At 62.4% G+C, this 57671-nt stretch carries 45 protein-coding genes and 1 pseudogene (1 of these 46 running past the window's edge); 24 read left to right on the top strand and 22 right to left on the bottom strand.

Features of this window, described 5'->3' with window-relative positions; translation table 11 throughout:
- Nucleotides 1-835: 835 nt before the first annotated feature.
- Entirely contained in the window at nucleotides 836-1900 is a 1065-nt protein-coding gene (gene rlmM, locus ACZ6YA_RS07470; RefSeq protein WP_465896495.1) for a 23S rRNA (cytidine(2498)-2'-O)-methyltransferase RlmM, read from the bottom strand.
- A gap of 222 nt (nucleotides 1901-2122) precedes the next feature.
- On the opposite strand from rlmM, the gene acnA reads away from it, so the two are divergent.
- On the top strand, nucleotides 2123-4864 hold the full coding sequence (gene acnA / locus ACZ6YA_RS07475; protein ID WP_465896496.1) for an aconitate hydratase AcnA: 2742 nt from the start codon (nucleotides 2123-2125) through the stop codon (nucleotides 4862-4864).
- 108 nt (nucleotides 4865-4972) lie between these two features.
- Complete coding sequence (locus ACZ6YA_RS07480; protein ID WP_465896497.1) at nucleotides 4973-6538, top strand: methyl-accepting chemotaxis protein; 1566 nt, start codon at nucleotides 4973-4975, stop codon at nucleotides 6536-6538.
- Between the two features lie 22 nt (nucleotides 6539-6560).
- Here the strand turns inward: ACZ6YA_RS07480 and ACZ6YA_RS07485 are convergent, their stop codons facing one another.
- From ACZ6YA_RS07485 to ACZ6YA_RS07500, 4 genes are all read right to left on the bottom strand, one after another.
- Entirely contained in the window at nucleotides 6561-7445 is an 885-nt protein-coding gene (locus tag ACZ6YA_RS07485) for a pseudouridine synthase (RefSeq protein ID WP_465896498.1), read from the bottom strand.
- A gap of 51 nt (nucleotides 7446-7496) precedes the next feature.
- Nucleotides 7497-7805: a transcriptional regulator gene (locus ACZ6YA_RS07490; protein WP_465896499.1), complete on the bottom strand. Its 309-nt coding sequence runs from the start codon at nucleotides 7803-7805 to the stop codon at nucleotides 7497-7499.
- A 55-nt stretch (nucleotides 7806-7860) separates the two neighbouring features.
- Entirely contained in the window at nucleotides 7861-8103 is a 243-nt protein-coding gene (locus ACZ6YA_RS07495; protein WP_465896500.1) for a glutaredoxin family protein, read from the bottom strand.
- A gap of 74 nt (nucleotides 8104-8177) precedes the next feature.
- Nucleotides 8178-9386, bottom strand: coding sequence for an ammonium transporter (locus ACZ6YA_RS07500; protein ID WP_465896501.1), 1209 nt, complete (start codon nucleotides 9384-9386; stop codon nucleotides 8178-8180).
- A gap of 314 nt (nucleotides 9387-9700) precedes the next feature.
- Between ACZ6YA_RS07500 and ACZ6YA_RS07505 the strand changes: the two genes are divergently transcribed.
- From ACZ6YA_RS07505 to ACZ6YA_RS07530, 6 genes are all read left to right on the top strand, one after another.
- Nucleotides 9701-10015 carry an ElaB/YgaM/YqjD family protein gene (locus tag ACZ6YA_RS07505; protein ID WP_465896502.1) on the top strand — a complete coding sequence of 105 codons (315 nt, stop codon included), beginning with the start codon at nucleotides 9701-9703 and terminating at the stop codon, nucleotides 10013-10015.
- A 9-nt stretch (nucleotides 10016-10024) separates the two neighbouring features.
- On the top strand, nucleotides 10025-10399 hold the full coding sequence (locus ACZ6YA_RS07510) for a phage holin family protein (RefSeq protein WP_403132846.1): 375 nt from the start codon (nucleotides 10025-10027) through the stop codon (nucleotides 10397-10399).
- Nucleotides 10396-10725: a hypothetical protein gene (locus ACZ6YA_RS07515; RefSeq protein WP_465896503.1), complete on the top strand. Its 330-nt coding sequence runs from the start codon at nucleotides 10396-10398 to the stop codon at nucleotides 10723-10725. Before ACZ6YA_RS07510 ends, ACZ6YA_RS07515 begins: the two co-directional genes overlap by 4 nt.
- Nucleotides 10726-10820: 95 nt before the next feature.
- Nucleotides 10821-12152 carry a deoxyguanosinetriphosphate triphosphohydrolase gene (locus ACZ6YA_RS07520; RefSeq protein WP_465896504.1) on the top strand — a complete coding sequence of 444 codons (1332 nt, stop codon included), beginning with the start codon at nucleotides 10821-10823 and terminating at the stop codon, nucleotides 12150-12152.
- A 279-nt stretch (nucleotides 12153-12431) separates the two neighbouring features.
- A complete protein-coding gene (locus ACZ6YA_RS07525; RefSeq protein WP_465896505.1) occupies nucleotides 12432-13052 on the top strand; it encodes a response regulator in 621 nt (206 codons plus the stop codon).
- A gap of 9 nt (nucleotides 13053-13061) precedes the next feature.
- The gene (locus ACZ6YA_RS07530; RefSeq protein WP_465896506.1) at nucleotides 13062-16667 is read left to right on the top strand and encodes a transporter substrate-binding domain-containing protein; all 3606 of its coding nucleotides are present in this window, start codon (nucleotides 13062-13064) and stop codon (nucleotides 16665-16667) included.
- Between the two features lie 36 nt (nucleotides 16668-16703).
- On the opposite strand, the gene ACZ6YA_RS07535 is transcribed toward ACZ6YA_RS07530, so the two are convergent.
- On the bottom strand, nucleotides 16704-17048 hold the full coding sequence (locus ACZ6YA_RS07535) for a YggL family protein (protein ID WP_465896507.1): 345 nt from the start codon (nucleotides 17046-17048) through the stop codon (nucleotides 16704-16706).
- 187 nt (nucleotides 17049-17235) lie between these two features.
- Here ACZ6YA_RS07535 and dacB point away from each other — a divergent pair, with 187 nt between their 5' ends.
- The gene (dacB, locus tag ACZ6YA_RS07540) at nucleotides 17236-18699 is read left to right on the top strand and encodes a D-alanyl-D-alanine carboxypeptidase/D-alanyl-D-alanine endopeptidase (protein WP_465896508.1); all 1464 of its coding nucleotides are present in this window, start codon (nucleotides 17236-17238) and stop codon (nucleotides 18697-18699) included.
- An 81-nt stretch (nucleotides 18700-18780) separates the two neighbouring features.
- On the opposite strand, the gene ACZ6YA_RS07545 is transcribed toward dacB, so the two are convergent.
- Both ACZ6YA_RS07545 and rlmKL read right to left on the bottom strand, forming a co-directional pair.
- Nucleotides 18781-21174, bottom strand: a complete 2394-nt coding sequence (locus ACZ6YA_RS07545) for a sensor domain-containing diguanylate cyclase (RefSeq protein ID WP_465896509.1) — start codon at nucleotides 21172-21174, stop codon at nucleotides 18781-18783.
- A 95-nt stretch (nucleotides 21175-21269) separates the two neighbouring features.
- Nucleotides 21270-23462, bottom strand: coding sequence for a bifunctional 23S rRNA (guanine(2069)-N(7))-methyltransferase RlmK/23S rRNA (guanine(2445)-N(2))-methyltransferase RlmL (rlmKL, locus tag ACZ6YA_RS07550; protein ID WP_465896510.1), 2193 nt, complete (start codon nucleotides 23460-23462; stop codon nucleotides 21270-21272).
- A gap of 562 nt (nucleotides 23463-24024) precedes the next feature.
- Here rlmKL and rmf point away from each other — a divergent pair.
- Complete coding sequence (gene rmf, locus ACZ6YA_RS07555) at nucleotides 24025-24240, top strand: ribosome modulation factor (RefSeq protein ID WP_003248687.1); 216 nt, start codon at nucleotides 24025-24027, stop codon at nucleotides 24238-24240.
- An 84-nt stretch (nucleotides 24241-24324) separates the two neighbouring features.
- Here rmf and ACZ6YA_RS07560 read toward each other — a convergent pair whose 3' ends face one another.
- A complete protein-coding gene (locus tag ACZ6YA_RS07560; protein ID WP_465896511.1) occupies nucleotides 24325-25350 on the bottom strand; it encodes a quinone-dependent dihydroorotate dehydrogenase in 1026 nt (341 codons plus the stop codon).
- 128 nt (nucleotides 25351-25478) lie between these two features.
- Here ACZ6YA_RS07560 and ACZ6YA_RS07565 point away from each other — a divergent pair, with 128 nt between their 5' ends.
- The 5 genes from ACZ6YA_RS07565 (at nucleotide 25479) to cobA (ending at nucleotide 31086) form a co-directional block, all read left to right on the top strand.
- Nucleotides 25479-26681 (top strand): CmpA/NrtA family ABC transporter substrate-binding protein, encoded by a 1203-nt coding sequence (locus ACZ6YA_RS07565; protein ID WP_465896512.1) that lies wholly within the window; start codon nucleotides 25479-25481, stop codon nucleotides 26679-26681.
- An 11-nt stretch (nucleotides 26682-26692) separates the two neighbouring features.
- Complete coding sequence (locus ACZ6YA_RS07570; RefSeq protein WP_465896513.1) at nucleotides 26693-27268, top strand: ANTAR domain-containing response regulator; 576 nt, start codon at nucleotides 26693-26695, stop codon at nucleotides 27266-27268.
- Between the two features lie 161 nt (nucleotides 27269-27429).
- The gene (locus tag ACZ6YA_RS07575; RefSeq protein WP_465896514.1) at nucleotides 27430-28641 is read left to right on the top strand and encodes a nitrate/nitrite transporter; all 1212 of its coding nucleotides are present in this window, start codon (nucleotides 27430-27432) and stop codon (nucleotides 28639-28641) included.
- Nucleotides 28642-28650: 9 nt separating this feature from the next.
- The gene (locus tag ACZ6YA_RS07580) at nucleotides 28651-30318 is read left to right on the top strand and encodes a protein kinase domain-containing protein (RefSeq protein WP_465896515.1); all 1668 of its coding nucleotides are present in this window, start codon (nucleotides 28651-28653) and stop codon (nucleotides 30316-30318) included.
- Between the two features lie 27 nt (nucleotides 30319-30345).
- Nucleotides 30346-31086 (top strand): uroporphyrinogen-III C-methyltransferase, encoded by a 741-nt coding sequence (gene cobA / locus ACZ6YA_RS07585; RefSeq protein WP_465896709.1) that lies wholly within the window; start codon nucleotides 30346-30348, stop codon nucleotides 31084-31086.
- 69 nt (nucleotides 31087-31155) lie between these two features.
- Here cobA and ACZ6YA_RS07590 read toward each other — a convergent pair whose 3' ends face one another.
- The 8 genes from ACZ6YA_RS07590 to ppsA all read right to left on the bottom strand — a co-directional run bounded on the left by ACZ6YA_RS07590 (nucleotide 31156) and on the right by ppsA (nucleotide 39374).
- Nucleotides 31156-32193, bottom strand: a complete 1038-nt coding sequence (locus tag ACZ6YA_RS07590; protein ID WP_400799186.1) for an OmpA family protein — start codon at nucleotides 32191-32193, stop codon at nucleotides 31156-31158.
- Nucleotides 32194-32303: 110 nt separating this feature from the next.
- Complete coding sequence (gene sigX / locus ACZ6YA_RS07595; protein ID WP_465896516.1) at nucleotides 32304-32870, bottom strand: RNA polymerase sigma factor SigX; 567 nt, start codon at nucleotides 32868-32870, stop codon at nucleotides 32304-32306.
- A gap of 113 nt (nucleotides 32871-32983) precedes the next feature.
- A complete protein-coding gene (locus ACZ6YA_RS07600; protein WP_465896517.1) occupies nucleotides 32984-33808 on the bottom strand; it encodes a mechanosensitive ion channel family protein in 825 nt (274 codons plus the stop codon).
- Between the two features lie 2 nt (nucleotides 33809-33810).
- A complete protein-coding gene (locus ACZ6YA_RS07605) occupies nucleotides 33811-34074 on the bottom strand; it encodes a CrfX protein (protein WP_465896518.1) in 264 nt (87 codons plus the stop codon).
- 93 nt (nucleotides 34075-34167) lie between these two features.
- Nucleotides 34168-35163, bottom strand: coding sequence for a zinc transporter ZntB (locus ACZ6YA_RS07610; protein WP_465896519.1), 996 nt, complete (start codon nucleotides 35161-35163; stop codon nucleotides 34168-34170).
- A 27-nt stretch (nucleotides 35164-35190) separates the two neighbouring features.
- Nucleotides 35191-35682, bottom strand: a complete 492-nt coding sequence (gene rraA / locus ACZ6YA_RS07615; RefSeq protein WP_465896520.1) for a ribonuclease E activity regulator RraA — start codon at nucleotides 35680-35682, stop codon at nucleotides 35191-35193.
- Between the two features lie 221 nt (nucleotides 35683-35903).
- Nucleotides 35904-36896 carry an alpha/beta fold hydrolase gene (locus ACZ6YA_RS07620; RefSeq protein WP_465896521.1) on the bottom strand — a complete coding sequence of 331 codons (993 nt, stop codon included), beginning with the start codon at nucleotides 36894-36896 and terminating at the stop codon, nucleotides 35904-35906.
- A gap of 102 nt (nucleotides 36897-36998) precedes the next feature.
- Nucleotides 36999-39374, bottom strand: coding sequence for a phosphoenolpyruvate synthase (gene ppsA / locus ACZ6YA_RS07625; RefSeq protein WP_465896522.1), 2376 nt, complete (start codon nucleotides 39372-39374; stop codon nucleotides 36999-37001).
- A gap of 188 nt (nucleotides 39375-39562) precedes the next feature.
- On the opposite strand from ppsA, the gene ppsR reads away from it, so the two are divergent.
- The gene (ppsR, locus tag ACZ6YA_RS07630) at nucleotides 39563-40381 is read left to right on the top strand and encodes a posphoenolpyruvate synthetase regulatory kinase/phosphorylase PpsR (RefSeq protein ID WP_400799164.1); all 819 of its coding nucleotides are present in this window, start codon (nucleotides 39563-39565) and stop codon (nucleotides 40379-40381) included.
- A gap of 164 nt (nucleotides 40382-40545) precedes the next feature.
- Here ppsR and ACZ6YA_RS07635 read toward each other — a convergent pair whose 3' ends face one another.
- Entirely contained in the window at nucleotides 40546-45411 is a 4866-nt protein-coding gene (locus ACZ6YA_RS07635) for an NAD-glutamate dehydrogenase (protein ID WP_465896523.1), read from the bottom strand.
- 249 nt (nucleotides 45412-45660) lie between these two features.
- Here ACZ6YA_RS07635 and ACZ6YA_RS07640 point away from each other — a divergent pair, with 249 nt between their 5' ends.
- A complete protein-coding gene (locus ACZ6YA_RS07640) occupies nucleotides 45661-46014 on the top strand; it encodes a hypothetical protein (RefSeq protein WP_465896524.1) in 354 nt (117 codons plus the stop codon).
- Nucleotides 46015-46059: 45 nt separating this feature from the next.
- Here ACZ6YA_RS07640 and ACZ6YA_RS07645 read toward each other — a convergent pair whose 3' ends face one another.
- The gene (locus tag ACZ6YA_RS07645; RefSeq protein ID WP_465896525.1) at nucleotides 46060-47346 is read right to left on the bottom strand and encodes a phospholipase effector Tle1 domain-containing protein; all 1287 of its coding nucleotides are present in this window, start codon (nucleotides 47344-47346) and stop codon (nucleotides 46060-46062) included.
- A 188-nt stretch (nucleotides 47347-47534) separates the two neighbouring features.
- Between ACZ6YA_RS07645 and ACZ6YA_RS07650 the strand changes: the two genes are divergently transcribed.
- Genes ACZ6YA_RS07650 through ACZ6YA_RS07675 form a run of 6 tightly spaced genes read left to right on the top strand, consistent with a single transcriptional unit; the run spans nucleotide 47535 to nucleotide 54354 of the window.
- A complete protein-coding gene (locus ACZ6YA_RS07650) occupies nucleotides 47535-48494 on the top strand; it encodes an AAA family ATPase (RefSeq protein WP_039601915.1) in 960 nt (319 codons plus the stop codon).
- Nucleotides 48495-48498: 4 nt separating this feature from the next.
- Nucleotides 48499-49443, top strand: coding sequence for a DUF58 domain-containing protein (locus tag ACZ6YA_RS07655; RefSeq protein WP_465896526.1), 945 nt, complete (start codon nucleotides 48499-48501; stop codon nucleotides 49441-49443).
- A 13-nt stretch (nucleotides 49444-49456) separates the two neighbouring features.
- Complete coding sequence (locus ACZ6YA_RS07660; RefSeq protein WP_465896527.1) at nucleotides 49457-49951, top strand: DUF4381 domain-containing protein; 495 nt, start codon at nucleotides 49457-49459, stop codon at nucleotides 49949-49951.
- Nucleotides 49944-51020 (top strand): vWA domain-containing protein, encoded by a 1077-nt coding sequence (locus ACZ6YA_RS07665; protein WP_465896528.1) that lies wholly within the window; start codon nucleotides 49944-49946, stop codon nucleotides 51018-51020. Before ACZ6YA_RS07660 ends, ACZ6YA_RS07665 begins: the two co-directional genes overlap by 8 nt.
- Nucleotides 51017-52735 carry a vWA domain-containing protein gene (locus ACZ6YA_RS07670; protein WP_465896529.1) on the top strand — a complete coding sequence of 573 codons (1719 nt, stop codon included), beginning with the start codon at nucleotides 51017-51019 and terminating at the stop codon, nucleotides 52733-52735. The genes ACZ6YA_RS07665 and ACZ6YA_RS07670 overlap by 4 nt, the downstream gene beginning before the upstream one ends.
- Entirely contained in the window at nucleotides 52732-54354 is a 1623-nt protein-coding gene (locus ACZ6YA_RS07675; RefSeq protein ID WP_465896530.1) for a BatD family protein, read from the top strand. The genes ACZ6YA_RS07670 and ACZ6YA_RS07675 overlap by 4 nt, the downstream gene beginning before the upstream one ends.
- 352 nt (nucleotides 54355-54706) lie before the next feature.
- Here ACZ6YA_RS07675 and ACZ6YA_RS07680 read toward each other — a convergent pair whose 3' ends face one another.
- The 3 genes and pseudogenes from ACZ6YA_RS07680 to vgrG all read right to left on the bottom strand — a co-directional run.
- Entirely contained in the window at nucleotides 54707-55138 is a 432-nt protein-coding gene (locus tag ACZ6YA_RS07680; RefSeq protein ID WP_465896531.1) for a DUF2628 domain-containing protein, read from the bottom strand.
- A 375-nt stretch (nucleotides 55139-55513) separates the two neighbouring features.
- A complete protein-coding gene (locus tag ACZ6YA_RS07685; RefSeq protein WP_465896532.1) occupies nucleotides 55514-56200 on the bottom strand; it encodes a hypothetical protein in 687 nt (228 codons plus the stop codon).
- 170 nt (nucleotides 56201-56370) lie between these two features.
- Nucleotides 56371-56937, bottom strand: a pseudogene (vgrG, locus tag ACZ6YA_RS07690) (type VI secretion system tip protein VgrG); the annotation flags it as partial.
- A 352-nt stretch (nucleotides 56938-57289) separates the two neighbouring features.
- Between vgrG and ACZ6YA_RS07695 the strand changes: the two are divergent.
- A protein-coding gene (locus ACZ6YA_RS07695) for an exonuclease SbcCD subunit D C-terminal domain-containing protein (RefSeq protein ID WP_465896533.1) crosses the window boundary here: on the top strand, nucleotides 57290-57671 show its start. Its footprint extends 857 nt past the window's final position; the window shows 382 of its 1239 coding nt (coding positions 1-382); its start codon is at nucleotides 57290-57292; its stop codon lies off the right edge, out of view.

The raw sequence follows: 57671 nt of genomic DNA on the forward strand, positions 1-57671 counted from the left end.
CCTGCTTTGCTTTGCTTTGCTTTGCTTTGCTTTGCTTTGCTTTGCTTTGCTTTGCTTTGCTTTGCTTTGCTTTGCTTTGCTTTGCTTTGCTTTGCTTTGCTTTTGATCTTGCTCCTAAGCGCGCGAAAGTCCAGACAACGCAGAATGCGACTTCAGGAGGCCGAGCGCAGGTCTTGCGGAGGGAGGTGACGGGCAGGAGCCCGTCAAGCGCTTCGGCCCATGGATGGGCCGTGAGCGCGGTCCTCCCGGGAGCAAGGCCGGAGCGAGGGAACCCCGGAGCGTAGCGTAGGGGCCGGATGATAGGAGCCAGCCTTTTTTGGTTACTTTTTGGGGCGTCTGCCAAAAAGTGACCCGCCGTAAGGGCGGAAAGGTGATTCAGCGTCGCCTTGGCAAACGGATATGTTCCCTTCCATCAGAGCCCTCGCATGAGCGTTTGGCTTTTGGCTTTTGGCTTTTGGCTTTTGGCTTTTGGCTTTTGGCTTTTGGCTTTTGGCTTTTGGCTTTGCGAGCATATCCATTGGCGATGGAGGCGCTGATTCACCTTTCCGCCCTTACGGCGGGTTACTTTGGTCTTGGCCAAAGTAACCAAAGCCGCCCGCTCCCATCATCCGGCCCCTACGCTACGCTCCGGGGTTCCCTCACTCCGGCCTTGCTCCCGGGAGGACCGCGCTCACGGCCCATCCATGGGCCGAAGCGCTTGACGGGCTCCTGCCCGTCACCTCCCTCCGCAAGACCTCCGTTCGGCCTCCTGAAGTCGCAACTTGTGTCGTCTGATCTATTGCGCGCTTAGAAGCAAAGCAAGAGCCAGAGCCAGAGCCAGAGCCAGAGCTGGTAACTATCGCGGCTTCAGGTCCAACCTGCGCAAATGACAGGTCACTTCCTCACGGTCGTGATACAGCTGCTTGCAGGCAATCGACACCTTGACCTTGCGCGCCTTGAACGTCTCTTCCATCCGGTCCAGTAGCCGCCGCACCTCGGCATAGCGCTGCTTCATCGGCAGCTTCAAGTTGACCACGGCCTCACGGCACAACCCCTCACCCAGCCAGGTCTCGATCAGCGCAGTAGAACGCGCCGGTTTCTCGACGATATCGCAGACCATCCAGTCCACCGGCTGCTTCGGCTGCCAGGTAAAACCGTCCGCCATCAGGTGCTGGACCAGGCCAGTGTCCATCAAGCTCTCGGCCATCGGCCCGTTGTCGATGGCCGTCACCAGCATGCCGCGGCGCACCAGCTGGTAGGTCCAACCGCCCGGCGAAGCCCCGAGGTCGACACCGGTCATGTCATCACCCAGGCGCTGCTCCCACTGTTCGCGTGGAATGAACTGGTGCCAGGCCTCTTCAAGCTTCAAGGTCGAGCGGCTCGGTGCCTCGCGTGGGAATTTCAGCCGTGGGATGCCCATCGGCCACAGCGCGCTGTTGTTCGCCTCGGCAACGCCAAGGAATACCCGACGGCCACTGATGAAGGTCAGCAGCAGGCGCGGCAGGCTGGCGTTGTCGACAAGACGCCCAGCCTTTTCCAGCGCCTTGCGCAGCGGCACCTCGAATTTGCGGCAGAAGGTCGAAAGCTCCTTGCCGTCATTGCTGTCGAGCACTTCCAGCCACAGGCTGCCGAACACCGGCAGCGCGGCCAGGTGCTCCAGCAGCACGCTGATGCGGTCGGTTTCCGGCAATTCGATATAGCTGCCGCGTGCCCACTGACGCGGAAAGATCATTTGCGCGAAGCGCAACTGCGCCATCAACTGTTCCGCACCCTCGCTGTCGGCACAGACAAACTCGGCGCAGGCGCTCTGCGGCTTGCCTTTGGCATAGCCGGCAACGCCCAGGTGGGCCGCGTGTTCGCTGATCTCGGCGCAGACCTCGCCCTCGAAACCGGGCCGGCAATGCATGAACAGGGTATTCATCTCTCACTCCACTACGGCTGGCGCGCTACGGGCGCCGGCAGGGCGGCGATGATAAAGGAAGTTCGGAACCTGCGACACGCCCCGCCGGTCCAGAAAAGAGTCAGGGGTGCCAAACAGGGCTAACCTGACCCTTCAGCCAGGTCCGTGCCGTGCGGGCCGAAACAGAGCGGTGGCACCGGCCTCACCCGCGAATGCCGGGCCCCGCTGCACAAGGAGTTGGCAATGCCCTCGCTCGATAGCCTGAACACCCTCAAGACCCTCAAGGTGGCTGACCGCACCTACCATTACTTCAGCCTTACCGAAGCCGCCGCCGAGCTCGGCGACCTGCAGCGCCTGCCCATGTCGCTCAAGGTGCTGCTGGAGAACCTGCTGCGTTGGGAGGACGGCGAAACCGTCACCGCTGACGACCTGCGCGCCCTCGCCGGCTGGCTGCAGGAACGCCGTTCCGATCGTGAGATCCAGTACCGCCCGGCGCGGGTGCTGATGCAGGATTTCACCGGCGTGCCGGCGGTAGTCGATCTTGCTGCCATGCGCGCGGCCATGGCCAAGGCCGGTGGCGATCCGCAGCGGATCAACCCCCTGTCGCCGGTAGACCTGGTGATCGACCACTCGGTGATGGTCGACCGCTACGCCACACCACAGGCGTTCGGCGAAAACGTCGACATCGAGATGCAGCGCAACGGTGAACGCTACGCCTTCCTACGCTGGGGCCAGAGCGCCTTCGACAACTTCCGTGTGGTCCCACCGGGCACCGGCATCTGCCACCAGGTCAACCTGGAGTACCTCGGCCGCACCGTCTGGACCCGTGAGGCCGACGGGCGCACCTACGCCTTCCCCGACACCCTGGTCGGCACCGACTCGCACACCACCATGATCAACGGCCTGGGCGTGCTCGGCTGGGGCGTCGGCGGCATCGAGGCGGAGGCGGCCATGCTCGGCCAGCCGGTGTCGATGCTGATCCCGGAAGTGATCGGCTTCAAGCTGACCGGCAAGCTGCGCGAAGGCATCACTGCCACCGACCTGGTGCTGACCGTCACGCAAATGCTGCGCAAGAAAGGCGTGGTCGGCAAATTCGTCGAGTTCTATGGCGATGGCCTGGCCGACCTGCCCCTTGCCGACCGCGCCACCATCGCCAACATGGCCCCGGAGTATGGCGCCACCTGTGGCTTCTTCCCAGTCGATGAAGTCACCCTCGACTACCTGCGCCTGTCAGGCCGACCGCCACAGACCGTGCAACTGGTCGAACAGTACTGCAAGGCCCAGGGCCTGTGGCGCCTGCCAGGGCAGGAACCGCTGTTCAGTGATGCCCTCGCCCTCGACATGGGTGACGTCGAGGCCAGCCTCGCCGGCCCCAAGCGGCCCCAGGACCGGGTCGCGCTGGATCAGGTCAACCAGGCTTTCAATCACTTCGTCGAACAGCAGCCCAAGGTGCTGGCCAAGGAAGTCGGCCGCCTGGAAAGCGAAGGCGGCGGTGGCGTGGCGGTGGGCAATGCCGACCAGGCCGGCGAAATCGACTACAGCCATGAGGGCCAAACCCACACCCTGCGCCATGGCGCCGTAGTGATCGCTGCAATCACCTCCTGCACCAACACCTCCAACCCCAGCGTAATGATGGCGGCCGGGTTGGTGGCGAAAAAGGCCCTGGAAAAGGGGCTGCAGCGCAAGCCTTGGGTCAAGAGCTCGCTGGCGCCAGGCTCCAAGGTGGTCACCGACTATTACAACGCGGCCGGGCTCACCCCCTACCTCGACCAGCTTGGCTTCGACCTGGTCGGCTATGGCTGCACCACCTGCATCGGCAACTCTGGCCCGCTGGACGAGGCTATCGAAAAAGCCATCGGCAGCGCCGACCTGACGGTAGCCTCGGTGCTTTCCGGTAACCGTAACTTCGAAGGCCGCGTGCACCCACTGGTCAAGACCAACTGGCTAGCCTCGCCACCATTGGTGGTGGCCTACGCCCTGGCCGGCAGCGTACGCGTGGACCTGACTCGAGACGCACTGGGGACTGGCAACGACGGCCAACCGGTATACCTGCGCGACATCTGGCCCACCCAGCAGGAAATTGCCGACGCCGTGGCCAAGGTCGACACGGCGATGTTCCACAAGGAGTATGCCGAAGTGTTCGCCGGCGACGCCCAGTGGCAGGCGATCGAAGTGCCGCAGGCGGCCACTTATGTGTGGCAGGACGATTCCACCTATATCCAGCACCCCCCCTTCTTCGACGACATCGGCGGGCCGTTGCCCGTTATCGAAGACATCCAGGGTGCACGCGTCCTCGCACTGCTTGGCGATTCGGTGACCACCGACCACATCTCCCCGGCCGGCAACATCAAGGCTGACAGCCCGGCGGGCCGTTACCTGCGCGACAAAGGTGTAGAGCCGCGCGACTTCAACTCCTACGGGTCCCGGCGTGGCAACCACGAGGTGATGATGCGCGGCACCTTCGCCAACATCCGCATCCGCAATGAAATGCTCGGTGGCGAAGAAGGTGGCAACACGCGCTACGTGCCAACGGGCGAGAAGCTGTCGATCTACGACGCTGCCATGCGTTACCAGGCCGACGGCACCCCCCTGGTTGTAATCGCCGGCCAGGAGTACGGCACCGGCTCCAGCCGCGACTGGGCAGCCAAAGGCACCAACCTGCTGGGAGTCAAGGCCGTACTGGCGGAGAGTTTCGAGCGCATCCACCGCTCCAATCTGGTGGGCATGGGTGTACTGCCACTGCAGTTCAAGGCCGGGCAAGACCGCAAGCAACTGGGGCTGACGGGCAACGAGCGGATCGACGTGTTGGGGCTGGCAGGCGTACCGCTGAAACCCGGTATGAGCCTGCCCCTGCGCATCACCCGTGAAGATGGCCAACAGCTAGACATCGAAGTGCTGTGCCGAATCGATACGCTCAACGAAGTGGAGTACTTCAAGGCAGGCGGGATTCTGCATTATGTACTGCGGCAGTTGATTGCCAGCTGACTTCAGGTAACCGAGGGGGGCCATACGCCCCTCGACTTACTTAAATATTCATTCAACAAAAACGCTGACTTGCCGATAAAGGTCGAAAGCCTTGCGGATTACTCAGCCATGCGTAACAACCAGCCGATCACTCAACGGGAACGGACTTTCCCAGCCCAACAACGGTTGATCTCGACCACCAACGCCAAAGGCGTGATCACCTATTGCAACGATGCATTTGTGGAGATCAGCGGATTCGCGCGCGAGGAGCTGATCGGCGCGGCGCACAACCTGGTACGCCATCCTGATGTGCCTGCGGCGGTCTTTGCCCATATGTGGCAGACCCTCAAGCAAGGCCAGCCGTGGATGGGCATCGTCAAGAACCGCTGCAAGTCGGGCGACCACTATTGGGTCAACGCCTACGTCACGCCGATCTTCGACAACAACCAGGTCACCGGCTTCGAATCGGTGCGGGTCAAGCCCACCGCCGAGCAGATTCGCCGCGCCGAAGCCCTGTACCAACGCATCAACCAGGGCAAGACCGCCATCCCGCGCCGCGACCGGTGGCTGCCGGTGCTGCAGGACTGGCTGCCCTTTATCCTGGTCAGCCAGGTCGGCTTCCTGATCGGTAACTGGCTCGGCCATTCCTGGGGCTTCGCCCTGGCTGCCGGCCTGTCGGTGCCGCTCGGCCTGCTTGGCCTGGGCTGGCAGCAACGTGGCCTGAAGCGCCTGCTGCGCCTGGCCGAACAGACCACCTCCGACCCGCTGATCGCGCAGATGTACACCGACAGCCGCGGCGTGCAGGCGCGCCTGGAAATGGCCATGCTCAGCCAGGATGCCCGCATGAAGACGTGCCTGACCCGCCTGCAGGACAGCGCCGAGCACCTCAGCGAGCAAGCACGTCAGTCCGATGCACTGGCCCACAAGAGCTCTTCAGGCCTGGAGCGCCAACGGGTCGAGACCGAACAGGTCGCTGCCGCCGTCAACCAGATGGCCGCCACCACCCAGGAAGTGGCCAACCACGTGCAGCGCACCGCCGATGCCACCCAGGAAGCCAATCGCCTGACCAGCCAGGGCCGCCAGATCGCCGGGGAAACCCGTGACGCGATTGCGCGCCTGTCGACGGCGGTGGGCGAAACCGGCGCAACCGTGACGCAGTTGGCCAAGGACAGCGACGAGATCGGTGGCGTGGTCGATGTGATCAAGGGCATCGCCGACCAGACCAACCTGCTGGCGCTGAACGCCGCCATCGAAGCGGCCCGCGCTGGCGAGATGGGCCGCGGCTTTGCCGTAGTTGCCGATGAAGTCCGCCAACTGGCCCAGCGCACCGCCGAGTCCACCGGGCAGATCCACGGCCTGATCGCCAAGCTGCAACAAACCGCCAACAACGCCGTGCTGACCATGGAAACCGGCCATCGCCAGGCCCAGGAAGGGGTCGAGCGCGTGATGCAGGCGGATCAGGCGCTGGTCGGGATCAGCGAGGCGGTGGCCAATATCACCGACATGGCGACCCAAATCGCCGCCGCTACCGAAGAACAGACCGCCGTTGCCGACGAGATCAGCCGCAACATCAGCACCATTGCCACGCTGGCAGACGAGACCGCCGAACAGGCGCAGCACTCGGCGCTGCTCAGCGAAGAACTGACCACCACAGCCGGTGGCCAGTATTCGCTGGTGGAGCGGTTCAACCGGTGATGAAGGGGGCGCCTCGCGCGCCCTACCACTCCAGCGTCAAGCGGCTCTCGAAGTACCGTTCCTCGCCCGTCAACGGATCGGCAAAGCGCAAACTGTGCGCCAGCAGCTTCAGCGGCTGCTGGTAATCATCTTCTACCTGACGCAACTGCGGATAGAACGGGTCATTACAGATCCCCGCCCCCAGCGCTGCCATGTGTACCCGCAACTGATGGGTCTTGCCGGTGACCGGCGATAGTCCATAACGCCACACCTCGCCATTGCGCTCCAATACCTCGGCCAGGGTTTCGCTGTTGTCCTCCCCTTCTACCTCATGCATGCGAAAAAACGGCTCGCCATGCACCAGGCGGCTTTTGTGCACCAACGGGAAATCACGTTGCGGCAAGGCGGCAGCGATCGCCTGATAGCGCTTGTCGATGCGACGCTCAGGGAATAGCCGCTGGTAGGCGCTGCGGGTCTGCGGGTTGGCAGAAAACAGCACCAGCCCTGCGGTATGCCGGTCGATGCGGTGCAGCGGCACCAGGTGCGGGTTGTCCAGGCGACGGATGAGCCGCCGCAGCAAGGTGTGCTCGACGTACTCGCCCGTTGGCGTCACCGGCAAAAAATGCGGTTTGTCCGCCACCACCAGATGCTCATCCACATGCAGGAGGGTTTCCTCCGCCAGGATCGGCCGTTCGTTGGGCACTTCACGAAAATAATGCAGGCGCATGCCACGGCGGTAAGGCAGGTCGGCGGCGACTGCCTGGCCTTGCGCATCGAGTACCCGGCCGCGGGCAAAGCGGCCCAGCCATTGCTCACGCCCGATCGCCTTGAAATGGTCGCACAGGCAATCGAGCACCGTTGCCCAGTTGCCAGGTGGCAGGCAAACCGTGCTGGCTTGCTGACGGGCGGGGTCGAAAGGCGTGGTCATGGCGAGGCTCGGCGCAGGCAGGGCCGCGTATTATCCCCCAAGCCCGCCCGCTCAACCAGCCTGCACCGCACCCTCGCTACGCGCCTTCAACCAGCGCAACACCTGCACCGGCTCCCAGCGGCCGGGATCGTACAGTGCGTAGAGCAAACCCTGGTAACCCACCACATCCAGCCCACGGTGGTAACCGGCGCGCTGGAACAAGGCTTCGATCTCGGCGAAGCAGGTATTGAAATGGACCTTGCCGAACGGCGTGCGGTCATCGGTGACCAGGCCTTCGAGGCGCAGTTCCAGCACGGCGTCACACACCCGCTCGACCGGCATGCGGTTGACGCTGTACTTGAGTTGCTCGACATTGAGCATGGGCTTACCTCGATACTGTATTTATATACAGCATACGAAGATGACCACCCTTCCGTCAATTCGGGGCCAGGAAGGTGACTACCTGCTCAGTATCGAATGGCCAATACAATTCGGCCGAAGAGTCGCAGCGCCGCAGCACCGGAATGATCAGGCCATAGCACTCGAACAGCGCTATATCGTCGGCGATATCGACCAGTTCGACCAGCAAACCTTGGTCGACAAACGGCATCAGCACGGCTTCGGCCACTTCGCACAAGTGGCACCCAACGGTGCCGAAGAGTTGGCATTCAGGCAGCATGGGGCGGGACTCGGTTTGGCGTGGATGAGAAGCCTATTCTAGGTCGCTACCGCCCCCTGTGCACCTGACCTCGCTCAATCCTGGCTGGTAGCGCCGATGCGGTGGATCGACAAGTCAGCGCCCTGGAACTCCTGTTCGTGGCTCAAGCGCAGGCCATTCACCGCCCGGATCGCGCCGTACACGGCAAAACCACCGAACAGCGCGACGATCACCCCGGCCAGGCTGCCGATCAACTGGCTGACCAGGCTGACCCCACCCAAGCCCCCCAGAGCCGCCTGACCAAAGATGCCGCAGGCAATCCCGCCCCACACGCCACAGAGCCCGTGCAGTGGCCAGACACCCAGCACATCATCGACCTTCCAGCGGTTCTGCGCAGCGGTAAAGCTCCAGACGAACAGCACCCCGGCCACCAGGCCGGTAGCCAGCGCGCCAATAGGGTGCATCAAGTCGGAACCGGCACAAATCGCCACCAATCCTGCCAGTGGCCCGTTGTGCAGAAAGCCAGGGTCGTTGCGCCCGGCCAGCAATGCAGCCAGGGTGCCACCGACCATGGCCATCAGGGAGTTGATCGCCACCAGGCCGCTGACGCCCTGCAAGGTCTGCGCGCTCATGACGTTGAAGCCGAACCAGCCGATGATGAGGATCCACGACCCCAACGCCAGGAAGGGAATGCTCGACGGCGCGAACGCCACCAATCGACCGTCCCGGTAACGTCCGCGCCGCGCGCCCAGCAGCAGCACCGCCGTCAGCGCCAGCCAGCCGCCCATGGCGTGCACCACCACCGAGCCGGCAAAGTCATGGAACGGCGCGCCGAAGCGGGTATTCAACCAGTCCTGAACGCCGAAGTTGCCATTCCACACCACGCCCTCGAAGAAGGGGTAGATGAACGCCACGATCAACGCCGTGGCGCACAACTGGGGCGCGAACCGTGCGCGCTCGGCAATGCCGCCGGAAATGATCGCCGGGATTGCCGCGGCGAACGTCAACAGGAAGAAGCACTTGACCAGCGCATAGCCATGGTCGGCGGCAAGCTCTGACGCCGGATGCAGAAAGCTAACACCGTAAGCGATCCAGTAACCGATGAAGAAGTACACCAGGGCGGAAATGGCGAAATCGCTGAGGATCTTCGACAAGGCGTTCACCTGGTTCTTGTGGCGCACGGTACCCACTTCGAGAAACGCGAAGCCGGCGTGCATTGCCAGCACCAGAATGGCGCCCATGAGGATGAACAGGGTGTTGGAACCGTGGACCAGAGAGTCCATCGCGCTGTGCATGTTTTCCATGAAAAAGGCAGACCTGCTGAAAAAGGCACCAGGACAGTTCAAGAACCTGCATCCCTGCACCGAATCGGTGCCAACCTACTGCCCCGTTGCGGCCAACCGGGCGAAGCCTGCATGGTTTTTTCTTGGGTTTGTCGTGGATTGGGTTAAGGTTTATCGGTATCCGCCGGGGTCGGCGCCCTGCATCGGCGCACCGCTCCGGTCTACGCCCCGCGTTGTGGCAATCTTCATTAGCAAGGCCCATACCAGCGAGCGCAGTGAACCTTCCGCGCGGTGGACAACTCGATATGCCTACACACCTACACAGGGAGAGCACCATGGCCAGCAAATCGGCAAAGACTGCACAAGAGATACTGATGGCTGACTTCCAGGCCTTGGTCCGTGACACCGAGAAACTCCTGGCCGACACCGCCAACCTGGCGGGCGATCAGGCCGATGATCTGCGTGAGCAGATCCACGACCGCCTGACCCAGGCTCGGGAAACCTTGCAACTCACTCAGGATTCGGTGCGTGAGCGCGGCCAGGCGGCCCTTGGCAGTGCCGAGGAGTACGTTCAGCAGAACCCCTGGCAAGCCGTGGGTATCGCCGCTGGCGTCGGCCTGCTGATCGGCCTTTTGGCCAACCGGCGCTGAGGAGCCCCCATGGAAAATGACGCCATGGGCACAGGCGCCTCGGGCAGGCGCCTGGGCGCCGCCGTGCTGGGGCTGCTGCACAGCCACATCGAACTGTTCGGTATCGAACTGCAGGAGCAGAAAGGTCGAACGCTGAGCCTGTTGTTGTTCGCAGGCCTGGCATTGGTGTTTGCGCTATTGCTACTGACAGCGTTGTCAGGGCTGCTGCTGGTGCTGCTGTGGGATAGCTATCGTCTGGCCGGCATCATCGGACTGTGTGTGTTCTACGGGATAGCCGCACTCTACTGTGGGCTACGACTCAAGGCCGCCGTGTTCGATGAGTCGTCACCGTTCGGCGCCACCCTCGAAGAACTTGCCAAGGACCGGGAGCGCCTGTTGCCATGAGCCTGCCTGAACTGCCGAATACCCGTAACCCCAGGGAGTTACGCAAAGCCCTGCTGCGCCTGCGCATGGAGATGCACCGCCAGCAGATCCGCGTCGAATCGGGGCAGATGCTCGAACCCCTGCACCGCCTGCGCGGCGTTGGCGGCTCGCTGCAGGATGGCCTGGGGATCAAGCACGCACCGCTGTGGGGGATTGGCGCGGTGGTGGCGCTAGGTTTTCTGACCGGCAAAGGTGTGCGCAGCGGTAACCTGTCGCGCCTGGTACGCCTGGGCAGCAGCCTGCTGCCGCTGGTGAAGCTGTACCTGCAGGGCGGGCGACGCTCCTAGGTGCACTGACCCGGAATGAGGCGGTGCGGTTTGCCCCTTGCACAGCGCTCGCCAACGCGTGAAGCTACGTCCTTCGATCGACAGGAGACCGCGCCTTGGACTGGCACACCCTGCTCACCCGCGAGCGCCTGGGCAAAGCCCTGTACAGCCCCGAGGAACTGGGGCGAAGCCCCTTCCACAAGGATCACGACCGGATCATCTTCTCAGGCGCGTTCCGGCGCCTGGGGCGCAAGACCCAGGTCCACCCGGTCTCCAGCAACGATCATATCCACACGCGCCTGACCCACTCACTCGAAGTCAGTTGCGTCGGCCGTTCACTGGGCATGCGCGTTGGCGAAACACTGCGCGACAGTTTGCCCGACTGGTGCGAGCCCAGTGACCTGGGCATGGTCGTGCAATCCGCCTGCCTTGCCCACGACATCGGCAATCCGCCGTTCGGCCACTCCGGCGAAGACGCAATCCGCCACTGGTTCCAACAAGCTGCAGGGCGCGGCTGGCTAGATGACATGAGTGACGACGAGCGCGCCGACTTCCTCAACTTCGAAGGTAACGCCCAAGGTTTTCGCGTGCTCACCCAGCTTGAGTATCACCAGTTCGACGGTGGTACGCGGCTGACCTACGCCACCCTGGGTACTTACCTGAAGTACCCCTGGACCGCCCGGCATGCCGATGCCCTGGGTTACAAGAAGCACAAGTTCGGCTGCTACCAGAGTGAACTGCCGCTGCTTGAGCAGATCGCCCACAAGCTCGGCCTGCCATTGCTGGAGCAGCAACGTTGGGCTCGTCACCCCCTTGTCTACTTGATGGAAGCCGCCGATGACATCTGCTACGGGCTGATCGACCTGGAGGACGGCCTGGAGATGGAGTTGCTGGACTACGCCGAAGTTGAGGCGTTGCTGCTTGACCTGGTTGGCGATGACCTGCCCGAAACCTATCGCCAGCTCGGCCCTTCAGACTCCCGCCGGCGCAAGCTGGCCATATTGCGCGGCAAGGCCATCGAGCATCTGACCAATGCCGCCGCCCAGGCCTTCGTCGAGCAGCAAACGTCTCTGCTCGCCGGACAGTTGAGTGGCGACCTTGTCGAGCACATGCACGGCCCGGCCAAGCGCTGCGTGCTACAGGCCAAGGACATGGCACGCAACAAGATTTTTCAGGACAAGCGCAAGACGCTACACGAAATCGGCGCCTACACCACCTTGGAGATTCTCCTCAATACCTTCTGCGCGGCTGCACTGGAGCAACATGGTGGGCGCACGCCTTCATTCAAAAGCCGCCGCGTGCTCGACCTGATCGGCAATAACGCGCCTCATCCACAGGATTCGCTGCACAAAGCCTTCTTGCGCATGATCGACTTTATCGCCGGGATGACCGACAGCTACGCCAGCGAGATGGCCCGCGAGATGACCGGGCGCTCCAGCCCCACCTGACCTTCAGCGATGGGGCTTGCAGCTTGGGCGGGCAACATCGCTTCTTGAAAGATATTTCCTACAAGGCCGAAACATATTTAAACACCCCCAACCAGAACAAATAAAAAGTTACCAAAACTCTATTGACTCAGGGTTAAGAAATTACATTTCGTAGCCCTTGGTGCCTTCCATTGTAAGCCATTTCCCATATACGTTTAATCGCCACTCCTCATACCCCGAACCGAGTGCAACTGAGTTAAGGTGCTTCCTGCCTCGTCATCCGCCGCAGGGAAGTTGAACATGCATTCCGTATTTATTGTCGATGATCACCCGGTCATCCGCCTGGCTGTCCGTATGCTGCTTGAAAACCAGAACTATAAAGTCGTCGGCGAATCGGACAATGGCGTGGACGCCATGCAGATGATCCGGGAAACCCTTCCCGACCTCGTGATTCTCGATATCAGCATTCCCAAACTGGATGGCCTGGAAGTCCTCGCACGCCTGCAAGCCATGTCCCTGCCACTGAAGGTACTGATCCTTACCGCGCAGTCGCCTGCGCTGTTCGCCGTGCGCTGTATGCATTCAGGCGCCGCAGGTTACGTGTGCAAACAAGAGGACCTCAGCGAGCTGCTCAGCGCGATCAAGGCCGTTCTGGCCGGATACAATTACTTCCCTAGCCAAGCTATTCATAACGGTCTTGAAAACGCAGACACCGATCTGAACCTTTTCCGCCAGGTCAATGATCGCGAGTTGATGGTATTGCAACTTTTTGCCCAGGGGCGCAGCAACAAGGAAATTGCCAAAGGTATGTTCCTGAGCAACAAGACCGTCAGTACCTATAAAAAACGCCTGATGCAAAAGCTTCGAGTCGAAACGCTGGTCGATCTTATCGAAATGGCCAAACGCAACGCGTTGGTGTGAGGCTTGCCCATGGCACGACTCATTGTTAGCCTGGCCCTCGTGCTGGTTTTAACCAGCTTCGGCATTCAAGCGTCCGAACCTGAAGCCATACCCTATACCCTACTGGCGCGCTCATCCACGCCACCCCTGCATCCGCAACTTTCCGTGCCTCAACGGCACTGGCTGCAAGACCGCAAGCAGCTGACCCTGGGCACGTCTGCACCGGACTATCCCCCTTTCGATATCACCAGTGGCGGGCGCGACTACCAAGGTATCACCGCTGAGTATGCCAACCTGATAGGTAAATCCCTGCAACTGCCGGTGAGGGTGCTTCGCTACTCCAACCGGCAAGCCGCGGTGCAGGCGCTCAAGCGGGGTGAGATCGACCTGCTCGGCAGCGCCAACGGCTATGAAGCCTCAACGGAGGGCCTGGCGCTCTCGCACCCCTACACGGTCGATCAGCCGGTGCTGGTGACCCGTGAGGATGAAAGCCGCGCGCTGAATCAGGGCCTGAAAGGTATGCGCCTGGGCATGTTGTACCACTACCTGCCCACCCAGGAGGTTAGCCGTGAGTATCCCAATGCCGAATTGCTGGCCTTCGGTTCCTCCACCCAAGCCCTGAACGCCGTGGCATTCGGCCAGGCCGATGTGTTCATCGGTGATACCATTTCGACTCACTACCAGCTCAATCGCGGCCACCTGCCGCGCCTACGAATGGCCAGCTTCGGCAAGCATGAAACCGTCGGATTCAGCTTTGCCATGCGCGCGCACGACATTAATCTAAGAACACTGGTCAACGCCACCCTCGATCAACAGCCTGCCGCCGTGCGCACCAGCATTTTCAAACGCTGGAGCGCAGGCGGCGACTTGCTGCTGACGGACCGCAAACTGCAACTGACCCCTGCGGAAGAGGCGTGGTTGAGCAGCCACCCTATCATGCAGGTAGCCGTAGACGAGACCGCCGCACCGCTCTCTTACTTCGATGCCAATGACCATTACCGCGGAATAACCGCCGACCTACTGGAGCTGATCCGCCTGCGCACCGGCCTGCGCTTCGAGGTACAGCGAGCCAACGGCATCGCCGAGATGATCACCCGGTTGGAGGGCGGCCGTGTCAACATGATCGCGGCATTGGCGGTCGACGAAATGAACGACGAGCGCCTGCACATCAGCCGCCCCTACCTCGAAAGCGCGAACGTGCTGGTGACCCGCAGCGAAAACGCGCAGTACACCTCGCTGGACAAGCTACGTGGCCGACGCATTGCCATTACCCGCTACAGTGCCATAGCAAAAATGCTGGCAACCCATTATCCGCAGACAGGGTGGATCGAAACCGAAAGCCCCTACTACTCCATGGCCCTGTTGAGCAGCGGTGCGGTGGACGCGGTGATCACCACGCTGATTGATGCCAGCCACGCACTGGCCGGCAATACCAATCTGGTCATTCGCAGCACGATCGGCAGTGAACCTGCCCGCTTCGCCATGGCCACGACCGAACAGGCGACAGAGCTGGCCTCGATTCTCGACAAGGCACTGCTGAGTATCTCCCCGGAAGAAATGGGGGCGATCAACAATCGCTGGCGGGACTTCAACACTCATGATGACGGCAGTTGGCAGGGCTTTCGGCGGCTGGTCCTGCAGGTGTTGCTGGGGACCGGCCTGCTTTTGCTGCTGGCGCTGTTGTGGAACGCTCGCCTGCGGCGCCAGATCAAGCAACGCCAGCACGCCGAGCGCGCATTGAACGACCAGCTGGAATTCATGGGTGCACTGCTCAATGGTACGCCGCACCCAATGTACGTGCGCGACCGCGAGGGGTGCCTGCAAAGCTGTAATGACAGCTACCTGGAAGCGGTTCAAGCAAATCTTGACGAAGTGCTCGGCAAACGCCTGGAAGAAAGCTTGTTCTGCACTGACGAGCACACCCGCCAGATCCACGCCGACTACCTGCAGGTAATGGCCGCTGGCACTCCGCTGATCATTGATCGCCCGCTGCGGCTCAAGGCACGCGAGATCACCATCTATCACTGGATCCTGCCGTACCGTGACTCATTGGGTGAAGTCCAGGGAATCATCGGTGGCTGGATCGACATCAGCGAGCGCCGCAAGCTGGTCCAGGAGCTGCGCGAGGCCAAACAACTTGCCGACGATGCCAACCGTGCCAAAAGCACCTTTCTGGCGACCATCAGCCACGAAATCCGCACCCCGATGAATGCCGTGATCGGCATGCTGGAACTGGCGGTCAAACGCGCCAACCAGGGGCAGATTGACTGCACCTCGCTGCAGGTCGCGCACCACTCGGCCAAAGACCTGCTAGGCCTGATCGGTGACATCCTGGACATCGTGCGCATCGAATCCGGCCACCTCTCCCTCGCACCTGAGCCGGTAGAGCTGGCAGCGCTGGTTGAATCAGTCGGTCGCGTGTTCGATGGCCAAGCGCGGCAGAAAGGTCTGACGCTAGAGGTCATCATTGCCCCAAATACTCGCTGTCACGCACTCCTCGACCCGCTGCGCTTCAAGCAGATCCTGTCTAATTTGATCAGTAATGCCATCAAGTTCACCGAAAACGGCTACGTACGCATCAGCCTCGGCCTGAGTGACCCGAGCACAGACGCGCCGACCTCACTGGAACTTGAAGTGCGTGACAGCGGCATCGGCATCCACGACGATGACTTGCAACGCCTGTTCAACCCCTTCGTACAGGTCAACCCGCACAGCCAGGGCGCACGCGCGGGCACGGGATTGGGCCTGGCGATCTGCCGCAACCTGTGTGAAATGATGGGGGGCAACCTCAGCATCAAAAGCCTGCCGGATTTTGGCACCCAAGTCCGCCTGGTAGTGCCGCTGCACCGCGTCGGCACACAGCCGCCGCCTGTGCTGGAGGAAGATGACATCGAAGTACCCGACCCACGGCTGAACGTACTGGTGATAGACGATCACCCTGCCAACCTGTTGTTGATGGCGCAACAACTGGCCTACCTAGGACTGCGTCACACCAGCGCCAGCGACGGCCGCGAAGGCCTGGAAAAATGGCGTGACGGCGCTTTCGACGTGATTGTCCTCGACTGCAACATGCCACACATGAATGGTTACCAGCTCGCCTCCGCAATACGTGCCGAAGAACGCCAGCGCCAGCGCGCTCGCTGCATCATCCTGGGTTATACCGCCAATGCACAGCCCGAAGTCAGGCAAAAGTGCTTGAGTGTCGGCATGGACGACTGCCTGCTCAAACCCATCAGCCTGCGAACGCTCAGCTTGCGCTTGGCCGGTATTGCACCACAACAGAAACCGGACAACGCCAGCACGGGGTTCGACCTCAAAGGGTTGCACGGTATTGTTGGCGACAACCCCGAAGACCATCAGCGCTTTTTGAGTACCGTGCACCTGAGCCTGCAACACGACCTGGCGGAGCTCATGCGTCTGGATCCCATCAACGAAGCGGCAGCGATCAGCGAACAGGCACACAAAATCCTGAGCGCGGCGCGGATGCTGGAAGCACGGAACATGAAGGCGGCCTGTGCGGCCCTGGGGGAAAACAGCTTGCCCATATCTCAGTTGAAGCTGCGCAGGCAGATATTGGCGCGGCATATGCGCCGCGTGGAGAAGGGCCTGGCAAAGGAGCTGGCCAAAGCTCGATGAAGCGGCGCCCCTTCGGGCGACCGCTTCACACACGCATCAGGTAGCCGAGTTGATCGGCTTTTCCGGATACCAGGCGTCCAGCAGTGGGCTGACTTCGATCGAGGTCAGCTCGCTACGGCCCTTGAGCCAGGCTTCTACAGCGGCGCGCTGCTCTTCTGTGACCGAGCCACGCTCGGCCTTGCAGACCAGACCGAAATCATCGCCGCCGACGTAGTCCAGGCCGTTGGCATCCATGGCTTCTGCCAGGAAGGCGTCGAGGAAGGCATCGATGGCTTCGTCAGACAGGTCTTCCTTGAAACCCAGGTTCAGTTCGAAACCCAGCTCCTGGAATTCATCGACGCACAGCTTCTTGCGCAGACGACGGGAACGGTTGGTAGCCATGAAACAATCCTCTTGAGTAATAACGCGCGGCACTTTACCAGTTTCCGCGCCGCAACGGCGCTTTTCCGTCGAACGTGGCGCATGAACGCTGCGCTTGGGGCATAATGCCCACTATATTTCGTCGTGGGGTCATCATTTCTTACAGCCCCAATATCTTTTCCCCTCGCCCGCAGGGTATTTATCTCAGATGATCAAAGCGCTCCGTCCCCTCGTTCTCGCCGGCCTGCTGTTGCCGATCGCACTGCCCAGCCAAGCCGCCGCCGTCAACACCACCCTGCCACCGAAGGTGCAGCAGGCACTGAAAGCCAACAAATTGCAGGACAGCGCGCTGTCGCTGGTGATGCTGCCACTCAACGGCCCCGGCACCGCGACCGTGTTCAACGCCGATGTGTCGGTCAACCCAGCATCGACCATGAAGCTGGTCACCACCTATGCGGCCCTCGAACTGCTCGGCCCGACCTTCCAGTGGAAAACCGAGTTCTACACCGACGGCACTCTGAGCAATGGCGTGCTCAACGGCAATCTGTACCTCAAGGGTGGCGGTGACCCGAAGCTGAACATGGAAAAGCTCTGGTTGCTGATGCGTGACCTGCGCGCCAACGGTGTGCGCACCATCACCGGCGACCTGGTGCTGGACCGCAGCCACTTCGTACAGCCTAACCTGCCGCAGTTCAACGACGATGGCGGCGACGTCAACAAGCCTTTCTTGGTCAAGCCCGACTCTTTACTGGTCAATCTCAAAGCCCTGCGCTTCGTCGCCCGCAACGATGGCGGCAAGGTGACCATCGCAGTCGAGCCACCGATCGCCAGCATCCGCATCGACAACCAGGTCAAGGCCTTGGCGTCCAAGCAGTGCAGCGGCGACGTGCGTTACAACCCGGTGCCCCAGCCCGACGGCATCAGCGTGGTGGTCAGCGGCCAGCTGGGCGATGGCTGTAATTCGCAAACCTACTTGTCGCTGCTCGACCACCCGACTTACGCGGCGGGTGCCGTGCGCGCAATCTGGAACGAGCTGGGCGGCAGCATCCAGGGGCGTGACCGCATCGAAAACGTGCCCAAGGGGGCTCGCCTGCTGGCCCGCGCCTTCTCGCCCGACCTGGTGGAAGTGATCCGCGACATCAACAAATACAGTAACAACACCATGGCTCAGCAGCTGTTCCTGAGCCTTGGCGCGCAGTTCCGCACCGATGCCGATGGCGACGATGCCCGTGCGGCCCAGCGCGTGGTGCGCCAATGGCTGGCGAAAAAAGGCATCACCGCGCCGCACCTGGTAATGGAAAACGGTTCGGGCCTTTCTCGTGCCGAACGGGTCAGCACCCGCGAGATGGCAGCGCTGCTGCAGGCCGCCTGGAACAGCCCTTACGCAGCAGAATTCATCAGTTCCATGCCGCTGGTGGGTATGGACGGCACCATGCGCAAGCGTCTCAAGCGCACGGCCATGACCGGTGAAGGGCACATCAAGACCGGCACCCTGAACACCGTACGCGCCATCGCGGGCTTCAGCCGTGACAGCAACGGCAATACCTGGGCGGTGTCGGCGATTCTGAATGATCCGAAACCGTGGGGGGCTTCGCAGGTGCTGGACCAGGTTTTGCTGGACCTCTATCGCCAGCCAAAGCTGAGCAACAGCTCGACTGCTGCGACTCAGTAACACTGAGCTAGCCTGTACCGGCCCTTTGGCGGGCGGCCCGCGACGTCGGACCGCTCGCCAAAGGGCCGGTACTGGCAAGATTTAGCTCAACTCCGGCTCAACCCGGTCCCTGCCCGCCTGCTTGGCCGCATACACCCCGGCATCCGCACGCAGCAGCAACGCATCCGCCCCTTCCCCCGGCCGCCACCCTGCCACACCAAAACTCGCGGTTACCTTGCCCACGCCCTCGACCGGCACATTGCGCACGCCCTGCCACAACTCCATGGCCAAAAGCCTCGCCTGTTCGGCGTTGCTGCCCGGGCACAGCACCATGAACTCTTCGCCACCCAGCCGGCAGAACACATCAGTGCGCCGCAAGCGCTGGCCAATACGCTGGCAAAGGCTGCGCAGCACGTGGTCACCCACCGCGTGGCCATACTGGTCGTTGATCCGTTTGAAGTGGTCGATATCGAGCATGATCACCGCGAGATCCTGATCGTCACGCTGGGCGCGGTCCAATTCGACCTTGAGTCGCTCCTGAAAGTAGCGACGGTTATGGATGCCAGTGAGTGCATCGGTCACCGACAGCGTGCGCAAGTCTTCTTCGACGCCCTTGAGGTCTGAAATGTCGGTGAGATAGCCATGCCACAGGGTGCAGCCGTCTTCGCCGACCTCCGGCGTCGCCTCCCCGCGCACCCAGCGCAAGCCTGCCTGGGGCAGGCACACGCGGTACTCTTCGCGCCAGGGTGACAGGTGTTCGGCCGAATACCGCACGGAGCGTCGCACACGTTCAAGGTCGTCGGGGTGGATGCGCTCGAACACCGCCGAGGCATCTTCGCGCAGCAACTGCAAGTCGACCTCGTAGATATCGAACAGCCCCTGGCTGGCATACGGAAAACTCGAGTGACCATCAGGGTTCAGGCGATACTGGTAAATGCCGCCCGGCACCTCGGCACTGAGCTTTTCCAGCAGCCGGTCGCGCATCGCCAGCGCCTCATGCACCCGTCGTCGCTCGGTGACATCGATGCAGATCGCCAGGTAGCCGACCCACAACCCCTGCTCGTCGAGCACCGCAGTCACCAGCATGTTGGCCAGCAGCTGGCTGCCATCCTTGCGCACCAGGGTCCACTCGCCAGGCTCGGCGCCGCCCTCTTGTACGGTTTCGGCAAACATCGCCTGGCCACCGGCAATGTGCCGGCCGTAGCGCAGGCTCAAGGCATGGGCACGCAGACTGAGCTCATCGGGCAAGACCAGATCCTCAAGCTGCAGATGCCCGATCGCCTCGCCAGCCGAATAGCCCAGCAAGCGTTCGGCACCGGCATTGAATGTGCTGACTACCCCTTTGAGGCTGGTGGCGATGATGGCGACCTGGGTGGCAGCATCGAGCACACTGCGCAGCTGGTTATGGGTTTCGCGCAGCGACTGCTCGCTGACCCGCAGTTCGGCGGTGCGCTGCTCAACCAAGGTCAGCGCCCGCTGCCGTTGGCTGAACAGGTTATACAACAAGGCGCTGAGCAGCAGGCTCAACAGCCCGCCGAGCATGCCAACAGCCAGTGCCGCGGAAGACCGGTTGGCCTGCATGAACACTTCGCTTGGGCGAATATCCAACTGAAAGTGATGGTCGGCCAGGTGCAGCAACTGCGTGCTGACCAAGGCCAAGGGGGCAGCCGGGTTCTGCGAGTCGAACAGGACTTCCTGACCATCGCGCCCGCTGGGGTCGATAATACGCACCACCAGGTTGTCCTCGGCCGTGGCCGGTAAACCGTCGGTGATCAGCTGACGCAGATTGAGCAGCGCCATTACATAGCCTGCTGGTGGGCCATCGGCCTGGGCATCGGAAAACACCGGCGCCACCATCAGCAGCCCGCGTGCGTACTCCGGCACCACATTGATCATGTCCAGCGGCGCGGACACCGCCATGCTGCCAGGCAACAAGGCACGCAGCAGGGTCTGCTCACGGGTTTCCTGGCCGCGCAGGTCCAGCCCGTAGGGTTGCTCCTGCTGATGGGTGGCCTGGGTGTAAAGCACCGGGAAGTAATGATCACGCTGTGGCGCCGGCTGCCAGTGGCCTTGGTTGTCCAGATCGCGGATTGCATAGGCCCGCCTCAGCGCAGCACTGGCCTGACGCTCGAAGTCGCGCCGCTGCACATCGTCGACCCGCGGCGCCCAGGAGTAAGCCTGGGTTCGGCGCAACAAGGGACGCGCGTAGCCGTCGAATTCGCGTGGAGTAATCTCGTTGGAGAAACTGAAGAAGCGCCGTAAACCGTCGAGGCGTTGCTCCTGATCGTCAAAACGTTCGGCGATACGGCTATGGCGCTCGCTGGCCAGCAGCTCGAAGCGCTGGCGCAACTGCTGCTTGTAGAACGCCTGAGTGGCCAACGCCAAGGCAACCGACAGCAAGCCGCCGGCTACCAGCACCACCAACGCCAACGCCCAGGCAGCCATCGCTTCGCTGCACAGGCCCAGCACCTTCGCACGCACGCCATACTTCGACATAGATAGATCTCATCACGTCAGCGTCCTGCGAACATTCTGGCCCTGTGCTGAGTTATAGCTATTGGCCATTAGCGATGCAACGCTACTCGTCTCATTTAGCGCAATTGCAGACGCCAGGCGCGATGGATGCGATTGTTTCGAGCGAAATCCGGGTCGAGGGTCTGCGCGCTGATTTCCTCCACCGCATACCGCGCCGCCAGATGCTCATCGAGCTGGAACTTGCGGAAGTTGTTGGAGAAGTACAGCACGCCACCCGGCGCCAGCCGCGCCATGGCCAGGTCGAGCAACTGCACATGGTCACGCTGCACGTCAAACACCCCTTCCATGCGCTTGGAGTTGGAAAAGGTCGGTGGGTCGATGAAGATCAGGTCATAGCTGTCGCGGTTGGCTTCCAACCAGGCCATGACATCGCCTTGCTCCAGGCGGTTGCGCTCGGAGAAGCCGTTCAGCGACAGGTTACGGCGCGCCCAGTCCAGGTAAGTCTTGGACAGATCGACGCTGGTCGTGCTGCGTGCACCGCCCTTGGCGGCGTGCACACTCGCTGTGGCGGTATAGCAGAACAGGTTGAGGAAGCGCTTGCCGGCCGCCTCCCGCTGAATGCGCATGCGCATTGGGCGGTGGTCGAGGAACAGGCCGGTGTCCAGGTAGTCGGTAAGGTTGACCAGCAGTTTGACGCCGCCTTCATTGACCTCCTGGAAGCGCCCTTCGGTAGCCTGGCGTTCATACTGTCGGGTGCCGCTCTGCCGCTCGCGGCGCTTGAGCACCACGCGCTGCGGGTCTATGCCCAGCGCCTGGGGAATCGCCGACAAGGCGTCGAGCAGGCGAGCCTGGGCCTTTTCCGGGTCGATCGAGCGCGGCGCGGCATATTCCTGCACGTGCACCCAATCCTCATAGAGATCGACCGCCAGAGCATACTCGGGCATGTCGGCATCGTAGAGGCGGTAGCAGCTAACCTGCTCCTTGCGCGCCCACTTGCCCAGTTGCTTGAGGTTTTTCTGCAGGCGGTTGGCGAACATCTGCGCGCCTTCGGACAGGCGGGCCGGTTCGTTGGTTACCGGAGCCTGCCGACGCGTGTCGTTGCTCTCAGCCTGGGCATCGCGTCGCTCGCCGGTCACGAACTGGTCAGGCTGCACCTTGAACAGCAGCAACTTGCACGGCAGCGCGCCGTTCCAGAACGCGTACTGTTTATGGCTGCGTATGCCCATTTTCTTGCCAAGCTCTGGCGCGCCGGTGAACACGGCCGCCTCCCAGCCCATGCACGCCTGGCGCAAGCGTTCGCCAAGGTTCTGGTAGAGGTATAGCAAGCTGGCTTCGTCACCCAGGCGCTCGCCATACGGCGGGTTGCTGATGACCAGGCCTTTCTGGTTCTGGTCTGGACGCGGCTCGAAACTGGCGACCTCGCCCTGGTAGATCTTGATCCAGTCGCCCAGACCTGCCCGCTCGACGTTGTTGCGCCCCGGCTGGATCAACCGCGGGTCGGCCTCGTAGCCACGAATCCACAGCGGTGGCTTGGCCAGGCCAGCCTGGGCCCGAGCCTGGGCCTCATCATGGACTTTGCGCCAGGTGGCCGGCACATGGCCCAGCCAGGCGCTGAACCCCCAGCGCTCGCGCTTGAGGTTCGGCGCCATGTCGGCGGCGATCATCGCCGCTTCGACCAGGAACGTACCCACACCGCACATCGGGTCGGCCAGAGCGCCGCCCTCGGCGGCGATGCGTGGCCAACCGGCGCGAATCAGCACCGCGGCTGCCAGGTTTTCCTTGAGCGGCGCGGCACCTTGCTGCAGGCGGTAGCCGCGCTGGTGCAGGCTGTGGCCGGAAAGATCGAGCGAGAGGATCGCCTCGCCACGGTCCAGGCGCAGGTGCACGCGCACGTCCGGGTCGATCTTCTCCACCGACGGGCGCAGGCCCTCGCGGTTGCGCAGCTTGTCGACGATGGCGTCCTTGACCTTGAGTGCACCGAAGTGGGTGTTGTCGATGCCCGAGCCATGGCCACTGAACTCCACGGCCAGGGTGCCGTCGGCCGCCAGGTGATCGGCCCAGTCGACGGCGTTCACACCGTCGTAAAGGTCGTCGGCATTCTTCATGTTGAAGCGTTTGAGCACCAGCAGCACGCGGTTGGCCAGGCGCGACCAGAGGCACAGGCGGTAGGCGGTTTCCATGTCGGCTTCGCCGCGAATGGCCGAGGTGTGCTCACGCACTTCGTCAAGGCCAAGGCCCTTGGCCTCTTCGGCAAGCAGGCCTTCCAGGCCTTTGGGGCAGGTGAGATAGAGTTCGAAACGGTCCGACATGAGTATTCCAGAGCCTTGGGCTATTTGAGTGACGAGGCGACGCATCGCCCCGCCGATGTTTGCCCGAACGCCCTTCCAGCAAGCGTCCGAGTGGCCTCGCCCACACGCACAGTGTGCAGCGGACGGACCAGGCCGCCTGATCGATCTGCTCTCGCCAGTGGCAGAGACAGCTTAGATCATCAGGCAGTACGAATAATTTCTGCCGACTATGGGATCGATGTGACCCTTCGTCGCATTACCAATTATTTCTGTCACCCCGCCGCAACGCTGGCGAAATGACGTCAATCTTCAGCAAACCCCGACCACAGGGGGCTAAACGCTAAACAAGGTTGAGTCGCATTTATTTACTTATCCCCTCACCCACGGAAAGGTTACCTGCTTATGACAAATCGATCATTCACACCGTGACTCGCATTCGTTAGAACTGGTCTCAGGCCGCTTCGCAACGAGGCGGCACTTTCAGCCCGCCACGCCGGCAGCGGGCGCACACCGGCAGAACGACTCTGCCCGGCCTCGGAGAGGCCGACGGGACATTACAGTCAACAAGTGAGGGCAACACCCTATGAGAAGACTTAAGCGTGATCCGTTGGAAAGAGCATATTCACGTGGCTACCAATACGGGGTCACCGGCAAATCCCGCGAACTTTGCCCTTTCAATCTTCCTTCTGTTCGCCAAGCCTGGATCAACGGCTGGCGCGAAGGTCGCGGAGATAACTGGGACGGAATGACTGGCACCGCTGGTATCCATAGACTCAACGAAAATCACGCCGTTGGCTGATCGAGGACACTGAATTCGATTTACCATGCACGCCCCATCCGGGCGGCGGGCGAAGGCCCAGGGGCCCCTTGATGGGGCCCTTTTTTATGCCCGCGGCATTGCCGCGATGGCATCCACCGCTTCACGGATCAGCGCCGGCCCTTTGTAGATGAAGCCTGAGTAGATTTGCACCAGGCTCGCCCCCGCGGCGATCTTCTCGGCGGCATGCCGGCCTTCGGTAATACCACCCGCCGCGATGATCGGTAGTTTGCCACCCAGCTCGCCCGACAGCACCTTGACGATATGGGTGCTTTTCTGCAGCACAGGCGCACCCGACAGGCCACCCGCCTCACCCCCATGTGGGAGATTTTCGACGCCTTCACGGCCCATGGTGGTGTTGGTGGCAATGACCGCATCCATGCCCGATTCCATCAGCGCTGCTGCCACCAGCGCGGTTTCTTCGTCGCTCATGTCCGGTGCGATCTTGATTGCCAACGGCACGCGCTTGCCATGTTCGCCGGCCAGCTGTTCGCGACGCTCGGCCAGGGCATCGAGCAGTTGCTTGAGCGAGTCGCCGAATTGCAGGCTGCGCAAACCCGGGGTATTGGGCGAGCTGATGTTGACGGTGATGTAGCTGGCCTCGGTGTAAACCTTGTTCAGGCAGATCAGGTAGTCGTCGACCGCGCGCTCGACCGGGGTGTCGAAGTTCTTGCCGATATTGATACCCAGCACGCCCTCATGGCGCGAAGCCCGCACACGCTCCAGCAGATGATCGACGCCCAGGTTGTTGAACCCCATGCGGTTGATGATCGCCGTCGCCTCTGGCAGACGGAACAACCGCGGCTTCGGGTTGCCCGGCTGAGGGCGCGGGGTCACGGTACCGATTTCGACAAAGCCGAAACCCAGCTGGGCAAAGCCGTCGATGGCCGCACCATTCTTGTCCAGGCCGGCAGCCAGGCCCACCGGGTTGGCGAAGTTCAATCCCATCACACTCACCGGCAGCGCCGCCGGCTGCTTGCACAGCACGCCGTTGAGCCCAAGGCGGCCACCGGCACCGATCAGGTCCAGGGACAGGTCATGGGAAGTTTCCGGAGAAAGCTTGAACAGCAGCTGGCGGGCCAGGGTATACATGGGCGGGCAAGGCTCAGGGGTAAGTGAGGCTGCGATTATAGCCAGCGCGCGCCCAGCATGACAGCGCCTTGGCACATGCGTTGCTACATCGCCTCACGACGGCCTAATCCGTACAGGCGAGGATCTACGTGAATACATCTGCTCTGGCCTGGGTAAACGGCAGCGACGCGCCGGAAAAGCCCAGCCTCGATATCGGCTTCATGGCCCTGACCGATTGCGCCTCGGTGGTGGTTGCCGCCACCCAAGGCTTCGCTCAACAGCACGGCCTGACCCTCAACCTCAAGCGCCAGGGCTCATGGGCCAGTCTGCGTGACAAGCTGGCCAGCGGCGAACTGGATGCTGCGCACTGCCTGTACGGTCTGGTCTACGCCGTGCACCTGGGCATTGGCGGCGTGCCGGCCAGCGACATGGCCGTGCTCATGGGACTGAACCAGAATGCCCAGGCCATCAACCTGTCGCCTGCCCTGCAGCGCAAGGGCGTGACCAGCCCTGAAGCACTCGCACGCCTGGTGCACCAGAGCGGTGCGCGACTGACCTTCGCCCAGACCTTCCCCACCGGCACCCACGCCATGTGGCTGTATTACTGGCTGGCCAGTCAGGGCATCCACCCACTGCACGACGTCAACAGCGTGGTGGTGCCCCCCGCGCAGATGGCGGCGCACGTTCAGGCTGGCCGCATCGATGGCTTCTGTGTCGGTGAGCCCTGGGCCGCCGCCGCCGTCGCCCAGGGCCAGGGCTTCACCTTGGCTACCAGTCAGTCGATCTGGCCCGACCACCCGGAAAAGGTCCTGGCCTGCGCACGCACCTTCGCCGAACTGTACCCCAACAGTGCACGCGCACTGATCAAGTCGATCCTCGCCGCCAGCCGCTTCATCGAGCAAAGCCAGGAAAACCGCCGCAGCACCGCGCAACTGCTCAGCGGCGCCGCCTACCTGGATACACCCCTCGAAACCGTCGAGCCGCGCCTGCTCGGCAACTATCAGGACGGCCTCGGCAACCAGTGGCAGGATTCACACGCCCTGCGCCTGTTCGACCAGGGCCGGGCCAACCTGCCCTACCTGTCCGACGGCATGTGGTTCATGACCCAGTTTCGCCGCTGGGGCTTGCTGCGCGACGACCCCGACTACTTCGGCGTGGCGCGTCGGGTGCAGCAGCTGGAGCTGTATCACGAGGCCGCCGACGCCCTCGGCGTATCCTGCCCCGCCTCGGTCATGCGCAGTAGCTTGCTGATCGACGGCATCCGCTGGGACGGCAGTGACCCGCACCGCTATGCCCGCAGCTTCCGCCTGCATGCCTTGGGCGATATGCCCACTGCCCGTACCGGTTTGTGAGGGGGACCACCATGCTGCGCATCCTGCTCATCGACGACACCCAGAACAAGCTTGGCCGCCTCAAGGCAGCGTTGCGCGAAGCCGGCTTCGAGGTGATCGAAGCGCCAGACCTGACCATCGACCTGCCCGCCTGCGTCGAAACGGTGCGACCGGATGTGGTGTTGATCGATACCGATTCACCCGACCGCGATGTCATGGAACAAGTGGTGATGGTCAGCCGCGACCAGCCGAGGCCGATCGTGCTGTTCACCGACGAACATGATCCCAGCGTGATGCGCCAGGCGATCCAGGCAGGTGTCAGCGCATACATCGTCGAAGGCATCCACGCCGCCCGGCTGCAGCCGATCCTCGATGTGGCCATGGCCCGCTTCGAGAGCGACCAGGCCCTCAAAGCCCAGTTGCTGGCGCGCGATCTGCAGTTGGCAGAGCGCAAACGCATCGAGCAAGCCAAGGGCTTGCTCATGAAAATGAAGGATTGCAACGAAGAGCAGGCCTATACCCTGATGCGCCGGCAGGCCATGAGCCGCCAGCAGAAGCTGATCCAGGTGGCCGAACAGATCATCGCCATGCACGAAATGCTGGGTTAGCGCCGCCGGCGATGTTGGCCCACCTTTTGCTGGATGAACCACACCGGTAGCCAACGGCGGTTGCCCACAAACCCCGACAAAGACGTCGCTCTCCCCTCCACGCCAGTGGACCGGGTAGCGACGTCTTTTTGTTTCCGTTGCATTGCCGAGTGAGGTGTTCGATGAGTACCAGCTTCTGGAAATCCGGGCATGTGCCCACGCTGTTCGCCGCGTTCCTGTATTTCGACCTGAGTTTCATGGTCTGGTACCTGCTTGGCCCAATGGCGGTGCAGATCGCCGCCGACCTGCAACTGACCACACAGCAGCGCGGCCTGATGGTCGCCACGCCGATTCTGGCGGGCGCGGTGCTGCGCTTCGTCATGGGCCTGCTGGTCGACCGCCTCTCACCGAAGACCGCCGGGTTGATTGGCCAGGTGATTGTCATCCTAGCCCTGGCGAGCGCCTGGTACATGGGCGTGCACACCTATGAACAGGCCCTGCTGCTCGGCGTTTTCCTCGGCGTAGCTGGCGCCTCGTTCGCCGTGTCGCTGCCGCTCGCCTCGCAATGGTACCCACCGCAGCACCAGGGCAAAGCCATGGGTATTGCCGGCGCGGGCAATTCCGGCACTGTTTTCGCCGCCTTGCTGGCCCCGGTACTGGCCGCAGGTTTCGGCTGGAACAACGTGTTCGGCTTCGCCGTGATCCCACTGGTACTGACCCTGGTGCTGTTCGCCCTGCTCGCGCGCAATGCACCACAACGGCCCAAGCCCAAGGCCATGGCCGATTATCTCAAGGCCCTGGGCGACCGCGACAGTTGGTGGTTCATGTTCTTCTACAGCGTCACCTTTGGCGGCTTCATCGGCCTGGCCAGCGCCCTGCCCGGCTACTTCAGCGACCAGTATGGCCTAAGCCCGATCACTGCCGGCTACTACACCGCCGCCTGCGTCTTCGCCGGCAGCCTGATGCGCCCGTTGGGCGGCGCCCTGGCCGACCGTTTCGGTGGAATCCGCACCTTGCTGGGCATGTACAGCGTGGCCGCCATCTGCATTGCCGCCGTTGGCTTCAACCTGCCCAGCGCCGCTGCGGCCCTGGCCTTGTTCGTCAGCGCCATGCTCGGCCTTGGTGCCGGCAACGGCGCGGTGTTCCAACTGGTGCCACAACGCTTCCGCCAGGAGATCGGCGTGATGACCGGCCTGATCGGCATGGCCGGCGGCATTGGCGGCTTCCTGTTGGCCGCGGGGCTTGGCACCATCAAGCAGCATACCGGCGACTATCAGCTGGGACTGTGGTTGTTCGCCAGCCTCGGCCTGCTGGCCTGGTTCGGCCTGCACGGTGTCAAGCAACGCTGGCGCACCACCTGGGGCTCGGCGGCGGTTACCGCGGCGCGGGTCTGAGGCTTATTGATGAGCCTGCAACTGAGCTTTGCCCAGGCCAGCGCTACAGGGCCACGCGCCGAAAACCAGGACGCCCTGCGCCTGGTCACCCCGGCGCCGGAGCTTGCCGCCAGCAAGGGCTACCTGTTTGCCCTGGCCGACGGCGTCAGCCAGTGCGCCGACGGCGGCCTGGCAGCACGCGCCAGCCTGCAGGCGCTGGCCATGGACTACTACGCCACCCCCGCCACCTGGGGCGTGGCCCAGGCGCTTGACCGCCTGCTGCTGGCACAGAACCGCTGGCTGCGCGCCCAGGGTAGCCAACCGCTGTTGACCACGCTCAGCGCCTTGGTACTGCGCGGGCGCCGCTTCACCCTGGCGCACGTCGGCGACTGCCGCGCCTATCGCTGGCACGCCGGTCGACTGCAATGCCTGAGCCAAGATCACGTCTGGGATCAGCCCGGCATGCAACATGTGCTCAAACGCGCACTGGGCCTGGACCAGCACCTGCTGGTCGACTACCTGGACGGCGAGCTGCAGCCTGACGAATGCTACCTGCTGCTCAGCGACGGGGTTTGGGCCAGCCTGGGCGATCAGCACATCCAGGCGGTGCTGCGCGAGCAATCTGATCTGCAGCTGGCCGCCGACACCCTGGTCGCCAGCGCCCACCATAACGGCAGCCAGGACAACGCCAGCGCTCTGCTGGTGCGGGTCGAACAATTGGGTACAGCCAACCTTGGCGACACCTTGGTGCAACTGCAACAGTGGCCATTGCCTGGTGCGTTGCGTGCAGGCCAGGCAATCGATGGTTGGCAGGTCGAATCGCGCATCTCGCTCAGCCGGCAATCATTGCTGTACCGGGTGCGCGACAGCCAAGGCCAGCCGTGGCTGTTGAAAACCTTGCCTGCGGAGCGCGAACAGGAACCGGGGGCGGCGCAAGCGTTGTTGCTCGAAGAATGGTTCCTGCGCCGGGTTGCCGGGCGCCACTTCCCCGAGCTGCATGCCGCCAGCCAGCGCCAACACCTGTTCTACGTGATGCGTGAGCACAGCGGCCGCACCCTCGACGCGCAACTTGCCGAACAGGGCCCATTGCCGCTCGCCCAGTGGCTGGAGGTGGCGCGCCAGTTGCTGCAAGCGGTCGGTGTGTTGCATCGACGTAACCTGCTGCACCGAGATATCAAACCCGAAAACCTGCACCTGGGCGAAGATGGCCAGTTGCGCCTGCTGGACTTCGGCTTGGCGTACTGCCCGGGGCTGTCCGAAGACTTACGACACGAACTGCCCGGCACGCCATCGTACATTGCCCCGGAAGCCTTCGAGGGCCAGCCGCCGAGCCCGCGCCAGGACCTCTACGCTGCGGGTGTCACGCTCTACTACCTGCTGACCGGGCACTACCCCTATGGCGAAGTCGAGGCCTTCCAGCGACCGCGCTTCGGCCAACCGGTCAATGCATCGCGCTATCGCCCCGACCTGCCCGAATGGCTGCAGCACAACCTGCAGCAAGCCGTGGCGGCAGACCCTGCTCAACGCTTCGAAACCGCTGAACACTGGCTGCTGCTGCTCGAACGCGGCGACCGTCAGGCGCACAGCAACCCGCCTCGCCCGCTGCTCGAACGCGAGCCGCTGAAGGTCTGGCGCACCCTGGCCCTGCTATCGCTGCTGCTCAACCTGATACTGCTGCTTAGCCTGCTCAAGGGCTAAGCACACTTGCCAATGAGGAAATCCATGATGCATGCAAAAGTCTGGCTGGTCGGTGCCGGCCCTGGAGATCCTGAACTGCTCACCCTCAAGGCCGTGCGAGTGTTGCAACAGGCGGATGTGGTAATGATCGACGACCTGGTCAACCCGGCCGTGCTGGAGCACTGCCCGCAGGCCCGGGTGATTGCAGTGGGCAAACGCGGCGGCTGCCGCTCCACGCCCCAGGCTTTTATCCAGCGCCTGATGCTGCGCCACGCGCGGCAAGGCCGCTGTGTGGTGCGGCTCAAAGGTGGCGACCCGTGCATCTTCGGCCGTGGCGGCGAAGAGGCGCTGTGGCTGCAAGGCCACGGCATCGAGGTGGACGTGGTCAACGGCATCACCGCCGGACTGGCCGGAGCGACCCAGTGCGGCATTGCGCTGACCTCACGCGGGGTGAGTCGTGGTGTGACGCTGGTAACCGCTCATACCCAGGATGACAGCGAGCTGAACTGGGCGGCATTGGCCCAGGGCGGCACGACCCTGGTGGTGTACATGGGCGTGGCTCGACTTGAGCAGATTCGCCAGGGCTTGCTGGACGGTGGCATGCCAGCGGGGATGCCGGTGGCGATGATCGAGAATGCATCCCTGCCAGAACAGCGTGAATGCCGCAGTGATGTCAACGGGATGCTGGAAGATGCACGGGGGTTCGGCTTGCGCAGCCCGGCGATTCTGGTGATTGGAGAGGTTGTTGGACAGCGTGTGATACGCGAGTTCGGAGCGGCTGCCGGCTAACGCTGCACCAAACGCCAGGCAAAGAAAAACCCGGCCAAGGCCGGGTTTTTCATTGAAGCTTCAGACCAATTACTTGGACTGGGCTTCTACCTGAGCTTCAACGCGACGGTTGACAGCACGGCCTTCTTCGGTGGCGTTGTCAGCAACTGGGCGGGTTTCGCCGTAGCCAACCGAGTCAACGCGAGTCGACTCAACACCGTACTGCTGGGTCAGTACCTGCTTCACAGCATTGGCACGACGCTCGGACAGCTTCTGGTTGTAAGCGTCTGGGCCCACGGAGTCAGTGTGACCTTCAACCACGGTGGTGGTTTGTGGGTACTGCTTCATGAAGTCAGCCAGGTTCTTGATGTCGCCGTAGCTGTTAGGCTTGACGACCGACTTGTCGAAGTCGAACTTGACGTCCAGCTCAACGCGAACGACTTCGGCAACAGCCGGGCAGCCATCAGCGTCAACGGTAACGTTGGCTGGGGTGTCTGGGCACTTGTCGACGTTGTCGCAAACGCCGTCGTTGTCGCTGTCGGAGCAGACTTCAGCAACTGGAGCCGGAGCAGGAGCAACTTTGCCACCGCTGCCGCCGAAGTTCAGACCCACACCAACGGATGGGCCCCACTCGGTGTTGCCGTTGTCGATGTTGTACATGGCTTCAACGCCGGCACGGGCGAAGAACATGTCGGTGATGTACCACTTGGCGCCAGCGCCAACGTTGGCGAAGGTGGAGTGGTCACGGCCGCTACGGGTAGCCTGGCCCAGGCTCTCGTGAGCGAAACCAGCGGAAACGTACGGACGCAGCGCATCGCCCACGGTACCGAAGTGGTAGGTAGCGTCGAGCTTGGCTTTGGAGCCTTTGATGTCTTTGTTGAAGACTTCGCCACGCGCGTTGTGGGTCTCGTTGTAGCCGAGGTCCAGGGAGACGTCGTCAGTCAGGAAGTAACCCAGGCGAACACCAGGATTGGTGCCGTCGTTCTTGAAGTTACGCTCGCTGTCGTAGTACTGCTTGGTGACGTTACCTTCGATTTCGACTGCGCCTTGGCCTTGAGCCAGAACGCCGAACGAAGTAGCGGCTACGAGCGAGCCAATGGCCAAGCCCAAGGTGTTTTTCAATTTCATCCGTTAAATCCCCATCTGGTGATAGTTAAGCAGTCCCACCAAAATCCGGGGGACAACTCGACGGCAAGTCTAGCAGAACTCGCCGGTTGGTTAGAGACATTTGCGTAGGACTAAGTTTCATCCATACCGGTAAATTTCTCACGAAGCTTGTCTAGCGCACGCTTGTAGCGCATTTTCGTCGCGCTCAAGCCCATGTGCATGATATCCGCGATCTCCTGGAATTCCAGCTCTGCGACAAAACGCAACACCAGAATTTCCCGATCGATCGGGTTCACATACACCAGCCACTTGTCCAGCCCGCCCTTTTCTTCGGGTTTCGGTGCCTTGTCTTCAGACGCCTCTTCAACAGGATCAAGACTCAAGGCATCCATCAACCGACGTTTCCTGCGCTCCTTGCGGTACTGGGTGATGCACTCGTTATAGGTAATGCTGTAGAGCCAGGTCTTGAACTTGGATTTACCCTCGAAGTTCTTCAGACCGTACAGCACCTTCAGCATCACCTCCTGACAGACATCGTCAGCATCCCGGTCGTTCCCCAAATAACGCGCACAGACGTTGAACAGGGTTCGCTGGTAGCGCCGCATGAGTTCCTCATAGGCGCGGGTAACGTGATACAGCTCCTCATGCGAACGCGCCACCAACTCCTCGTCGGTGAGCTCGCGGGGGTCGTAACGCATGGGCGGCGAATAGACTTTATTCAAAACGGATCTGGCCGACAGTCAGGTCAATGTCGCCGCTCGGCCACGTGGGCCGATTTTTGCGGCGGCATACATTAACAGCTTTTGTGCGGTTAGCGGCTATTGACGCGTTGCTCGAGCAGCACGCGATTAGACAGCGACACCAATTCGCCATCATCGGTCAACAGCGTCGTCTTGACCGTGCCAATTTCCTCAATCTGCCCTTCGACCTCTCCAATCCGCACCTGCTGGCCGACCTGGAAGAGTTCACGTACATAAATGCCGGCCAGAATTTGCCCGGCGATTTCGCGGCTGCCGAGGCCCATGGCGAGCGCAACGGCCAGACCAACGGTTATCAGCCCGATGACGATCACATGGTTGAGCAGGTCGGTCTTGACCTCAAGCTGGCTGATGGCCACCGAGATGCTGATGATGATGACCAGAATCTGGGTGATACGCCCAAGGCCAGCGGAGTATTCCAGGCCGATACCTTCGGCAGCACCGCGCACCAGACCATTGGCCACCTGCGCCAGGAGCACGCCGGCCAGCAGCACCAACGCTGCACCGAATACCTTGGGCAGGTACAGGGCGAGCATGTCGAGGGTCGCCGAAACCCGCTCGAGGCCGAGCGATTCAGCCGCAGATACGAGGAAGATCAACAGCACGAACCAGTAGACGATCTTGCCGATCAGGGTCGAGATCGGCACCTGGATACCGACCCGGCTGAGCATCTTGGTAAGCCCGGTGCCCGCCATCAACCGATCCAGGCCAAACTTGGCCAACACCTTGGACAGCAGGGTATCAAGCAGCTTGGCCACCACGAACCCGAGCAGCACCACGACCAGCGCGCCGAACAGGTTGGGGATGAAGTTCGCTACCTTGGTCCATAGGGCGGTCATCGCAGTAACCAGGCTCTGGGTCCAGAGATCGAGTTCCATATTCAATCGGCCTTATCAGCTTTGCTGCCAGGGGCAGCGTTACGGGCAGAATGGCGGCTAACCGGCGCAACATGCGCCGAGCCATTGTTCACGGCGATCAGCAGCGCCTGGCACCAGCGGCCAAGCAGGCTGAACAGATCACCCGCACCAACCTGGCGGTTGGCGGTTTTCAGCACACGACCCAGACACGCGGCGTCGTCTCTGTCCTCACCGGACGGCGACGCCTTGAGCAGGTCACGTAGGGATTCTTCAAACGGATCGTGCATGTGCACCTCGCGCAATGTCAGTCAGAGACGAGGGCGCCGGGCCATGGGTCACACATCGCCCTGGCACGCATGTTTCAAAATGACTCGACACCCTCACACCCAGCGCAGCCGACGGAACAGCCACCACTGCCCCACCGCCAGCCCTAGCACAACACTGCAGGCCAACAGGAAGCCATAGGGATTGTCCGCGCCCGGGATGCCGCCGACGTTGATGCCAAGCAAACCGGTGATGAAACTCATGGGCAAGAAGATGCAGGTGATTATGCCGAAGCGGTACATGGTCCGGTTCATCCGCTCGCTGCGCCGCCGGTCCTCGCTCTCCAGCACCAGCGCCGCCCGCTCGCGGGCCAGTTCCAGCTCTTCCAGATAGCGGATCAGGCTGTTGTTCAACTCGTTCCAGTAATCGGCATCGGCGTCGGCAAACCAGCTCCATTTGCTGCGCGACAACTGGGCATAGATTTCCCGCTGCGGCGCGAGAAAACGCCGCAAGCCGGCGGCGCGGCGGCGAATCTGCTGAAGGCTGCCGTGCTCAGGAGTGTACCGCTCGTCGGATTCTACCTTCTCTTCTTCCAGATCGACCAGTTCCGACAGGTCACTGACCAGTCCCTGGACCTTTTCGGTCAGCAATTCCCCCATCAGCAGCAACAACTCGGACGCCGACTTCGGCCCCCTGCCCTCGTCCAGCAGCAAAAGCATCTCGTCACTGGCGCGCAGTGGCCGCAAGCGCAGGGAAATCACCCGCTGCGCCTGGGCGAAAATACGCACTGAAACCATGTCTTCAGGTTCGGCGCCCGGGTTGAGGTTGACCCCGCGCAAGAACAGCAACAGCTGTTCATCGGCCAGCGGCAACAGACGTGGCCGGGTATTTTCTTCCAGCAGCAGGTCGCAGGCGAACTCGCTCAGGCCGCTTTCCTGCAGTAGCCAGGTACGGGTTTGCGGATGGCTGCGATCCCAGTGCAGCCACAGGCTTTCCTGTGGCTGCAAGGCCAGGTCGTCCAGCTCGGTCCGGGCGATCGAACGCGCGCCGCCTCTACCATCGAGCACCAGGGCATGCACCAACCCCCACTGCGCGTTGTCTTCCTCGAACATCAAAGCTCCATCAGCGCGTGCGGCGCATCACTCCGGCATTTTCAGCGGGCTCGGCGAGACGATCACGCCATTGTTGTCGGCATACACGTACTCGCCCGAGCGGAAGGTCACGCCGGCGAAGGTCACCGGAACGTCGAGCTCGCCGACGCCCCGCTTGTTGCTCTTTTTCGGGTGACTGGCCAGCGCCTGCACGCCTACGCTCGTCTGGATCAAGATGTCCACATCACGGACGCAGCCGTAGATTACCAGGCCTTCCCAACCGTTCCTGGCAGCTTTCTCGGCAAGCATGTCGCCTAACAATGCACAGCGCAGCGAACCACCGCCGTCGACCACAAGGACCTTGCCCTTGCCGTCGAGCTCGACCTGCTCCTTGACCAGCGAGTTGTCTTCGAAGCATTTGAGGGTGACGATCTGGCCGCCGAACGAATCGCGGCCACCGAAGTTGCTGAACATCGGCTCCAGCACCTCAACCAGGTCCGGGTAGGCGTCGCACAGGTCGGGCGTTACGTAATGCTGCATGGCAAGCTCCTGTCAGTCATAACGAAAGCGGGTGTCGGCCAAGGCTACACCGCGAAGGCTGTCGCAGTCATCCGGGACTGAGCGGTCATCCAGCTTTTGTCTGTGCCGGCCTCTTCGCGGGGCAAGCCCGCTCCCACAAGTTCTCCACTAAACAGGAAGAGAGTGGTGAGCCTGTGCCGGCGGGCTTGCCCCGCGAAGAGGCAGTCATAGACAACAAAAAATCAGCCGACCGAAACGAGCTCGCGCCCTACCGCCGACGTATGAACTGGCAGCAACGGCTGGCGCAGCCAACGCTCGACCAGCGGCCACACCTGTACCTGCGCCGCCTTGCTGACCAGCATGTCGACATGCCCGAACGCCTCGAAACCTTCCTCACGGCCCAACCTGAGGAATTGCTTGCGCTCGCCGCCGAGTTGATCGAACAGCTTGCGACAGGCCCAGACCGGGTCCTGGAAGTCACCCGCGCCAGCCACTGCCAGTACGGGCACATCCACGTCGGCAAGCCCGGCCCACCAGTCGTTGTCCTTGTCGCCAAAACGCCCGAACAGACCATGCCAGCGCAAGCTTTCCAGAGCCAGGCCGATCGGCTCGTCTTCGGGCCCACGCTTGAACCGCGGCCCGGAAATCTGCCCCCAGCGCTTGAGCAGCAGCTTCGCGCCCCAGGTCACAGGAGGCACTTTCAAGGGCCAGTACACCCGACTGATCTGAGTACCGAAAAACGCGGCACTGGCGACCTGCTCGGCCGGCAAGAAACCACCTCCCAACGCTGCCGCCAGGGTAGTACCACCCAGAGAATGGCCAATCCAGTGCGGTGCCTTGCCAGACTGCTCCTGCACGAATGCGGCGATCAGCGGCAGGTCATCGCGGGCATAATCGGCCACCCGATTGTGCTGCCATTGCCGGTTGCGGGGAGACAGGCCATGGCCGCGCATCTCCGGGATCCACACATCGAACCCCGCACGCGCCAGATAGGCACCCAGGCCGATGCCCTTGGCCGAGTACCAGAAGCGCCGGTTGGAAAAACTGCCGTGCAGGAGGATCACCGGCACGCCTTGGGCACCACCCTGATCGGCCAGGCCCAAGCGGGTCACGGCCAGCTCGACGCTGGGGTCAGGGCTGTTGCCGGCTTTGATCCGGTACACATCTTCACTGAGATCGCCGCGGCGCTCGGCACTGAGCAGGGCCACGGGGAATAAAGAGCTGCTGCTTTGCATAAGGTAGCTTGATGCACAAAAAAGGGCGGGGTCCATTGCTGGAGCTCGCCCTGGAAAAAACCAGGCGGGGGCGCGCCAGACGCACCCCCGCGTTTTACCGCATCAGGCGGCGCCCTGACCCTCGGCCAGGAAGAACCAGGTCTCGAGCACCGAGTCCGGGTTCAGCGATACGCTTTCAATGCCCTGCTCCATCAGCCACTTGGCGAGGTCCGGGTGGTCCGACGGGCCTTGGCCACAGATACCGATGTACTTGCCGGCCTTGTTGCATGCCTGGATAGCATTGGCCAGCAGCTTCTTCACTGCAGGGTTACGCTCGTCGAACAGGTGGGCGATGATGCCCGAGTCGCGGTCCAGGCCCAGGGTCAGCTGGGTCAGGTCGTTGGAACCGATGGAGAAGCCGTCGAAGTATTCCAGGAACTCTTCGGCCAGGATGGCGTTGGACGGGAGCTCGCACATCATGATCACGCGCAGGCCGTTATCGCCACGGGCCAGGCCGTTTTCGGCGAGCAGGTCGATGACCTGGCTGGCTTCACCCAGGGTGCGCACGAACGGCACCATGATCTCGACGTTGGTCAGGCCCATTTCGTTACGCACACGCTTGAGCGCACGGCACTCTAGCTCGAAGCAGTCGCGGAACGACTCGCTGATGTAGCGCGAAGCACCGCGGAAGCCCAGCATCGGGTTCTCTTCTTCCGGCTCGTACAGCTTGCCGCCGATCAGGTTGGCGTACTCGTTGGACTTGAAGTCCGACAGGCGCACGATGACCTTTTTCGGGTAGAAGGCCGCTGCCAGGGTGCTGATGCCCTCGACCAGTTTCTCGACATAGAAGCCGACCGGGTCGTCGTAGCCGGCGATGCGCTTGTCGACGCTCTCTTTGAGCTCTGACGGCAGGCCGGCATAGTTCAGCAGCGCCTTGGGGTGTACGCCGATCATGCGGTTGATGATGAATTCCAGGCGCGCCAGGCCGACACCGGCGTTGGGCAGTTGGGCAAAATCGAAGGCACGGTCCGGGTTGCCGACGTTCATCATGATCTTGAACGGCAGGTCGGGCATGGCATCGACCGAGTTCTGCTTGACGTCGAAGCCCAGCTCCCCCTCGAAGATGAAGCCGGTGTCGCCTTCGGCGCAGGACACGGTGACGCCCTGGCCGTCCTTGAGCAACTGAGTGGCGTTGCCGCAACCGACCACTGCCGGAATACCCAGTTCACGGGCGATGATCGCCGCGTGGCAGGTACGCCCGCCGCGGTTGGTGACGATGGCGCTGGCGCGCTTCATCACCGGCTCCCAGTCCGGGTCGGTCATGTCGGAGACCAGTACGTCGCCGGGCTGGACCTTGTCCATTTCGGACACATCCTTGATCACGCGGACCTTGCCGGCGCCGATACGCTGGCCGATCGCGCGGCCTTCGACCAGCACGGTGCCTTTCTCTTTGAGCAGGTAGCGTTCCATGACGTTGGCGCTGGCGCGGCTCTTCACGGTCTCAGGACGTGCCTGGACGATGTACAGCTTGCCGTCGTCACCGTCCTTGGCCCATTCGATGTCCATCGGGCGCTGGTAGTGCTGCTCGATGATCATGGCCTGCTTGGCCAGCTCGTTGACTTCGGCATCGCTCAGGCAGAAGCGCGCACGCTCGGCACGGTCGACTTCGACGGTCTTGACCGAACGACCGGCCTTGGCCTCGTCGCCGTAGATCATCTTGATCGCCTTGCTGCCCAGGTTGCGGCGCAGGATGGCCGGACGGCCTGCCTGCAGGGTGTTCTTGTGCACGTAGAATTCGTCAGGGTTGACTGCACCCTGCACCACGGTTTCGCCCAGGCCGTAGGCGCCGGTGATGAACACCACGTCGCGGAAGCCCGACTCGGTGTCGAGGGTGAACATCACGCCGGCAGTGCCGGTTTCCGAGCGGACCATGCGCTGCACGCCGGCAGACAGGGCCACCAGCTTGTGGTCGAAGCCCTGGTGCACGCGGTAGGCAATGGCGCGGTCGTTGAACAGCGAGGCGAACACTTCCTTGGCCGCGCGGATCACGTTGTCGACGCCACGGATGTTGAGGAAGGTTTCCTGCTGGCCGGCGAAGGAAGCGTCCGGCAGGTCTTCGGCGGTGGCCGAGGAGCGCACGGCGACGGCCATGTTGTCGTTGCCGGCGGCCATTTCGGCGAACGCCGTACGGATTTCCGAATCAAGGCGTGCCGGGAACTCGGCTTCCATGACCCACTGGCGGATTTGCGCGCCGGTCTTGGTCAGGGCATTGATGTCGTCGACGTCCAGCGCATCGAGCGCTGAGTGAATGCGGTCGTTCAGCCCGCTTTGTTCGAGAAAATCACGGTACGCCTGAGCCGTAGTGGCAAAGCCGCCCGGCACCGACACGCCGGCACCGGCGAGGTTACTGATCATCTCGCCCAGGGATGCGTTCTTGCCCCCCACATGCTCCACATCATGGACGCCGAGCTTATCGAGGGAAACTACGTACTCTACCAAGGTGATCTCTCCACTAACTGTGTTGGAAAAGCTCAAGAGCGCCCGCCTGTCTTTGTGACTTGGCCGGACGTTTGTGGCCTGTACCTGGAAAATAGGGTCTCAAAATATGGCAGAATGCCGACAGCCGCATTCGGCAAACCGAACTTATCATATCCAAGAAACGTCATCAGCTTAAGGCCCTGTCGCAAATGAAACGAACCGCGTTCTTCATCTCCGATGGCACCGGCATCACAGCCGAAACCCTGGGCCAAAGCCTGCTCGCGCAATTCGATAGCATTCCGTTCAACAAATTCACCCGTCCTTACATCGATACACCTGACAAGGCACGGACCATGGTGCAGCAGATCAACGCTGCCGCCGAACGTGACGGCGTACGGCCAATCATCTTCGACACCATCGTCAATCAGGACATTCGCGAGATCCTGGCGACGTCGAACGGCTTCATGATCGACATCTTTTCGACGTTTTTATCCCCGCTTGAGCAAGAATTGACCGCCCATTCGTCGTATTCCGTGGGTAAATCCCACTCGATTGGAGGCAATTCCAACTACATGGAACGCATCGAGGCAGTCAATTTCGCCCTCGACAACGACGACGGCGCGCGCACCCACTACTACGACAAGGCCGACCTGATCCTGGTAGGCGTATCGCGCTGCGGCAAGACCCCGACTTGCCTGTACATGGCCATGCAGTTCGGTATTCGTGCGGCCAACTATCCGTTGACTGAAGACGACATGGAACGGCTGCAGTTGCCGGCCGTGCTGAAAAAGCATCACAACAAACTGTTTGGGTTGACCATCGACCCAGACCGCCTGACTGCCATCCGCCATGAGCGCAAACCCAACAGCCGCTATTCGAGCTTTGCCCAGTGTGAGTTCGAGGTCCGCGAGGTGGAGAACCTGTTCCGCCGGGAGAACATTCCCAATATCAATTCCACGCATTTTTCGGTGGAGGAGATTTCGGCGAAGATTTTGGTGGAAAAGGGCGTGGAGCGGCGGTTCAAGTAAGCCTGTAATGGCCCCTTCGCGGCTAAAGCCGCTCCCACAGGTAAACACTGAATCCGAGGGTGGTCGAGTACCTGTGGGAGCGGCTTTAGCCGCGAAGAGGTCACCACAGACACAAACAAAAGCCCCGGCATCGCTGCCGGGGCTTTCTCATTTCAACTAACCGATCAGGACGGCACTACCGCCGCCTGCCCACTCATCGCCAGGTCAACCAGCTCGCGGTTGGCCACCGCGTACATCGCATAGTCGGTACCGGTGGCGTTGCGCAGGTCGTCGAGCATGGCGCGCCAGCGCTCGACCATCACACGATGCTGCTCGGCCCATAGCGCCACGCGGGCGTCCATGTCTTCCGGGGCATCGGCCATCTGCAGTACCGAAATGGTGATCGCCCGCTGCTGCAGGTCGATGTCGTCGCGGAACGCCTCGCGGGCCAGGGCCTGCCAATTGTTTTCAACTGGCAGATTGCTGATTTCCTGCAAGTACCAGGTCAGGTCCAGCGCGCTGCCCACGGCGAAGAACGCCTTGGCCACCTGGGCCGGCTCGTGCCCGGTCACGTCGGCAGCTTCGATGATCGGCAGCAGCGTGTACAGGTGGCTGGTGCCGGCCACCATGCGTGCCAGCAGCTCCGGCACCCCAGCGTCGACGAAGCCCTGGTAGCGGACCATCCAGCGCTCGCGGGTCGGGCCTTCCAGCAGTTCGTCGAGTTTCAGGCCCAATTGCGCGATCTTCGGCCCGAAGTGCGCGGTATCGCGCCCGGCATCCTGCTCGTTGCGGCGGCTGCGCAGGAACCAGCGGGTGGCGCGGCGGCCCAGGCGCATCAGCTCGTCCATCAGGGTCAGCTGGATTTCCGCCGGCACCTGGTAATCCAGCGCCTCGATCTGGCGGAACCAGTGCGGCAGGTGGAAGATGTCGCGCACGATCACATAGGCCCCAGCAACGTTGGCCGGGCTCATGCCAGTCGATTCCTTCAAGCGCTGGACGAAGGTGATGCCCATGTTGTTGACCAGGTCGTTGGCGATCTGGGTGCTGACGATCTCGCGCTTCAAGCGGTGGCGACGCATGGCGTCGGCAAGCTTGCTGACCAGCGACGGCGGGAAGGCAGTCTCCATGTCGCGGGTCAGGTAGTCATCATCCGGCACCAGGGACTTGAGCAACTGCTCCTTGAGGTCGATCTTGCTGTACGAGATCAGCACCGACAGCTCGGCACGGGTCAGGCCCTGGCCTGCGGCCAGGCGCTCGGCCAACTGCTCTTCGGACGGCAGGAACTCGATGGCCCGGTCCAGCTTGCCGCGCCCTTCCAGGTCGGCCATCAGCCGCTTGTACTCGGCGATCCGCTCACGGGCGCGACGCGCCGCCAGCGACAGCGCCTGGGTCTGCTTGTAGTTGTTGCCCAGCACCAGGCCACCCACTTCATCGGTCATGCTGCCGAGCAGCTGGTTGCGCTGCTTCTCGGTCATGTCGCCACCCTGCACCACTTCGTTGAGCAGGATCTTGATATTGACCTCGTGGTCGGAGCAGTCCACGCCACCGGCGTTGTCGATGAAGTCGGTGTTGGTGGCGCCGCCGTGCAGGCCGAACTCGACGCGGCCGAGCTGGGTCATGCCGAGGTTGCCACCCTCGCCCACCACCTTGCAGCGCAACTCGTTGCCGTTGACACGCAAGGCGTCGTTGGCCTTGTCGCCAACATCGGCGTGGCTTTCGCTGCTGGCCTTGACGTAAGTACCGATACCACCGTTCCACAGCAGGTCAACCGGGGCCTTGAGCAGCGCATGCAGCAACTCGGTCGGGGTCAGGCGGTCGGCCTCGATGGCGAAGCGTTCCTTCATCTGCGGGCTGATGGCGATGCTCTTGGCACTGCGCGGGAAGATCCCGCCGCCTTCGGACATGATGCTGATGTCGTAGTCGCTCCAGGCCGAGCGCGGCAGGTCGAACAGACGCTGGCGTTCGGCGAAGCTGGTGGCCGGATCCGGGTTCGGGTCGATGAAGATGTGCAGGTGGTTGAACGCCGCTACCAATTGCAGCTTGTCGGACATCAGCAGGCCGTTACCGAACACGTCACCGGCCATGTCGCCGACACCGATCACGGTGATCGGGTCTTGCTGCACGTTGATTCCACGCTCGCGGAAGTGGCGCTGCACGCCGACCCAGGCGCCGCGCGCGGTGATGCCCATTTTCTTGTGGTCGTAACCGGCCGAGCCGCCCGACGCGAAGGCATCGCCCAGCCAGAAGCCGTAGTCGATGGCGATGCCGTTGGCGATGTCGGAGAAGGTCGCGGTGCCTTTGTCGGCCGCCACCACCAGGTAGGGGTCGTCGTCATCGTGACGCACCACGTTGGCCGGTGGCAGCACGCCGCCGTCCCTGAGGTTGTCGGTGATGTCGAGCAGGCCCGAGATGAAGATGCGGTAGCAGGCCACGCCTTCGGCGGCAATCTCGTCGCGGGTTCCGCCCAACGGCAGGCGCCGTGGCAGGAAGCCGCCCTTGGCGCCGACCGGCACGATCACCGAGTTCTTCACCTGCTGGGCTTTGACCAGGCCAAGTACTTCGGTGCGGAAGTCTTCTTCGCGGTCCGACCAGCGCAGGCCACCACGGGCGACGTTGCCGAAGCGCAGGTGCACGCCCTCGACCCGCGGCGAATAGACGAATATCTCGAACTTGGGTACCGGCTTGGGCAGCTCGGGAATCAACTTGGGGTTGAACTTGAAGCTGAAGTACGACTTGTTCTGACCGTTGGCGTCGGGCTGGTAGAAGTTGGTGCGCAGGGTGGCCTTGATCAGGTCCAGGTAGCGGCGCAGGATACGGTCTTCGTTGAGCACCTGAACGTCGTCCAGTGCGCTGAGGATGGCCTGCTCCAGGCGTTGCTGCTTGTCGTCCAGGTCATCATGGGTGAGCTTGCGCGCCAGGTAGAAGCGGGTTTTGAACAACCGCGTCAGCTCGCGGGCGATGTCGGTGTGGTTGTTCAGGGTGCTGGCGATGTAGCCCAGGTCGAAGCCCAGGCGGATCTGCTTGAGGTAGCGGGCATAGGCGCGCAGCAGGGCGACGTCGCGCCATGGCAACCCAGCAGTGAGCACCAGGCGGTTGAACGCATCGTTCTCGGCATCGCCCTGGACGATATGGACGAACGCGTCCTGGAGCACGTCGTTGAGCTGCTGAATGTCCAGGCTCAAGCCTTCGCTATAGGTGAAGGCGAAGTCGTGGATCCAGTACTCCCGTCCACTGGCATGACGCAGACGATAGGGGAACTCACCCAGTACGCGCAGGCCGAGGTTCTCAAGGATCGGCAGCACGTCCGACAGCGCCAGCGGGGTGTCGGCGTGGTACAGCTTGCAATGCAGCAAGCGCTCACCCACGCGCGTCAAAGGCTGGTAGAAGCTCATCGCCAGCGGCTTGCTCTCGGACAACGCCAGCACGTGTTGCAAGTCGACCACCGCCGAATGCGCAGCGAAGCGTTCGCGGTAACCGGCCGGGAAGCCTTTGGGGAAATCGGCGAGGATGTTGGTGCCCTGGGCTTCACCGAAGTTTTCGACAACCAGCGCCGAGTAATCGTCATGCCACGAGCGGCAGGCCTGGATCACTTCGTTTTCCAACTGCTGCGGGTCGATGTCGATACGGTTTTTCGGATCGACCCGCAGGATCAGTTGCACGCGCGCCAGTACCGACTCGGAGAAGAAGGTCCAGAACTCGCAATCGCTGGCCTTGAGGCGCTCCATCAGCACCTGCTGGATCTTCTGCCGTACTTCGGTGGAGTAGATTTCCCGCGGCACATAGGCCAGGCAGTAGCAGAAGCGGCCGTACGGATCCTTGCGCAGGAACACGCGGATCTTGTTGCGTTCCTGGATCTGCACGATCGACATCACGGTGGTGAACAGCTCGTCGATCGAGGTCTGGAACAGGTCGTCACGCGGCAACACTTCGAGCACCTGAGCCAGTTCCTTGCCCAGGTGCGCCTTGGGGTCGAAACCGGAGCGGCGCTCGACTTCGGCGACCTTGACCCGGATGTAAGGGATGGCATGCACGCTCTCGCCGTACACCGAGGAGGTGTACAGGCCCATGAAGCGGTGTTCCTTGACCACCTTGCCGTCGGCATCCAGCTGGCGAATCGACACGTAGTCCGGGTAGGCAGGGCGGTGCACGCGACTGGGCAACGCGGCCTTGGCGAACGACAATAGCAGCGGCTCGGCGAGGTAGGCCACGGCGTAGTCTTCGATGCGCAGCTCTTCAGGCGTCAGCCCCACGCGCAGGCGGCGTGGCAGGCCGAGGAACGACTGCTCGTCGTAGACCATCTGGCCGCCGGCACTGCCAGCCTGCACGGTGAATTCTTCATAACCGAGGAAGGTGAAATGGTTGTCCAGCAACCATTCGAGGAAGGCCTTGACCTCGCCCTTTTCATGCTGCGCCGGGGCATAGGCGGTTTGCTCCACCTGCGCCACCACTTCACGCAGCTTGGCCTTCATCGGCTCGAAGTCGGCCACGGCCACGCGCACTTCGGCCAGCACCTGCTCGATTTCGCGAGTCAGCACGTTCAGTTCGGCGGCGTTGGCGCAGCGGTCGATCTCCAGGTACATCAGCGACTCATGGCGCACGCCCTCGCCCTGACTGCCTTTGGGCAACAGCTCCAGCAACTGGCCCTTGGCGTCGCGGCGTACACTCAGCACCGTGGTCTGCAAGGTATGAATGCTGTAACCGCGGCGGTTGAGCTCGGTGCGCACCGAGTCGACCAGGAACGGCAGGTCATGGTGCAGTACCTCGACCACCGTGTGGGTCGATTGCCAGCCATTGCGTTCGTAATCGGGATTGTACACCCGCACTTGCGGTTGCTCGGGGTCGAAGCGCTCGATGATGCTCCAGGCAGACAAGGTACAGCCGGCCAGGTCCGACAGCCTGCGCTGGGTGAGCTCGTCCATGGAGATGATGCCGAAGAACTGCTCGGCGAACAGCGCCACTTGTGGCAGGGACTGTTCGCTGATGTGCTGCGCCAGGGCCGCTTGCAGTTGATGCTGGAAGTCGGCTTTGCTGGCTGCGGTGAAGAACGCCATCTGTGGTACTCCGCTTGGGCTTTGTAATAGTTGAAGCGTCGCGTGCGTCCGACGACTACGGATCAACGATAGCCAACCCGTGGCGAGCCGGACGCCAATGTTCAGGGCTCGCGGAAGCTTAACGACTGATCGGTCATCACCGCTTGCAGCGCTGCGACAATTTCGGTCAAGGGGGGGTAACTTTACGTTTATGGATGTGTTCAAGGCTGTCAGAATTCACTTTCGTTTCCATTGACCCGAGCCATCTCCATGCAATTCAAGACTGCCCTGCTGTTCGCCACCCCCTGCGATGACGAGGAAGACAACATGGCGACCCTGTGCTGCCACAGCGACAAGGGGCAGATGTTTTTGCTCACCCGCTACCCGGATGAGGACACCGTCGACCTGACCCTGGACGACGAGCCGTCGACGCTGGACGGGTTGAAGGTGACCTTGAGTGCAGAGCGCTTGCTGATCGAGGTGGCGGCTGGGGATCGGGATGCGTTGAAGGGGGATGAGGTGCTGGAGATCGTGCTGACTTCGGCGGGGACGGATCTGGAAGAAGTGGCGTTGACCTTGCAGAACATCCTTGAAGGCACTGGCATCTTCGTCAACGAGCTCTGAGTCTTTCAGTCACGGCCTCTGCGCGGGTCGAAACGCCACCCAACCTCAACCCGGCGGGTTTTCGTGCATCACCCTGCCGCCTTGCGCAGGCCGGTTGATGTAAAACACGTCCAGCGCACTGTTGTTCAGGCCCATGACGGCATTCCAGTGCGCGGACGTATGGATGTACTTTTCCTGTAACAGGCCCTGTTCTCCGGGCGTCAGCTGCAATGACGCGCCATCACCCAAGGCAAAGTCGTGGAGCTTGCGACTGATCCCCTGCAATTCTTCGGGAATCCGATGCGCCTCGTCATCGCCCAGCGCGGCAAAGGGTACCGCGCCGCGCACCGCCAGCTCACGCATCACGCTCAGGTACACGCGTGACAGATGCCCGGCCACCTCCCGCTCACGGTACACGGCGACAAACACCTGCTTGTCAAGATCCTTCAGCCGGGCCTTGCTCCCAGAGATCGGTTGCTCCCAACTCATCAGCCGAGGACGAGGGCCCGGCAGATTGGCAAAGGCCGATTCCAGCAAGCTCGACACCACGGTGTAGGCATGGGTGCGCTCGACCGGCGTCGTCTGCGCCACAGCGCTCGAATACGGCTTGCTCAGCAAGACCTGCTCGCGCATGTGCTCCAGATACCCACCGCCAATGTCCGAATGAACACCCGGCACGATGATGTCGTTGTTGCTGCGCACCAGCGGAAAATTGCGCCGTCGCTCATCGCCCGCTACCAATTGCACCACCTGCCGGGCAATCCTTTCGCGCAATTCGAAGCGCAAGCCGTGGTAGTTGCTGTTGGCAGGGTCGAAATCCCCTCGCAGGGGCGCCACGAATGCCGCCACGGTATCGAACAGGCCAATGAAGTTGATCGCCCTATCGCCCCGCAACGCCCGCGGCAACCCTGGCTCTGCGGCCCCTAAACGGTTGGCCAGGTGCCTGGCGGCCGCCGCGCCACGACTGAAGCCGAACAGGTCGAACTCGACGCGCACGGGCCAAACCTGCGGGCCGCTGACGTGAGCGCTGCGCAGTTGCTCATCGACCATGGCCAACGCCTGTTCAACTCTTGCTTCCACACCTGATTCACCCCGCCCTGTCGCCTGGGCGTAGAGCGAATCCGGCGCCCCTCGGGTAGTACCCACGCCTTGCACATAGGTTTTGATAAACACCTGGCCCTCTACGACGCCAGTGGGATACAGCGCATGCAACAGGGCAATATTGCTTCGGGCATTGGCATAACTGCCTGTTTCGTTCTGAGCGGCTACCCCTGTAACAGGCCCGAGGTTTGCCTGGTTATTGCCAGTACCATCAAAAAAGACACCCACCCGCACGCGCTGCCGCTCGTTCATGGTCGCCTACCTTCCTGTGTAGAAGGTCACCATCAAGCGACAGATCACAACGGCAAAAAACCGGGAAATGCATCAACCCCAAAGCGCGCAGATTTCGACGCGGCACTGCGGATAGATTAAAGTATCCCCCCTTGCCAGGTCAGTCGCGCTTCGCGCTCGCCCTGGCGCCACCCCAGGAACCGCTACCGATGGAACACCGTGAAGCGCTGATCGCGCTGCGCACCTTTCTTTCCTCCCAGATCCTAGGCCAGGAGAAACTGGTCGAGCGGCTGTTGATCGTGCTGCTGGCCGACGGCCACATGCTGGTCGAAGGTGCTCCGGGGCTGGCAAAGACCAAGGCCATCAAAGAGCTGGCCGAGGGCGTAGAAGCGCAGTTCCATCGCATCCAGTTCACCCCTGACCTGCTCCCGGCCGACATCACCGGCACCGAAATCTATCGCCCGGAAACCGGCAGCTTCGTGTTCCAGCAGGGGCCGATCTTTCACAACCTGGTGCTGGCCGACGAAATCAACCGGGCACCTGCCAAGGTGCAGTCGGCGCTGCTCGAAGCCATGGCCGAGCGCCAGGTCAGTGTCGGGCGCAGCACCTATGACCTGTCGCCGCTGTTCCTGGTCATGGCCACGCAGAACCCGATCGAGCAGGAAGGCACCTACCCGCTGCCCGAAGCCCAGCTAGACCGTTTCCTGATGCACGTGAAAATCGGCTTCCCCGATGCTGCGGTAGAGCGGCGCATCCTCGCCCAAGCTCGCGGCGAAGCGCTGGGTGGCGAGGTCAAGCCTGAACGGCGGGTCAGCCAGCAGGCGATCTTTGCCGCTCGCAAGGAAATTCTTGGCCTGTACATGGCCGATGCGGTGGAGGAATACCTGGTCCAGCTGGTCATGGCCACCCGCACCCCGGCCAAGTTCGATACCGAACTCGCCGACTGGATCGCCTACGGCGCCAGCCCGCGCGGCTCCATCGCCCTCGACCGCTGCGCGCGTGCCCACGCCTGGCTGGCCGGGCGCGACTTCGTCAGCCCCGAGGACATCCAGGCGGTACTGTTCGACGTGCTGCGCCATCGCATCATCCTGTCCTTTGAAGCCGAGGCGGCGGGGGTCGACCAGGACCGCGTGGTCCAGCGCATCCTCGACGTCGTCGCCGTTGCCTGACCCCATGCCCACTGCGCCGCAGGCCCAACCCGGCATCCGCATCGGCCTCGCCGAGCTGATCGACATGCGCCACCGCGTGCGCGAAATCCAGCTGTTTTCCCGGCCAGGCCAGCGCAGTCCATTGGTCGGCCTGCACCATTCGAAGCTGCGTGGCCGCGGGGTCGACTTCGACCAGGTGCGCGTTTACCAGGCCGGCGACGATGTGCGCAACATCGACTGGCGCGTCACCGCGCGCACCCAGGAGCCGCACACCAAGCTGTTTCATGAAGAGCGCGAACGGCCGATCTTCATCCTCGTCGAACAAAGCCAGCGGCTGTTCTTCGGTTCGGGGCTGATGTTCAAGTCAGTGCTGGCGGCACAAGCTGCGGCGCTATTCGGCTGGGCGGCGCTAGGCCACAACGACCGCATCGGCGGGCTGGTGTTCGGCGACAACGAGCACCACGAAATCAAGCCACGGCGCAGCAAGCAAAGCCTGCTGCAGCTGCTCAACCGCCTGGCCAAGGTCAACCAGGCGCTGCACACCGAAGCGCTGCCCCAGGTCGACAGCCTGGGCCTGGCCTTGCGCCGCGCCCGTGAAGTGCTGCGCCCCGGCAGCCTGGCCATCGTCATTTGCGACGAACGCTCGCTCAGCCCCCAGGTTGAACAGCACCTGGCGATGCTCTCACGCCATTGCGACCTGCTGCTGCTGCCCGTCTCCGACCCGCTCGACCATGCCCTGCCCGCCGCCGGCCTGCTGCGTTTTGCCCAGCGCGGCGCGCAGCTGGAGCTTGACACCCTGGACGCCAACCTGCGCCAGGCTTACCGTCAACAGGCCGAAGCACGCATCGAACGCTGGGAGCTGATGGCGCAAAAGCTGCGCGTGTTGTTGATGCCGCTGAGTACCCAGAGCGAAATGATCGAACAGCTGCGCGAATACCTGAACGCCCAGCGCCCTCGGAGCGGGACATGAAGCACCGCAACCTATGAACCCATTGGACCAGTTGCAACCGTTGATCGCCCCGCCGGCGATCGGCCTGTGGCCACCCGCGCCTGGCTGGTGGCTACTGCTTGCCTTGCTGCCGCTACTGGCCTGGGGCCTGTGGCGGGTGCGCCGCTGGCGCCCCGGCAAACGCCGGGTGGTGCGCGCCGAGCAACCGCTCGACCCGGTGCGCGTGGAAGCCCTGGCCGAACTCGCCCGCCTGCCCCGCCCCTACGACGGCGCGCCCGCTGGTGCCTGGCTGCAGCAGATCAATGCGCTACTCAAACGCCTGTGCCGCAACCATTATCCCGGTGCCAACAGCCACACACTCAATGGCCGCCAGTGGCTGGCGTTTCTCGACAACCGCTGCCCAGCCGCCGGCCTGACCCGCTGGATGGTGCTGGTCGAAGGCGCCTATAAGCCTGAGTGCAAGCTGGACGACAAAGCCATCGTCGGGCTTAGCCAGGCCGTCGAAACCTGGATTCGCAAACATGTTTGAACTGGCCTGGCCGTGGATTTTCCTGCTGCTGCCGCTGCCCTGGCTGGCGCGCCTGGTGTTGCCCGCCGCCGACAGCGGCGAGCCGGTGCTCAAGGTGGGCTTCCTCGATGAACTGGAAGGCCTCGCGGGCCGCCGTGCACGGCTGAACCTGCCGACCTGGCGCCAGCAAGCCCCGTTCGTGCTGATCTGGCTGTTGCTGCTGTTCGCCGCCGCGCGCCCGCAATGGCTCGGCGACCCGGTCCCGGTGGCCGCCAGTGGCCGCGATTTGCTGGTGGCGGTGGATGTGTCCGGCTCGATGGACTTCCCCGACATGCAGTGGAAAGGTGACGAAATCAGCCGCCTCGACCTGGTCAAGGCGCTGCTCGGCGACTTCCTGCAAGATCGCGAGGGCGATCGTGTCGGCCTGATCCTGTTCGGCAGCCAGGCCTACCTGCAGGCACCGCTGACCTTCGACCGGCGCACCGTGCGGACCTTCCTCATGGAGGCGCAGATCGGCATCGCCGGCAAGAACACCGCCATCGGCGATGCCATCGGCCTGGCAGTCAAGCGCCTGCGCCAGCGCCCGGCACAAAGCCGGGTGCTGGTGCTGATCACCGACGGCGCCAACAACGGCGGGCAGATCCACCCGCTGACCGCCGCGCGCCTGGCCGCCCAGGAGGGCGTGCGCATCTACACCATCGGCATCGGCGCCAACCCCGAAGCCAGCGGCACACCCGGCCTGCTTGGCCTCAACCCGAGCCTGGACCTCGACGAAGCCTCGCTCAAGGACATCGCCGAGCTGACCCAGGGTGCCTACTTCCGCGCACACGACGGCGCCGAACTGGATGCCATCGGCGACACCCTCGACCAGCTCGAACCCGTTGCCCAGCAGCCGACCCAGGCGCGCTCGGCCAAGGCCCTGTACGCCTGGCCGCTGGCCCTGGCGTTATTGCTCAGCGTGCTGCTGGTGGTGGCGGTGCAGTGGCCAGACACACTGCTGCAAAGGGCGTTGCGCAAACCGCGCTTCCTGCAGCCCCACCCGGAATGGCGTGAACGCCTGAAACGGCTGCGCCTGAGGAAGCGGCGATGATCGATTTGTGGCCGCAATGGTTACGCCCCCTCTGGCTATTAGTGGTGCCGCTGCTCGCCTGGCTGCTGTTCAAGCTGTGGCACCGGCGCAAGCGCGCCGGGCGCTGGCAGATGATCCTGCCGCAGGCATTCCACCCGGTGCTGCTCGGCGGCGGCAGCGGCAGCAACAGCAAATTGCCGTGGGTCGCCCTGGGCCTGGCCTGGCTGCTGATCGTGCTGGCCCTGCTCGGGCCGAGCTGGCAGCGCCTGGAAGAAACCCGCCAGCGCCCGGCCGACCCGCTGGTGATCCTGCTCGAACTGACCCCGCAGATGCTCGCCGAGGACACCTCGCCCAACCGCCTGCAACAGGCACGGCGCAAAATCCTCGACCTGCTTGAACATCGCCGCGACAGCCAGACCGCGTTGATCGTCTACGCAGGCAGCGCCCACACCCTGGTGCCGCTGTCCGATGACCTGGGCACCACGCGCAACCTGCTCGAGGCGATCGACCCGTCGATCATGCCGCAACCCGGCCAGCGCGCCGACCTGGCCGTGCAAAAAGGCCTGGCCCTGCTGGCACAGAGTGGCTTGGGCCAGGGCCGCCTGCTGCTGATCGGGTCGGCGCTGAGCGCGCCCGAGCGCCAGGGCATCACCCAGGCCCTTGGCCGCCAGGGCCCGAGCCTGCTGATGCTGGGCATCGGCACCCGCGAGGGCGCGCCAGTGCGCCAGGCCAATGGCGAATTCCTCAAGGACGACCAGGGCGGCATCCTGGTGCCACGCCTGGACAGCCCCGGCCTCAGGGCCTTCATCAACGGTACCGGCGGGCGCTACCGCCATGCCCGCATCGACGATCTGGACCTGCGCGGCCTCGGCTTGTTCGACAACCCGCGCAGCCTGCGCAACGATGGCCAGAACGTACAGCTCGACAGCTGGGCCGACCAGGGTTATTGGCTGCTGTTTCCGTTGTTGTTGCTGGCGGCCTGCGCCGGTCGACGCGGCTGGTTGTTCTGCCTGCCGCTGCTGCTGGCCGTGCCGCAACCGAGCCACGCCTTCGAGTTCAACGACCTGTGGCTGCGCCCCGATCAGCAAGGCCAGCGCCTGCTAGAACGCAACCAACCGGCGGATGCCGCCCGCCATTTTCAGGACCCGCAATGGCGCGGTATGGCCCTGTACCAGGCCGGTGACTACGCCGCAGCCGCCAAGGCATTTGCCCAAGGCAACAGCGCCGAGGCCCACTACAATCGAGGCAATGCCCTGGCTCGCAGCGGTGAACTGGAAGCCGCCCTGGATGCCTACGAGCAGGCGCTGGAGCGTCAGGCCGACCTCAAGCCTGCGCTGGATAACCAAGCGCTGATCCAGCGGCTCTTGCAACAACGCGAGGCACAGGCCGAGGAACAACCGACCAAGAACGATGCCCAAGGCACGCCCGGCAGCGAGACCGAGGGCAACAGCAGCTCGGCCAGCAGCCCGGCGCAGGGCACACCCGGCAACGATGAACAGGCCAACGCCGAGCAACCCGGCGAGGGCAGCAGCAACAACCAGGCCACGCCCGGCAACCAGGGCGGCGATGACGACGGCGTCATCCAGCCACCCCAGCGGCCGGTATCGAACAGTCTCGACGCCGAACAACGCCAGGCGCTTGAACAATGGTTGCGGGAGATCCCCGACAACCCGGCGGAGCTGCTGCGGCGCAAATTCTGGTATGAACAGCAATTGCATCAGGAATCCCAACGATGAGTCGCCTCGGCGTCTTTCTCCTCAGTCTTGTATGGGCACTGCTTGTCCAGGCCGAACCGACCCTGCAGGCCAGTGTCGACCGCACCCGCCTGGAAGCCGGCGAAACCCTGGAGCTGACCCTCGAAAGCCAGGACGTGACCCAGTTCGGCAAGCCCGACCTGCGCGCGCTCGAAGGCGACTTTGAGGTGCGCGGCACGCGCCAGTTGAACAGCCTGCACACCCTTGACGGCGAGACCCGCGCCAGCACCCGCTGGATCATCACCCTGCTGCCACGGCGCAGTGGCAGCCTGAACATCCCAGCGCTGCAACTGGGCCAGTCGCACAGCCAGGCCATCGAGCTGCAAGTGCTGCAGGCCGACGCCAACCGTCCGGACAGCGCATCCCAGGTGTTTGTCGAGGCCACCCTGGACAGCAACGAGGTGTACGTCCAGGCCCAGGCCGTGCTGACCCTGCGCATCTACCATTCAGTGTCGCTGTACGACGACAGCAGCCTCAGCCCATTGCAGCTGGAAAACGCCAAGGTCGAGCCGCTGGGCGAATCGCGCACCTATGAAAAGGAAATCAACGGTGTGCGCCACGGGGTGATCGAAACCCGCTACGCGCTCTATCCGCAGCAGAGCGGCGACCTGGATATCCCACCACTGACGTTCACCGCGACCGCCGCTGCCAATGCCGAGCAACCCGCTGGTACCGCACGAGGCCGACAGGTACAAGTCAGCTCGCTGCCGCTTCGCCTGACAGTACGCCCGATCCCCGCCGCCTGGCCCGCCAATGCACCCTGGCTGCCCGCCCGCAGCCTGAACCTGGAAGAACACTGGAACCCCGATCCCGGTAGCCAGCAGACGCAGATCGGCGATTCGTTGACCCGCAGCATTACCCTGCGCGCCGAAGGGTTGTCGAGCACCCAACTGCCGCCACTGCCGGCCACCGAAATCGTCGGCCTGCGCCGCTACCCGGACCAGCCGCTGCTGCGCAACGAAATCAACGAGCGCGGCATGACCGCCAACCGCGAGGAACGCGAAGCGCTGGTGCCGACCCACAGCGGCCAACTGGCACTGCCTGCGCTAGAGGTCACCTGGTGGAACACTCGCGAGGACCATCTGGAGCATTCCAGCCTGCCTGCACGTACGTTGAACGTGCAGGACAACCCGGCCTTGAGCGCCGAAACCCCGGTTGGCGATGCCAGCAGTGCCAGCCGCCGGCTCTGGCCCTGGCAGGTCGCCACCCTGGTGTTCGCCCTGACCACGTTGCTCGGCTTCACCCTGTGGTGGCGCGCCCGCTCGCAGCCGGCCGTGCTGCGCGCCGCGCAAACTGGCCCCAGCCCACGCACCCTGCTGGACGACCTCAAGCGCGCCTGCCAGGCCAACGACCCGCAGGCGACGCGCCAGGCGCTCGATGCCTGGGCACGCCAGCAGCCCGAGACCCTGGCCGAGATGGCGGCGCGGTTCGTGCCGCTGTCGGATGCACTGGATGGACTGAACGGGGCGTTGTATAGCGAGATGGGGCAGTATTGGCAGGGCGAGGATCTGTGGCGGGCGATCGGGACGATTCCGCCGGCGGAGCAGGTGTTGTTGCCTACAGGTGAACCGGGGAGTTTGCCGCCGCTTTATCCTAAATGAGGGTGTGGCTGAGGGGTGCTTGCCTTGGCCTTTTCAGCGATCTTGAGATCGAGCGCCGCCCGCGCGGCGCTTCGCGGGGCAAGCCCGCTCCCACATTTACCTATGGCCAATAATGCCTATTGCATCTCCACTGCCCGCCTCGTTTTTCTGACCCAATATCGAGCAATGCCCAAAGGCGGACAACGAAGATGTCACTGACAAAACTGGCCGGAGGTAGACAGTGGGAGCGGGCTTGCCCCGCGAAGCGCCGCGCGGGCGGCGCTCGATCTCAAGACCGCTGAAAATATCGAGACAAACCCATGGCAGCCAACATGCAATCTTTACTCATGCACACGCTGACCACCCACATGGCTTAAATGAACCGGTGACCCTGGAACGGGTTCCAGCCCTGCTCCCCTTTGGTCTGCTTCAGGTAATAGGCGTAGTTGGTCAACATGCCCCACAGCACCGCGAACCCTACGCTGATCCCCTGATCCAGCGCCCGAGGCACCGCATTACCGGTTGCCGCCTCATAAACCCCTTCAAGCAGGCCAATAGCGATGACAATGGCCAGCATCACCAGGTTCTTCTTCCACATCCCCAGCACGAACCAGTAGATCGGGCCAAAGAAGAACCCGAGGAAATTGTTGTTGATCAACATTTTCTTGCGAAACGGCAAGGCACGGAAAGCGGCTTTGTAACTGGCTTCGCGAGGGCCGCCGTGCTGATCGAAGAAGGCGAAACGCTCCTGCCATTTTGGCTTGGGGTTGCTTGGGGTGGATTGGCTTTGCGGGATACCTTCCATGGGGAAACTCCTGAAATTGTCTTCCGTGAATGTCGAATGGCCATGATTCATGGTCGGGTGGGAGGGTAAATCAGCGCGCAGGTGAGGACAAGTGCGGGGGCGGTCCGGAATGAGAAGCGTGTCACAGTACACTCCAGGCTTCGTAACGGAATTTTTCGCTCCCAACCCGTGAGCCGGCATAGCGGCTGATATCCATCCGGTCGCCTTTGACGAAAATAAGCGTGTCCCGAACCTCGCTGTTGTCCACCTGGATCAGGTCATTGGGCGTTCCACCACAGGTACTTGGACCGGAAGTTGGCATTGATGATGGCATGCGGCAGACCGTCTTTGATGCTCAAGAACTCGATCAAAAAAACTGAATGAAGAACCCCGCTGCTAAACTAGAATAGAATCATTAGAATCGGAGTTCTCTAAAAAGATGGACATCCAAGAATCCATCACATCCCACAAGTCGATATTTCGTGTTGGTGCGTCCGGTTCCTCATGCCACCATATGAAAGCCTCGACCTCGGCCGGAGGTTTAGCCAAAGATAGATAATCACCAGCGCCACTAGAAAAAACCCCCACCATATCAGGAAGGGCTGGATAGTCTTCATCACACAGATCTTTGATAGAGACGAAGTCTTCAAATCTGGATGGCCCCATGGTGCAGCCTATGTAAAACCCAAAACCGTCGTGCAAATTTGTATAGAACGCCCTCAACTTTTGAGGAAGCCACTGAACCTGGAGATTATTCTCTTTCCCAACACCTAAAGGGATACCACCCATGTAAAAGCACAGGTCACCATTATCGTTATATACATACGCGAGATATGGCTTGTCGCTGACTGCCAAGACAGTGCCTATTACGCACTTAGCGAGCCATGCATTCACCCAAGGCAAAACCTCAGCAAAATTCTTCCACTCTGCGGGTATATTCCCACTGTCGACCTTCGAACATCCGAAGCCGCGCCACTGCTCAGGAAAGCCCACCCCTGCAGGGACCTCATCAGCTGAAAAATATACCTCATAATCTTTGAGCTCGTTTACAATACGCTCTTTCAAAGAATCAGACCAACTCATTTAATTTCACCTCAATATCCCGACAACAGCCCATGAATGTATTGCTGGATTTCGGGCTCCAGCTTAACGGCATTATCCATCATCGCAGAACGGAACGCTGGATCAACTGGAATATTGCCTTTTTTATATAGATCCCACTCCGTAAACGACTAAGCACCCTTCGAAGTGTGGGTGTGGCCATCGGCGCTGTGCTCGAAGTAGTAGAACAGCCCCGCATCGTTGAGCAAACGCTGAACGAAGTTGAGGTCGCTTTCGCAGTATTGGGTGAGGTAGGTGTGGCGTTTCAACGGGCGACCAGGCCGGAAGGCATAGGCGGCGTAGGCTGGATACAGGCTAAAGACTTCGGTCAGAACTTCTTCAACCGTGCAGTTTTGGAAAATGCGTGTGTCGCTGCGGTGGCTGAGCATCGCCAGCCAAGGGTTCAGTGTCGCACCGTAGCGGCTCAGGGCGCCGTCGCTACCGAGGCTTGCGAAGCGGGTAACGTAGCCATTGATGAAGCGCGGAGCGGCATCGGCCAACTCGATCTCGATATTGATCTGCTGGCCGATCATCGACTTGAGCGGCAGGTGTGGCTCGGAGCCAATCAACAACAGCTCATAGGCGAACGGCTGCGACAAAGCATCGACACCTGTGAAACTTTCCAGCAACAGCGGTTGCTCTGGATCGGCCAGGTTGTGAAATTTGAACAGTCGACGGTGCTGCGCCGTCAGCTCGGCCAGGGCCAGGTCCATGATCATTGCGGTGTCCTTGAGTGCTCGAAGCGCTCGGACTTTAAGACAATGATCCCAAGCCAACTATGAACCATGCGTTCAGCGTGAATCCCAGCATGCAGGACCACTAACCACCCTGACTACCTGCATTCCTACACGAAAAGCCCGTCGCCTCCTGGCGATAAGGCGTGGGCAACTGAGGCGGGTTCGTGGGTGCTGCTCATTTCGGCCCCAATCAGAATCAAGCTGTCACAAAATCGCCGTCACCCGCCGGCAGCAACTGCCCCATAACACAGCGTTGGGTTACCATACCCGGCTGCGCGAAGCCCATCATTCACACCAAGCTCCGGCTTGCCGACTCGACACCAACAGGTCATCCATGCGTCTGTTTCACACCTCCGACTGGCACCTGGGCCAGAGCCTGCACGGCCAGGAACGCGACTTCGAACACGCCTGCTTCCTCGACTGGCTGCTCGGCCAGCTGCACTTGCGCCAGCCCGACGCGCTGTTGATCGCTGGCGATATCTTCGACACGGTCAACCCGCCGGTCAAAGCCCAGGAGCGGCTCTACGACTTCATCGTCAAGGCCCACGAGCAGCAGCCGAAGCTGGATATCGTGATGATCGCCGGCAACCACGATTCCGGCTCGCGCATCGAGCTGCCCGCTGCGCTCATGCGTCGCCTGCGCACCCATGCGCTGGGGCGCGTGCACTGGCTCGACGAAGGCCAACTGGATGCCGAGCGCCTGTTGATCCCGCTGA

Source organism: Pseudomonas sp. NPDC090752 (genome assembly GCF_055584805.1).

Bases quoted from the DNA above. Each gene is read 5' to 3' on its own strand.
- ACZ6YA_RS07505 (WP_465896502.1), top strand. From the start codon at position 9,701: ATGGCCAGCAAATCGGCAAAGACTGCACAAGAGATACTGATGGCTGAC.
- ACZ6YA_RS07640 (WP_465896524.1), top strand. From the start codon at position 45,661: ATGCAATTCAAGACTGCCCTGCTGTTCGCCACCCCCTGCGATGACGAG.
- rmf (WP_003248687.1), top strand. From the start codon at position 24,025: ATGAGAAGACTTAAGCGTGATCCGTTGGAAAGAGCATATTCACGTGGC.
- ACZ6YA_RS07485 (WP_465896498.1), bottom strand. From the start codon at position 7,445: ATGACCACGCCTTTCGACCCCGCCCGTCAGCAAGCCAGCACGGTTTGC.
- ACZ6YA_RS07490 (WP_465896499.1), bottom strand. From the start codon at position 7,805: ATGCTCAATGTCGAGCAACTCAAGTACAGCGTCAACCGCATGCCGGTC.
- ACZ6YA_RS07605 (WP_465896518.1), bottom strand. From the start codon at position 34,074: ATGCACGATCCGTTTGAAGAATCCCTACGTGACCTGCTCAAGGCGTCG.
- ACZ6YA_RS07620 (WP_465896521.1), bottom strand. From the start codon at position 36,896: ATGCAAAGCAGCAGCTCTTTATTCCCCGTGGCCCTGCTCAGTGCCGAG.
- ACZ6YA_RS07535 (WP_465896507.1), bottom strand. From the start codon at position 17,048: ATGGCTACCAACCGTTCCCGTCGTCTGCGCAAGAAGCTGTGCGTCGAT.
- ACZ6YA_RS07570 (WP_465896513.1), top strand. From the start codon at position 26,693: ATGCTGCGCATCCTGCTCATCGACGACACCCAGAACAAGCTTGGCCGC.
- ACZ6YA_RS07660 (WP_465896527.1), top strand. From the start codon at position 49,457: ATGAACCCATTGGACCAGTTGCAACCGTTGATCGCCCCGCCGGCGATC.
- ACZ6YA_RS07655 (WP_465896526.1), top strand. From the start codon at position 48,499: ATGCCCACTGCGCCGCAGGCCCAACCCGGCATCCGCATCGGCCTCGCC.
- ACZ6YA_RS07580 (WP_465896515.1), top strand. From the start codon at position 28,651: ATGAGCCTGCAACTGAGCTTTGCCCAGGCCAGCGCTACAGGGCCACGC.
- ACZ6YA_RS07665 (WP_465896528.1), top strand. From the start codon at position 49,944: ATGTTTGAACTGGCCTGGCCGTGGATTTTCCTGCTGCTGCCGCTGCCC.
- ACZ6YA_RS07530 (WP_465896506.1), top strand. From the start codon at position 13,062: ATGGCACGACTCATTGTTAGCCTGGCCCTCGTGCTGGTTTTAACCAGC.
- ACZ6YA_RS07670 (WP_465896529.1), top strand. From the start codon at position 51,017: ATGATCGATTTGTGGCCGCAATGGTTACGCCCCCTCTGGCTATTAGTG.
- acnA (WP_465896496.1), top strand. From the start codon at position 2,123: ATGCCCTCGCTCGATAGCCTGAACACCCTCAAGACCCTCAAGGTGGCT.
- ACZ6YA_RS07645 (WP_465896525.1), bottom strand. From the start codon at position 47,346: ATGAACGAGCGGCAGCGCGTGCGGGTGGGTGTCTTTTTTGATGGTACT.
- ACZ6YA_RS07545 (WP_465896509.1), bottom strand. From the start codon at position 21,174: ATGTCGAAGTATGGCGTGCGTGCGAAGGTGCTGGGCCTGTGCAGCGAA.
- ACZ6YA_RS07515 (WP_465896503.1), top strand. From the start codon at position 10,396: ATGAGCCTGCCTGAACTGCCGAATACCCGTAACCCCAGGGAGTTACGC.
- ACZ6YA_RS07590 (WP_400799186.1), bottom strand. From the start codon at position 32,193: ATGAAATTGAAAAACACCTTGGGCTTGGCCATTGGCTCGCTCGTAGCC.
- ppsR (WP_400799164.1), top strand. From the start codon at position 39,563: ATGAAACGAACCGCGTTCTTCATCTCCGATGGCACCGGCATCACAGCC.
- ACZ6YA_RS07480 (WP_465896497.1), top strand. From the start codon at position 4,973: ATGCGTAACAACCAGCCGATCACTCAACGGGAACGGACTTTCCCAGCC.
- rlmM (WP_465896495.1), bottom strand. From the start codon at position 1,900: ATGAATACCCTGTTCATGCATTGCCGGCCCGGTTTCGAGGGCGAGGTC.
- ACZ6YA_RS07500 (WP_465896501.1), bottom strand. From the start codon at position 9,386: ATGGAAAACATGCACAGCGCGATGGACTCTCTGGTCCACGGTTCCAAC.
- rlmKL (WP_465896510.1), bottom strand. From the start codon at position 23,462: ATGTCGGACCGTTTCGAACTCTATCTCACCTGCCCCAAAGGCCTGGAA.
- ACZ6YA_RS07685 (WP_465896532.1), bottom strand. From the start codon at position 56,200: ATGAGTTGGTCTGATTCTTTGAAAGAGCGTATTGTAAACGAGCTCAAA.
- ACZ6YA_RS07510 (WP_403132846.1), top strand. From the start codon at position 10,025: ATGGAAAATGACGCCATGGGCACAGGCGCCTCGGGCAGGCGCCTGGGC.
- rraA (WP_465896520.1), bottom strand. From the start codon at position 35,682: ATGCAGCATTACGTAACGCCCGACCTGTGCGACGCCTACCCGGACCTG.
- ACZ6YA_RS07575 (WP_465896514.1), top strand. From the start codon at position 27,430: ATGAGTACCAGCTTCTGGAAATCCGGGCATGTGCCCACGCTGTTCGCC.
- sigX (WP_465896516.1), bottom strand. From the start codon at position 32,870: ATGCGTTACGACCCCCGCGAGCTCACCGACGAGGAGTTGGTGGCGCGT.
- ACZ6YA_RS07675 (WP_465896530.1), top strand. From the start codon at position 52,732: ATGAGTCGCCTCGGCGTCTTTCTCCTCAGTCTTGTATGGGCACTGCTT.
- ACZ6YA_RS07680 (WP_465896531.1), bottom strand. From the start codon at position 55,138: ATGGAAGGTATCCCGCAAAGCCAATCCACCCCAAGCAACCCCAAGCCA.
- ACZ6YA_RS07495 (WP_465896500.1), bottom strand. From the start codon at position 8,103: ATGCTGCCTGAATGCCAACTCTTCGGCACCGTTGGGTGCCACTTGTGC.
- ACZ6YA_RS07560 (WP_465896511.1), bottom strand. From the start codon at position 25,350: ATGTATACCCTGGCCCGCCAGCTGCTGTTCAAGCTTTCTCCGGAAACT.
- ACZ6YA_RS07650 (WP_039601915.1), top strand. From the start codon at position 47,535: ATGGAACACCGTGAAGCGCTGATCGCGCTGCGCACCTTTCTTTCCTCC.
- ACZ6YA_RS07610 (WP_465896519.1), bottom strand. From the start codon at position 35,163: ATGTTCGAGGAAGACAACGCGCAGTGGGGGTTGGTGCATGCCCTGGTG.
- ACZ6YA_RS07525 (WP_465896505.1), top strand. From the start codon at position 12,432: ATGCATTCCGTATTTATTGTCGATGATCACCCGGTCATCCGCCTGGCT.
- dacB (WP_465896508.1), top strand. From the start codon at position 17,236: ATGATCAAAGCGCTCCGTCCCCTCGTTCTCGCCGGCCTGCTGTTGCCG.
- cobA (WP_465896709.1), top strand. From the start codon at position 30,346: ATGCATGCAAAAGTCTGGCTGGTCGGTGCCGGCCCTGGAGATCCTGAA.
- ACZ6YA_RS07600 (WP_465896517.1), bottom strand. From the start codon at position 33,808: ATGGAACTCGATCTCTGGACCCAGAGCCTGGTTACTGCGATGACCGCC.
- ACZ6YA_RS07635 (WP_465896523.1), bottom strand. From the start codon at position 45,411: ATGGCGTTCTTCACCGCAGCCAGCAAAGCCGACTTCCAGCATCAACTG.